This window comes from Kushneria sinocarnis (genome assembly GCF_003633775.1).
Taxonomy (GTDB): Bacteria; Pseudomonadota; Gammaproteobacteria; order Pseudomonadales; family Halomonadaceae; genus Kushneria; species Kushneria sinocarnis.
Window position 1 is genome coordinate 113813 of record NZ_RBIN01000007.1, and the last position, 52456, is coordinate 166268.

Annotated in this window: 78 protein-coding genes and 1 tRNA gene (2 of these 79 cut by a window edge); 47 read left to right on the plus strand and 32 right to left on the minus strand. The window is 57.1% G+C overall.

Going from position 1 to position 52456, the window contains the following annotated elements; genetic code table 11:
• From putP to C7446_RS16605, 21 genes are all read right to left on the minus strand, one after another.
• Window positions 1–137 carry the 5' portion of a sodium/proline symporter PutP gene (gene putP / locus C7446_RS12375; RefSeq protein ID WP_121173427.1) on the minus strand. Its footprint begins 1348 nt before the window's first position, so the window shows 137 of its 1485 coding nt (coding positions 1–137); its start codon is at window positions 135–137; the stop codon falls past the left edge of the window.
• 86 nt (window positions 138–223) lie between these two features.
• The gene (gene putA, locus C7446_RS12380; protein WP_121173428.1) at window positions 224–3415 is read right to left on the minus strand and encodes a bifunctional proline dehydrogenase/L-glutamate gamma-semialdehyde dehydrogenase PutA; all 3192 of its coding nucleotides are present in this window, start codon (window positions 3413–3415) and stop codon (window positions 224–226) included.
• Between the two features lie 236 nt (window positions 3416–3651).
• On the minus strand, window positions 3652–4416 hold the full coding sequence (locus C7446_RS12385; RefSeq protein WP_121173429.1) for an AraC family transcriptional regulator: 765 nt from the start codon (window positions 4414–4416) through the stop codon (window positions 3652–3654).
• Window positions 4417–4524: 108 nt separating this feature from the next.
• On the minus strand, window positions 4525–6105 hold the full coding sequence (locus tag C7446_RS12390; protein ID WP_121173430.1) for a TerC family protein: 1581 nt from the start codon (window positions 6103–6105) through the stop codon (window positions 4525–4527).
• A gap of 186 nt (window positions 6106–6291) precedes the next feature.
• The gene (locus tag C7446_RS12395) at window positions 6292–7809 is read right to left on the minus strand and encodes a tripartite tricarboxylate transporter permease (protein WP_121173431.1); all 1518 of its coding nucleotides are present in this window, start codon (window positions 7807–7809) and stop codon (window positions 6292–6294) included.
• Window positions 7809–8255 (minus strand): tripartite tricarboxylate transporter TctB family protein, encoded by a 447-nt coding sequence (locus C7446_RS12400; protein ID WP_121173432.1) that lies wholly within the window; start codon window positions 8253–8255, stop codon window positions 7809–7811. Before C7446_RS12400 ends, C7446_RS12395 begins: the two co-directional genes overlap by 1 nt.
• Window positions 8252–9253, minus strand: a complete 1002-nt coding sequence (locus C7446_RS12405; protein WP_425454113.1) for a Bug family tripartite tricarboxylate transporter substrate binding protein — start codon at window positions 9251–9253, stop codon at window positions 8252–8254. The genes C7446_RS12400 and C7446_RS12405 overlap by 4 nt, the downstream gene beginning before the upstream one ends.
• Before the next feature lie 406 nt (window positions 9254–9659).
• A tRNA-Gly gene (locus tag C7446_RS12410) sits at window positions 9660–9735 on the minus strand.
• Window positions 9736–9788: 53 nt separating this feature from the next.
• The gene (locus C7446_RS12415) at window positions 9789–10895 is read right to left on the minus strand and encodes a tyrosine-type recombinase/integrase (RefSeq protein WP_121173433.1); all 1107 of its coding nucleotides are present in this window, start codon (window positions 10893–10895) and stop codon (window positions 9789–9791) included.
• A 223-nt stretch (window positions 10896–11118) separates the two neighbouring features.
• Complete coding sequence (locus C7446_RS16485; protein WP_170150078.1) at window positions 11119–11295, minus strand: hypothetical protein; 177 nt, start codon at window positions 11293–11295, stop codon at window positions 11119–11121.
• A gap of 435 nt (window positions 11296–11730) precedes the next feature.
• A complete protein-coding gene (locus tag C7446_RS12425) occupies window positions 11731–12225 on the minus strand; it encodes a phage protein NinX family protein (RefSeq protein WP_170150079.1) in 495 nt (164 codons plus the stop codon).
• Window positions 12222–12668 (minus strand): dual specificity protein phosphatase family protein, encoded by a 447-nt coding sequence (locus C7446_RS12430; RefSeq protein ID WP_121173436.1) that lies wholly within the window; start codon window positions 12666–12668, stop codon window positions 12222–12224. Before C7446_RS12430 ends, C7446_RS12425 begins: the two co-directional genes overlap by 4 nt.
• A 24-nt stretch (window positions 12669–12692) precedes the next feature.
• On the minus strand, window positions 12693–13028 hold the full coding sequence (locus C7446_RS16350; protein ID WP_147408767.1) for a hypothetical protein: 336 nt from the start codon (window positions 13026–13028) through the stop codon (window positions 12693–12695).
• Window positions 13029–13337: 309 nt separating this feature from the next.
• Window positions 13338–13535, minus strand: a complete 198-nt coding sequence (locus C7446_RS12435) for a hypothetical protein (protein ID WP_121173437.1) — start codon at window positions 13533–13535, stop codon at window positions 13338–13340.
• The gene (locus tag C7446_RS12440) at window positions 13532–14065 is read right to left on the minus strand and encodes a hypothetical protein (protein WP_121173438.1); all 534 of its coding nucleotides are present in this window, start codon (window positions 14063–14065) and stop codon (window positions 13532–13534) included. Before C7446_RS12440 ends, C7446_RS12435 begins: the two co-directional genes overlap by 4 nt.
• Before the next feature lie 12 nt (window positions 14066–14077).
• Window positions 14078–14323: a hypothetical protein gene (locus C7446_RS12445; RefSeq protein ID WP_121173439.1), complete on the minus strand. Its 246-nt coding sequence runs from the start codon at window positions 14321–14323 to the stop codon at window positions 14078–14080.
• A gap of 74 nt (window positions 14324–14397) precedes the next feature.
• On the minus strand, window positions 14398–14586 hold the full coding sequence (locus C7446_RS16355; protein ID WP_147408768.1) for a hypothetical protein: 189 nt from the start codon (window positions 14584–14586) through the stop codon (window positions 14398–14400).
• Window positions 14583–15008 carry a cytidine/deoxycytidylate deaminase family protein gene (locus tag C7446_RS12455; RefSeq protein WP_170150080.1) on the minus strand — a complete coding sequence of 142 codons (426 nt, stop codon included), beginning with the start codon at window positions 15006–15008 and terminating at the stop codon, window positions 14583–14585. The genes C7446_RS16355 and C7446_RS12455 overlap by 4 nt, the downstream gene beginning before the upstream one ends.
• Window positions 15001–15222: a DUF551 domain-containing protein gene (locus C7446_RS12460; RefSeq protein WP_170150081.1), complete on the minus strand. Its 222-nt coding sequence runs from the start codon at window positions 15220–15222 to the stop codon at window positions 15001–15003. The genes C7446_RS12455 and C7446_RS12460 overlap by 8 nt, the downstream gene beginning before the upstream one ends.
• Window positions 15223–15612: 390 nt before the next feature.
• Entirely contained in the window at window positions 15613–16140 is a 528-nt protein-coding gene (gene dut / locus C7446_RS12470; protein ID WP_211327951.1) for a dUTP diphosphatase, read from the minus strand.
• A gap of 36 nt (window positions 16141–16176) precedes the next feature.
• A complete protein-coding gene (locus C7446_RS16605; RefSeq protein WP_211327952.1) occupies window positions 16177–17097 on the minus strand; it encodes a hypothetical protein in 921 nt (306 codons plus the stop codon).
• Between the two features lie 60 nt (window positions 17098–17157).
• Between C7446_RS16605 and C7446_RS12480 the strand changes: the two genes are divergently transcribed.
• Window positions 17158–17433, plus strand: coding sequence for an H-NS family histone-like protein (locus C7446_RS12480; protein WP_121173444.1), 276 nt, complete (start codon window positions 17158–17160; stop codon window positions 17431–17433).
• Here the strand turns inward: C7446_RS12480 and C7446_RS12485 are convergent.
• The 11 genes from C7446_RS12485 to C7446_RS12520 all read right to left on the minus strand — a co-directional run bounded on the left by C7446_RS12485 (window position 17416) and on the right by C7446_RS12520 (window position 23208).
• Window positions 17416–17913 (minus strand): siphovirus Gp157 family protein, encoded by a 498-nt coding sequence (locus C7446_RS12485; RefSeq protein ID WP_121173445.1) that lies wholly within the window; start codon window positions 17911–17913, stop codon window positions 17416–17418. The genes C7446_RS12480 and C7446_RS12485 overlap by 18 nt on opposite strands.
• Window positions 17914–17973: 60 nt before the next feature.
• Window positions 17974–18597, minus strand: coding sequence for a hypothetical protein (locus C7446_RS12490; RefSeq protein ID WP_121173446.1), 624 nt, complete (start codon window positions 18595–18597; stop codon window positions 17974–17976).
• Window positions 18594–19241: an AAA family ATPase gene (locus C7446_RS12495; protein ID WP_121173447.1), complete on the minus strand. Its 648-nt coding sequence runs from the start codon at window positions 19239–19241 to the stop codon at window positions 18594–18596. The genes C7446_RS12490 and C7446_RS12495 overlap by 4 nt, the downstream gene beginning before the upstream one ends.
• Entirely contained in the window at window positions 19238–19393 is a 156-nt protein-coding gene (locus C7446_RS16490) for a hypothetical protein (RefSeq protein ID WP_170150082.1), read from the minus strand. Before C7446_RS16490 ends, C7446_RS12495 begins: the two co-directional genes overlap by 4 nt.
• A 9-nt stretch (window positions 19394–19402) precedes the next feature.
• Window positions 19403–20392, minus strand: a complete 990-nt coding sequence (locus C7446_RS12500) for a YadA C-terminal domain-containing protein (RefSeq protein WP_121173448.1) — start codon at window positions 20390–20392, stop codon at window positions 19403–19405.
• A gap of 70 nt (window positions 20393–20462) precedes the next feature.
• Window positions 20463–20654 (minus strand): hypothetical protein, encoded by a 192-nt coding sequence (locus C7446_RS12505; protein ID WP_121173449.1) that lies wholly within the window; start codon window positions 20652–20654, stop codon window positions 20463–20465.
• Window positions 20654–20953 carry a hypothetical protein gene (locus C7446_RS12510; RefSeq protein ID WP_121173450.1) on the minus strand — a complete coding sequence of 100 codons (300 nt, stop codon included), beginning with the start codon at window positions 20951–20953 and terminating at the stop codon, window positions 20654–20656. Before C7446_RS12510 ends, C7446_RS12505 begins: the two co-directional genes overlap by 1 nt.
• On the minus strand, window positions 20928–21104 hold the full coding sequence (locus C7446_RS16495) for a hypothetical protein (protein WP_170150083.1): 177 nt from the start codon (window positions 21102–21104) through the stop codon (window positions 20928–20930). The genes C7446_RS12510 and C7446_RS16495 overlap by 26 nt, the downstream gene beginning before the upstream one ends.
• A gap of 225 nt (window positions 21105–21329) precedes the next feature.
• Complete coding sequence (locus C7446_RS16360) at window positions 21330–21518, minus strand: hypothetical protein (protein ID WP_147408769.1); 189 nt, start codon at window positions 21516–21518, stop codon at window positions 21330–21332.
• A complete protein-coding gene (locus C7446_RS12515) occupies window positions 21515–21829 on the minus strand; it encodes a hypothetical protein (RefSeq protein ID WP_121173451.1) in 315 nt (104 codons plus the stop codon). Before C7446_RS12515 ends, C7446_RS16360 begins: the two co-directional genes overlap by 4 nt.
• A 932-nt stretch (window positions 21830–22761) precedes the next feature.
• The gene (locus C7446_RS12520; RefSeq protein ID WP_121173452.1) at window positions 22762–23208 is read right to left on the minus strand and encodes a helix-turn-helix domain-containing protein; all 447 of its coding nucleotides are present in this window, start codon (window positions 23206–23208) and stop codon (window positions 22762–22764) included.
• Window positions 23209–23341: 133 nt separating this feature from the next.
• On the opposite strand from C7446_RS12520, the gene C7446_RS12525 reads away from it, so the two are divergent.
• The 46 genes from C7446_RS12525 to C7446_RS12730 all read left to right on the plus strand — a co-directional run.
• On the plus strand, window positions 23342–23557 hold the full coding sequence (locus tag C7446_RS12525) for a helix-turn-helix domain-containing protein (protein ID WP_121173453.1): 216 nt from the start codon (window positions 23342–23344) through the stop codon (window positions 23555–23557).
• 72 nt (window positions 23558–23629) lie between these two features.
• Window positions 23630–24457 (plus strand): Rha family transcriptional regulator, encoded by an 828-nt coding sequence (locus C7446_RS12530; RefSeq protein WP_121173454.1) that lies wholly within the window; start codon window positions 23630–23632, stop codon window positions 24455–24457.
• Window positions 24454–25377, plus strand: coding sequence for a replication protein (locus tag C7446_RS12535; protein WP_121173455.1), 924 nt, complete (start codon window positions 24454–24456; stop codon window positions 25375–25377). The genes C7446_RS12530 and C7446_RS12535 overlap by 4 nt, the downstream gene beginning before the upstream one ends.
• The gene (locus C7446_RS12540) at window positions 25367–26164 is read left to right on the plus strand and encodes an ATP-binding protein (RefSeq protein ID WP_170150084.1); all 798 of its coding nucleotides are present in this window, start codon (window positions 25367–25369) and stop codon (window positions 26162–26164) included. The genes C7446_RS12535 and C7446_RS12540 overlap by 11 nt, the downstream gene beginning before the upstream one ends.
• Window positions 26161–26472: a hypothetical protein gene (locus tag C7446_RS16365; RefSeq protein ID WP_147408770.1), complete on the plus strand. Its 312-nt coding sequence runs from the start codon at window positions 26161–26163 to the stop codon at window positions 26470–26472. Before C7446_RS12540 ends, C7446_RS16365 begins: the two co-directional genes overlap by 4 nt.
• A complete protein-coding gene (locus C7446_RS12545; protein ID WP_121173457.1) occupies window positions 26469–27149 on the plus strand; it encodes a DNA-methyltransferase in 681 nt (226 codons plus the stop codon). Before C7446_RS16365 ends, C7446_RS12545 begins: the two co-directional genes overlap by 4 nt.
• Window positions 27146–27391, plus strand: coding sequence for a hypothetical protein (locus C7446_RS12550; protein WP_121173458.1), 246 nt, complete (start codon window positions 27146–27148; stop codon window positions 27389–27391). The genes C7446_RS12545 and C7446_RS12550 overlap by 4 nt, the downstream gene beginning before the upstream one ends.
• Entirely contained in the window at window positions 27388–27684 is a 297-nt protein-coding gene (locus C7446_RS12555) for a hypothetical protein (protein WP_121173459.1), read from the plus strand. Before C7446_RS12550 ends, C7446_RS12555 begins: the two co-directional genes overlap by 4 nt.
• A 29-nt stretch (window positions 27685–27713) precedes the next feature.
• Window positions 27714–28070, plus strand: a complete 357-nt coding sequence (locus tag C7446_RS16370) for a hypothetical protein (protein ID WP_147408771.1) — start codon at window positions 27714–27716, stop codon at window positions 28068–28070.
• Window positions 28067–28351, plus strand: coding sequence for a LysR family transcriptional regulator (locus C7446_RS12560; RefSeq protein WP_170150085.1), 285 nt, complete (start codon window positions 28067–28069; stop codon window positions 28349–28351). Before C7446_RS16370 ends, C7446_RS12560 begins: the two co-directional genes overlap by 4 nt.
• Window positions 28348–28764 carry a recombination protein NinB gene (locus C7446_RS12565; RefSeq protein ID WP_121173461.1) on the plus strand — a complete coding sequence of 139 codons (417 nt, stop codon included), beginning with the start codon at window positions 28348–28350 and terminating at the stop codon, window positions 28762–28764. The genes C7446_RS12560 and C7446_RS12565 overlap by 4 nt, the downstream gene beginning before the upstream one ends.
• 23 nt (window positions 28765–28787) lie before the next feature.
• Window positions 28788–29105 carry a DUF968 domain-containing protein gene (locus C7446_RS16955; RefSeq protein WP_484140789.1) on the plus strand — a complete coding sequence of 106 codons (318 nt, stop codon included), beginning with the start codon at window positions 28788–28790 and terminating at the stop codon, window positions 29103–29105.
• Window positions 29102–29638, plus strand: a complete 537-nt coding sequence (locus C7446_RS12570) for a sigma-70 family RNA polymerase sigma factor (RefSeq protein ID WP_121173462.1) — start codon at window positions 29102–29104, stop codon at window positions 29636–29638. The genes C7446_RS16955 and C7446_RS12570 overlap by 4 nt, the downstream gene beginning before the upstream one ends.
• Window positions 29639–29926: 288 nt before the next feature.
• On the plus strand, window positions 29927–30319 hold the full coding sequence (locus C7446_RS12580) for a hypothetical protein (protein WP_147408772.1): 393 nt from the start codon (window positions 29927–29929) through the stop codon (window positions 30317–30319).
• A 178-nt stretch (window positions 30320–30497) separates the two neighbouring features.
• On the plus strand, window positions 30498–31109 hold the full coding sequence (locus C7446_RS12585; RefSeq protein WP_121173465.1) for a hypothetical protein: 612 nt from the start codon (window positions 30498–30500) through the stop codon (window positions 31107–31109).
• A gap of 124 nt (window positions 31110–31233) precedes the next feature.
• A complete protein-coding gene (locus tag C7446_RS12590) occupies window positions 31234–31755 on the plus strand; it encodes a glycoside hydrolase family 24 protein (RefSeq protein ID WP_121173466.1) in 522 nt (173 codons plus the stop codon).
• A 39-nt stretch (window positions 31756–31794) separates the two neighbouring features.
• A complete protein-coding gene (locus C7446_RS12595) occupies window positions 31795–32127 on the plus strand; it encodes a phage holin family protein (protein WP_170150086.1) in 333 nt (110 codons plus the stop codon).
• Window positions 32124–32525: a hypothetical protein gene (locus C7446_RS12600; RefSeq protein ID WP_121173468.1), complete on the plus strand. Its 402-nt coding sequence runs from the start codon at window positions 32124–32126 to the stop codon at window positions 32523–32525. The genes C7446_RS12595 and C7446_RS12600 overlap by 4 nt, the downstream gene beginning before the upstream one ends.
• Entirely contained in the window at window positions 32522–32998 is a 477-nt protein-coding gene (locus C7446_RS12605; RefSeq protein ID WP_121173469.1) for a 3TM-type holin, read from the plus strand. Before C7446_RS12600 ends, C7446_RS12605 begins: the two co-directional genes overlap by 4 nt.
• Before the next feature lie 9 nt (window positions 32999–33007).
• The gene (locus C7446_RS12610) at window positions 33008–33208 is read left to right on the plus strand and encodes a hypothetical protein (RefSeq protein WP_121173470.1); all 201 of its coding nucleotides are present in this window, start codon (window positions 33008–33010) and stop codon (window positions 33206–33208) included.
• Between the two features lie 40 nt (window positions 33209–33248).
• A complete protein-coding gene (locus C7446_RS16500; protein ID WP_170150087.1) occupies window positions 33249–33422 on the plus strand; it encodes a hypothetical protein in 174 nt (57 codons plus the stop codon).
• 287 nt (window positions 33423–33709) lie between these two features.
• Window positions 33710–33901 (plus strand): hypothetical protein, encoded by a 192-nt coding sequence (locus tag C7446_RS16375; protein WP_147408773.1) that lies wholly within the window; start codon window positions 33710–33712, stop codon window positions 33899–33901.
• A 16-nt stretch (window positions 33902–33917) separates the two neighbouring features.
• Window positions 33918–34361, plus strand: coding sequence for a hypothetical protein (locus C7446_RS12615; RefSeq protein WP_121173471.1), 444 nt, complete (start codon window positions 33918–33920; stop codon window positions 34359–34361).
• On the plus strand, window positions 34333–35544 hold the full coding sequence (locus tag C7446_RS12620) for a PBSX family phage terminase large subunit (protein WP_121173472.1): 1212 nt from the start codon (window positions 34333–34335) through the stop codon (window positions 35542–35544). The genes C7446_RS12615 and C7446_RS12620 overlap by 29 nt, the downstream gene beginning before the upstream one ends.
• Before the next feature lie 9 nt (window positions 35545–35553).
• A complete protein-coding gene (locus tag C7446_RS12625) occupies window positions 35554–36810 on the plus strand; it encodes a phage portal protein (protein ID WP_121173473.1) in 1257 nt (418 codons plus the stop codon).
• Window positions 36810–37655 carry a phage head morphogenesis protein gene (locus C7446_RS12630; RefSeq protein WP_121173474.1) on the plus strand — a complete coding sequence of 282 codons (846 nt, stop codon included), beginning with the start codon at window positions 36810–36812 and terminating at the stop codon, window positions 37653–37655. The genes C7446_RS12625 and C7446_RS12630 overlap by 1 nt, the downstream gene beginning before the upstream one ends.
• Window positions 37652–38722 carry a DUF2213 domain-containing protein gene (locus C7446_RS12635; RefSeq protein ID WP_121173475.1) on the plus strand — a complete coding sequence of 357 codons (1071 nt, stop codon included), beginning with the start codon at window positions 37652–37654 and terminating at the stop codon, window positions 38720–38722. The genes C7446_RS12630 and C7446_RS12635 overlap by 4 nt, the downstream gene beginning before the upstream one ends.
• On the plus strand, window positions 38719–39165 hold the full coding sequence (locus C7446_RS12640) for a structural cement protein Gp24 (RefSeq protein WP_211327953.1): 447 nt from the start codon (window positions 38719–38721) through the stop codon (window positions 39163–39165). The genes C7446_RS12635 and C7446_RS12640 overlap by 4 nt, the downstream gene beginning before the upstream one ends.
• 15 nt (window positions 39166–39180) lie before the next feature.
• The gene (locus C7446_RS12645) at window positions 39181–40146 is read left to right on the plus strand and encodes a DUF2184 domain-containing protein (RefSeq protein WP_121173476.1); all 966 of its coding nucleotides are present in this window, start codon (window positions 39181–39183) and stop codon (window positions 40144–40146) included.
• Window positions 40147–40148: 2 nt separating this feature from the next.
• Window positions 40149–40385, plus strand: a complete 237-nt coding sequence (locus C7446_RS12650) for a hypothetical protein (RefSeq protein ID WP_121173477.1) — start codon at window positions 40149–40151, stop codon at window positions 40383–40385.
• Between the two features lie 41 nt (window positions 40386–40426).
• Window positions 40427–40831 (plus strand): protein singed, encoded by a 405-nt coding sequence (locus tag C7446_RS12655; RefSeq protein WP_121173478.1) that lies wholly within the window; start codon window positions 40427–40429, stop codon window positions 40829–40831.
• On the plus strand, window positions 40818–41195 hold the full coding sequence (locus C7446_RS12660) for a hypothetical protein (protein WP_121173479.1): 378 nt from the start codon (window positions 40818–40820) through the stop codon (window positions 41193–41195). Before C7446_RS12655 ends, C7446_RS12660 begins: the two co-directional genes overlap by 14 nt.
• 17 nt (window positions 41196–41212) lie before the next feature.
• Complete coding sequence (locus C7446_RS12665; RefSeq protein WP_147408774.1) at window positions 41213–41575, plus strand: HK97-gp10 family putative phage morphogenesis protein; 363 nt, start codon at window positions 41213–41215, stop codon at window positions 41573–41575.
• Window positions 41575–41982 carry a phage tail terminator-like protein gene (locus tag C7446_RS12670; RefSeq protein ID WP_170150088.1) on the plus strand — a complete coding sequence of 136 codons (408 nt, stop codon included), beginning with the start codon at window positions 41575–41577 and terminating at the stop codon, window positions 41980–41982. Before C7446_RS12665 ends, C7446_RS12670 begins: the two co-directional genes overlap by 1 nt.
• Before the next feature lie 65 nt (window positions 41983–42047).
• On the plus strand, window positions 42048–42995 hold the full coding sequence (locus C7446_RS12675; protein WP_121173482.1) for a phage tail tube protein: 948 nt from the start codon (window positions 42048–42050) through the stop codon (window positions 42993–42995).
• Between the two features lie 79 nt (window positions 42996–43074).
• Window positions 43075–43623, plus strand: coding sequence for a hypothetical protein (locus tag C7446_RS12680; protein ID WP_121173483.1), 549 nt, complete (start codon window positions 43075–43077; stop codon window positions 43621–43623).
• A gap of 41 nt (window positions 43624–43664) precedes the next feature.
• Complete coding sequence (locus C7446_RS12685) at window positions 43665–43853, plus strand: hypothetical protein (RefSeq protein WP_121173484.1); 189 nt, start codon at window positions 43665–43667, stop codon at window positions 43851–43853.
• A gap of 1 nt (window position 43854) precedes the next feature.
• A complete protein-coding gene (locus C7446_RS12690; RefSeq protein ID WP_121173485.1) occupies window positions 43855–44373 on the plus strand; it encodes a phage upper tail fiber protein in 519 nt (172 codons plus the stop codon).
• Between the two features lie 2 nt (window positions 44374–44375).
• The gene (locus tag C7446_RS12695; protein ID WP_121173486.1) at window positions 44376–45194 is read left to right on the plus strand and encodes a hypothetical protein; all 819 of its coding nucleotides are present in this window, start codon (window positions 44376–44378) and stop codon (window positions 45192–45194) included.
• A 55-nt stretch (window positions 45195–45249) separates the two neighbouring features.
• Complete coding sequence (locus C7446_RS12700) at window positions 45250–45576, plus strand: hypothetical protein (protein ID WP_121173487.1); 327 nt, start codon at window positions 45250–45252, stop codon at window positions 45574–45576.
• A 60-nt stretch (window positions 45577–45636) separates the two neighbouring features.
• Window positions 45637–48333: a phage tail tape measure protein gene (locus tag C7446_RS12705; RefSeq protein WP_121173488.1), complete on the plus strand. Its 2697-nt coding sequence runs from the start codon at window positions 45637–45639 to the stop codon at window positions 48331–48333.
• Complete coding sequence (locus tag C7446_RS12710; protein ID WP_121173489.1) at window positions 48333–48677, plus strand: phage tail protein; 345 nt, start codon at window positions 48333–48335, stop codon at window positions 48675–48677. Before C7446_RS12705 ends, C7446_RS12710 begins: the two co-directional genes overlap by 1 nt.
• Window positions 48674–49393 (plus strand): phage minor tail protein L, encoded by a 720-nt coding sequence (locus C7446_RS12715; RefSeq protein WP_170150089.1) that lies wholly within the window; start codon window positions 48674–48676, stop codon window positions 49391–49393. Before C7446_RS12710 ends, C7446_RS12715 begins: the two co-directional genes overlap by 4 nt.
• 180 nt (window positions 49394–49573) lie before the next feature.
• Entirely contained in the window at window positions 49574–50299 is a 726-nt protein-coding gene (locus C7446_RS12720) for an NlpC/P60 family protein (protein ID WP_121173491.1), read from the plus strand.
• Window positions 50296–50892: a tail assembly protein gene (locus tag C7446_RS12725; protein WP_121173492.1), complete on the plus strand. Its 597-nt coding sequence runs from the start codon at window positions 50296–50298 to the stop codon at window positions 50890–50892. The genes C7446_RS12720 and C7446_RS12725 overlap by 4 nt, the downstream gene beginning before the upstream one ends.
• A gap of 7 nt (window positions 50893–50899) precedes the next feature.
• Window positions 50900–52456, plus strand: partial view of a TipJ family phage tail tip protein gene (locus C7446_RS12730; protein ID WP_121173493.1) — the start only. It continues 1713 nt past the right edge of the window; the window shows 1557 of its 3270 coding nt (coding positions 1–1557); the start codon lies at window positions 50900–50902; the stop codon falls past the right edge of the window.

Sequence of the window (52456 nt, forward strand, 5' to 3'; positions counted from 1 at the left end):
CAGGGGCCCAGCGAGCGCCCGCCCAGTATATAGTCGGAAAGATTCGCGGTACGGCGATAGGCGTAGAGCCCGATACCCAGCATCAGCAGCAGGTAGAGGGCAAACGTGATGCCGATGAGTATGTTGTTTTCGACCATTGTCTGTTGTCCCTTGCCATTGTTGTAACGAGTTTCAGGGTCTCCGGCATGGCCTGCCGGATCAGCGAAAGGGGGGCCTGGGCCCCCTATTCATCACCCAGTGCCAGCAGTGAAGCATTGCCGCCCAGTGCTGCGGTATTGATGGTCCGGGCCTTTTCGGTGGCGAAACGCAGCAGGTAGTGCGGTCCGCCGGCCTTGGGGCCGGTCCCCGAGTAGCCCTGTCCCCCGAAGGGCTGAACGCCGACCACGGCGCCGATGATGTTGCGATTGACGTAAACGTTACCCACCCGGATGCGATCGGCAACATGCCGGGAGAAGGTTTCGTTGCGACTGTGTATCCCGAAGGTCAGCCCGTAGCCACGCGCATTGATGGTATCGATAACGTCATCGATCTCACCGGACTTGAACGTGGCGACATGCAGGATGGGGCCGAACTGCTCGCTTTCCAGGGCATCGATACCATCGATGCGAAAGGCCGCGGGTGCAATGAAGGTACCGCGTGCCGCGGTAGCGGGATCGATGGGCGTCTCGGCCAGCAGCCGGCCTTCGCTGCGCAGGCGATCGATGTGCGCCTGCAGCCCGGCGCGGGCGTCCTCGTCGATGACCGGGCCGACATCGGTTGCCAGCCGGGTCGGATCGCCGACAGCCAGTTCCGCCATGGCGCCGCGCAGGGTGTCGATGATCCGCTCGGCGATGTCCTCCTGCACATAGAGTACGCGCAGGGCACTGCAGCGCTGACCGGCGCTCTGATAGCTTGACGCCACCACATCGGCGACGACCTGTTCGGGCAGCGCGGTAGAGTCCACGATCATGGCATTCAGCCCGCCGGTCTCGGCGATCAGGGTTGGCAGGGGCGCATTGTCCCGCTCGGCCAGCGAACGATTGATCAGGCGTGCGGTATCGGTCGAGCCGGTAAAGGCAACGCCGGTGATGCGCGGATCGCCGGAGAGCACGGCACCGACGGTGGGCCCGTCACCGGGCAGCAGTTGCACGACCTCCCGCGGCATTCCCGCTTCATGCAGCAGCTCGACCACCCGGTGGGCGATCAGCGAGGTCTGCTCGGCCGGCTTGGCCAGCACGGTATTGCCGGCCACGGCAGCGGCCACGGTCTGGCCGCAGAAGATGGCAATCGGGAAGTTCCAGGGGCTGATGGTGGCAAACACCCCCTTGCCGGCCAGCATCAGCTCGTTGGACTCGCCGGTTGGCCCGGGCAACCGGGTGGCCGAGCCGAACAGTTCCCGGGCATGGGCTGCGTAGTAGCGGCAGAAGTCGACCGCCTCGCGGACTTCGGCGACCCCGTCGCTCAACAGCTTGCCACCCTCCATGCAGCACAGCGCCATCAGTTCGGCCATGTGGGCTTCCAGGGCGTCGGCGAAGCGCTCCAGAATGGCGGCGCGCTCCTCGACCGGCGTGGCATCCCAGCGCGGGAAGGCCTCGCACGCGACCGCAATGGCCTGGCGGGTCTGCTCGGCAGTGGTCCAGCGCACCTCGCCAATGGTGCGTTCATGGTCCCAGGGGCATGTGACCGGGCAGCTTGCTGCATCATCTGCATCGAGCTGAAAACCGACCAGCGGTGCGGCCCGATACTGACGGTCGAGAAAGGGCGCCATCTCGTCCATCAAGGGCTGGAACTGGCTGTGGATGTTGAGGTTGATGCCCCTGGAATTGCGCCGTCTGTCACCGTAAAGCTCACCCGGCAGCGGGATGCGGGTGTTGTAGTAGTGCTCCACCTCGGCCAGCGACTGCAGCGGATGAATGCAGAGTGACTCGACAGGCACACGCGGATCGACCAGCTGATGTACGAACGAGGAGTTGGCGCCATTTTCCAGCAGCCGCCGAACCAGGTAGGGCAGCAGATCCTTGTGGGCCCCCACGGGGGCATAGATGCGACACCAGGTGCCCTCGGGGGCGCGCCTGAGGGCGGCCTCATAAAGTGCTTCGCCCATGCCGTGCAGGCGCTGGAACTCGAATGGCCGCTGCTGCTCGCCCACCATGTCGAGGATGGTCGAGATGGTGTGCGCATTGTGGGTGGCGAACTGGGGGAAGAGGCGCCCGGCGGCATTGTCGGAAAGCAGATACCGGGCACATGCAAGATAGGCCACATCGGTACAGGATTTACGGGTATAGACCGGATAGCCATCGACCCCCAGTACCTGGGCCTCCTTGATTTCGCTGTCCCAGTAGGCGCCCTTGACCAGTCGCACGGGGATGATATCTCCCCGGTTCCCTGAAAGCCGGGTAAGCCAGTGCAGCACCGGCATGGCACGCTTGGAGTAGGCCTGCACCACCAGTCCGAAGCCCCCCCAGCCTTGGCACACTTCGCTTTCGTAGACGGCCCGGAAAACCTCCAGCGACAGCTCCAGGCGATCGACTTCCTCGGCATCGATGGTCAGTGCCACGTTACGCTCGCGCGCCATGGTGGCCAGCTGACGGACGCTTGCCACCAGCTCCTCGAGCACCTGTTGGCGTCGGCCGAATTCGTAGCGCGGATGCAGCGCCGAGAGCTTGATCGAGATCGACGGAGCCGGCGTGCGCTCGGAGAGCCGGCTGCTGACACTGCCGACCGAACGAATGGCGTTGGCGTAATCCTCGAAATAGCGCTCGGCATCGGGGCGGGTCAGAGCCGCTTCTCCCAGCATGTCGTAGGAGTAGGTGTAGCCCTTGTCGAACAGCGGTTTCGAGCGCTTGAGTGCTTCATCAATGGTGCGTCCCAGCACGAACTGGCGGCCCATGATCTTCATCGCCTGCCGCATCGCCTGACGGATTACCGGCTCGCCCATGCGATTGACCATGCGGTTGATGAAACCGGCGGGGCGACCCTCGCGGGGCTGATCGAGCGATATGACCCGGCCGGTGGTCAGAAGCCCCCAGGTGGAGGCATTGACCAGCCAGGAGTCGCTCTGACCGACATACTGCTGCCAGTCCGCAACCCCGAGACGGTCCTCGATCAGGGCGTCGGCGGTTTCGGCATCGGGGACGCGCAGCAGGGCTTCGGCCAGGCACATCAGCATCAGCCCCTCCCGGGTATCGAGGCTGTACTGGGTCAGCAGCTCGTCGATCGAATCGACGGCACTGTCCATGGCGCGGACGTCCCGCACCAGCTCGGCGGTACGCTCGCCGATGCGCTGGAAATCGGCGTCATCGGTATCCAGCAGGGCGGCCAGTTCGCGAACCCAGTCATCCTCGCTGATGATGTAGTGCTCGCTGATGCGCTCGAACTGGGTAGTGAGGTCCTGCTGCCAGGTGGTGGGGTCGAGTATTTGTTCGGCTTTCAGCATGGCAACTTCCCTTGGACGGTACCGCACCGTGAGTCGATGAACCATCATGATGACTGTTTCGAGCGGACAGTGCGGTGGGCAAATGGTCTGGGCGGGCATGCGTCACTGTGACGCATCCGGAATCCGGGTAATTTCGACTCTAGAGGGTTTGCGGTGTCATCGTCTTGTCGAATCCGCGGGTCGCATTGTCGGATTGCCGGTTAATTCCGCTGAACTCATGCGCCGGTAGCGCTCGCTCAGTGTTGCCGGGGGATGCGCAGCGATCCCGGCGACTGCCCGAAATGACGCCGAAAGGCGTGTGAAAGGGCGCTCTGATTGGCGAAGCCGGTACGCTCGGCAATGGTGACCAGCGGCAGGGTCGTCTCCTCGAGCAGTGCCCGCGCAGCACCCAGACGCTTGTGCAGGATATAGCGGTAGGGCGGCAGTCCGGTATGGTCGCGAAACAGTTCGGTGAAGTGCGCCGTGCTCAGGCAGGCCCGACGCGCCAGATCCTTCACCTTCAGGGTTTCGGCGAGATGCTGCTCGATCCATTCATCAAGATCGCGGATGTTCAGGCGCGAACGGGGTGCGGCTGCCTCGGGCGCGAGGCGGCGGCTGAGCGAGGCCAGCAGGGTGGTGGTCAGCAGATTGTGATCGTCGGTGGCCGCTTCGTTCATCTCTGCCACCATGAACTGCAGATAGAGACACAGGGTCGTGTCGAGCGTGAAATAGCGGGGCTGGTCGAACAGGTGCCGATGATGGTGGTGGGCGCCATTGAGCCCCGGGGCCGCGTCGGGGAGGTCAATGATCAGCTGACTGTTGTCGCCCACGCCACGGTAGTAGTGCTCCCGGCCGGCCGGCACGATACAGCCCGTGCGTTCGGTGACATGCCCCCGGGCGCCGTCGATGTCGAACTCGGCGGCACCGGACAGACCGATCACGATCTGACGGTGGGCGTGGGCGTGATGCTGGCCGGTGGTCGCCAGCGGTGCGAGCCGAATGGCGCTGCCGGAAGTGGACATCGTCGCAATACCTGCAAGGAACGGATGGGCAAGGCCGGCGGGAACCGGCCTTGCCAGGATACCGCGATGGCGGAGGCAGGAAAAGCCCGCGGCGGGCGCCGTGGCAGGCTACTCCGCCTCGGGCTGACGATACAGGCGGACCCGTCTGACCCGATGGCGCTCGATATCCCGGACCTCGATCTGCCAGGGCGGCACGGTGACCCGGGCGCCGACATGCGGCAGATCCTCCAGACGATCGACCACCAGCCCGGCGAGGCTGGTGTAGTCGCGCCCCAGCGGCAGCGGGTCGGGCAACTGCTGGTTGATATCGACGATATCCTCGCTGGCATCGGCCTCGAAACACTCCTCGCTGACGCGCCGAACGCGGGTGGTCGCCTCGCTGCCGCCCGGCATCTCGCCGGCAATATCCTCGAGAATATCCAGCATGGTCACGATGCCTTCCAGCGTGCCGAATTCATCAACGACAAAGGCGAGCCGTTCACCGCTGCGCTGGAACTGCTGGAGGGCCTCGACCACCGACACGTTTTCCAGCAGGACCAGCGGCTGTTCGAGGGCTGCAGCCACGTTCAGTGGCTGCCCGGCCAGCGCGGCATCAAGCAGACGGCGCTTGCGCACGATGCCCAGCGGGGCATCGCGGGCAGCGTCACGGATGACCACCAGGCTGGCGTGCGGGCTGTTGCGCAACTGTTCGATCTGATGCTCGGCCGTGTCCGTCAGATCGAGGCAGTCGATATCGCGCCTGAGCGTCATGATCGCCTCGATCGGCTTGTCGGCCAGCGAAAGCACGCCTCGCACCATGTGCTGCTCGGTCATGTCGAACAGCGCGAGTGCTTCCTCGCTGTGCGACTCTCCGGCCGGCGCCCGGGAGTGGCGGCTCAGCCCGGGATCACTGCTGCCGAGCAGCCGCATCACGGTAGCGGCGGTACGTGCCCGACGAGTGCCGTAGCGAGTCTGTGGCTGCTGGCTCTTGCGCTGGCGCAGGGTCTGGAGCAGTTCGATGATGATGGCGAAACCGATGGCGGAGTAGAGATAGCCGCGGGGAATGTGCAGCCCGAGTCCCTCGGCGACCAGACTGAAGCCGATCATCAGCAACAGCCCCAGACAGAGCAGAATGACCGTGGGATGCGCCGTGATGAAACGCATCAGGGGGCGGCTGGCCAGCAGCATCAGGGTCATGGCACATACGATGGCAATCATCATGACCGGCAGGTGATCGACCATCCCCACGGCGGTAATGATCGAGTCGAGCGAGAAGACCGCATCCAGGATCACGATCTGTGCCACCACGGTGGAAAAGGCCGCGTAGACCTGATTCCCGCCTTCCTCGCCGGGTGAGGCGGTGTCGATATGATCGTGCAGCTCGCTGGTGGCCTTGTAGATGAGAAACAGCCCGCCACTCAGCAGGATCAGATCGCGGCCGCTGAAGACATGACCGAAGAGGGTCAGCAGTGGCTGGGTCAGTCCCATCAGCCAGGAGAGGCACAGCAGCAGGATCAGCCGCATGATCAGCGCCAGCGACAATCCGGTGATACGGGCGCGCTCGCGCAGTGCCGGGGGCAGCCGTTCGGCGAGGATGGCAATGAAGACCAGGTTGTCGATGCCCAGCACGAGCTCGATGATGATCAGCGTTGCCAGGCCTGCCCAGGCGGCAGGATCGAACAGCCAGGCGGGATCGAGCCAGGCGGTCATGAATGGCTTCTCCTGCAGGCTGGCAGGTCAGGAGGTCTGCAGCAGGGAAAGGGGGCTCGGCATCGACAACAGCCGTCTTCGCTGGGCGCGTTCAAGGCCGCGTTCCTCATGTGTCCGTGGAGGCCTCAGTTTAGGGGGGTGCGGGCTTGAAAGAAAACCACGCCCGCAGTGGGGCGTGGACTTCGGTCATCGGCCATTGTGGCGTTTGGCCTCCATGCGGCGGCGCAGCATCGGACCGACCAGCCAGGGCAGGATCAGCCCGAGCAGGGCAATCGCCCAGATGGTGACGGACAGCGGCGTGGACCAGAGGACCGACCAGTCGCCATCGGAGAGGCTCAGCGCATGGCGCAGGTTCTTTTCCATTTCCGGGCCCAGCAGCAGCCCCAGAATGATCGGTACCAGTGGTATCTCCAGCTTGCGCAGCAGATAACCGAGTACCCCGAAGGCGATCATGAAATACAGATCGAAGGTCGAGTGGCTGATCGAGTAGATGCCGACAATGGCCACCAGGGTCACCAGCGGCATCAGATATTTCGGCGGCACCGACAGGATCTTCACGAAGAGGCCGACCATCGGGATGTTCAGCAGCAGCAGCAGCAGATTACCGATCAGCAGCGCGGCGATCACGCCCCAGACGATCTCGGCATGCTGCTGAAACATCATCGGCCCCGGCGTGATGTTGAGCGAGACCAGCATTGCCAGCAGCACGGCAGTGGTGCCGCTGCCGGGAATGCCGAGCGTCAGCATCGGCACCAGTGCGCCATTGGCCGCGCCATTGTTGCCTGCCTCCGGTGCCGCCACACCCCGCGGGTCACCTTCGCCGAAGCGGTTCTTGCTGCCGAGCATGCGTTTCTCCACCGTATAGCTCAGAAAGCTGCCCAGTGAAGCGCCGGCACCCGGCAGTACCCCGGAGATGAACCCCACCACGCCACTGCGCAGGCTGGTGGGCAGCACGGCCACGATCTCCCGCCAGCGCAGCTTGAGACGATTCATCTTCACGCTGCTGTCCCCGTCGCCGGCACGACGCTCGATGAAGAACAGCAGCTCCGAGATGGCAAACAGACCCACGATGGCAATGATGAAATCGATGCCCTCGTAGAGCTCGAGGATGCCGAAGGTGAATCGCTGGCTGCCGGTGGAAATATCGATGCCGATGGTCGACATCATCAGGCCCAGGGCCGCCGCCATCAGGGTCTTGATCGGGTTCTTGCCGGTAATGCCGCCCAGGGTGGCAAAGGCCAGCACGAACAGGGCGAAGTATTCGGCGGCTCCGAAGGTCAGGGCGAACCGGGCCAGCAGTGGTGCCAGCAGAATCAGGCCGACACAGGCAATCAGGCTGCCGACGAAGGAGGCCACGGCAGAGATGGCCAGTGCCTCGGCTGCCTTGCCCTGTTGTGCCATGGGATAGCCATCCAGGCAGGTCATCATCGCCGGTTCGTCCCCCGGGATGTTGAGCAGGATGGAGGAGATCCGGCCACCATACATCGCCCCGGCATAGACGGCCGTCAGCATGATCAGGGCAGATTCCGGGGGCAGGCCGAGCGTGAAGGCCAGCGGAATCAGGATGGCGACACCGTTGGCCGGGCCGAGCCCGGGCAGGGCACCGATCAGGGTGCCGAGAAAACAGCCGGCCAGCGCCAGCAGCAGGTTCATGGGCGTCAGGGCGACGCCAAAGCCGGCGAGCAGGGCATTGAGGGTATCCATCACTGAAACTCCAGTAGGCCGGCGGGCAGGGTCAGTTCAAGACCGTAGTTGAACAGGGCGTAACCGATCGCGGCGCCGCACACCCCCACCAGGCCGGCGCGCAGCAGCGGTGCCCCCATGCGCCAGCAGAGGATGGCCACCCCCAGGGTGGTGGCGATCGGGAAGCCGATGGGCTCAAGGGTCAGGGTGTAGACGATCAGAACCAGTACGGCGATGATCATCTCGAGCAGGGTACGCCCCAGTGGCCAGGCATTGTCGGGGTCCGGTCGAACCATCAGATAGAGGCTGGTCAGGGCGAGTACCACGGCCAGCAGGGTGGGAAAGGTGGAAGGGCCTACCGGCCCGCCACCGCCGAAGGATACCGGGATCTGCTGAGCCTGCCAGCCGTACGCGACGGCCAGCAGCAGCATCAGGACCCCGAAGATGCGATCGTTCAGAAAGCTCATTGCACCAGCCCGATCTCGCGAGAGAGCTGCTGGAGCTCCTTGATCTGCTGTTGAACGTATGCGTCAAACTCCTGGCCGGACTTGTGGAAGGGCATCAGGCCGTTCTGCTGCATGACCTTCTTCCACTCATCGCTGGCATACACCTGATCAAGGGTGTCTACCCACCACTGGTAGGTCTCGTCGGAAACGCCTTTCGGGAGATAGAAACCGCGCCAGTTGGGAGCGACTTCATCAATACCCTGTTCCCTGGCAGTGGGCAGATCGTCCAGCGGCTCCGGCAGGCGCTGATCGGCAAGCACGGCCAGCACCTTGAGATCACCGGATTCGATGAAGCCCCGGGACTCCGAGATGTCGCCGGTAAAGGCATCAATATGACCGCCGATGACCTGGGTGATCGCCTCGCCGCCATTGTTATAGGAGAGGTACTTGATCCGGCGCAGGTTATCAACATCCGCCTTCCGGGCGGTCTGCAATACCTTGAGGTGATCCCAGCCGCCGGTAGCGCTGCCGCCGGCAAACGAGACGCTGCCCGGATTCTTCTTCAGCGCATCCATCAGTTCGGGCAGGCTGTCGTAGGGGGAGTCACTACCGACCGCGATGATCCCGTAATCCGCTCCCAGGGCGGCTGTCCAGCGCACCATGTCGGCCGACATGCCGGGGAACTGGTTCTGTGCCAGGCGGGTCGTGGTCGCCGTACTGGCCGCCACGATCAACTGATCATCCTTGCGGCGCTTGCTGACGGTATGGGCGTAGGCCACGCCGCCACCGGCACCTGCCATGTTGGTTGTCTGGACGCTGGCGGGAACCAGATCGAGCTGCTCGAGCAAGCGTCCCACGCTGCGGCAGGTGAAATCCCAGCCGCCGCCCGGATCGGAAGGCGCAATACAGTCGACCTTGCCCGAGGGCTGAAAGGCGAAGGCGGTGGAAGCGCCAAGCGCCAGGGTGGCGGCCGTCACCCACCCCAGTGCCCGGCCCATGAAGCGTGATTTGTTGAACATGAAGATGAACCCCTGCTGTCAATCGGAGAGATTTTTTCAGCGTTTGCGGTTGTCGGAATCGACGCTGAAAAGTTCCGGCTTGAGCGAGAGTTAATCACCGTTCATGTCAGGGTCAATCAATGCCTGACATGTTGCGACTAAAGTGTAAACCTGCTGAAACATGTCGGGAAAAGGCTTGAATATCAAAATCTTGCAATAATGTAAGGTTTCGGGTGGGCAGCCGTTGCAAACGGAAATGACGTATCCGTGCGGGCGGAAAGGCCAAGCATGGCAGACCACCGGGCTGGATACGCGAGGGCAGCAGGCATCGTCTGCAGCAGGCTGAATGACAAGTCCTGTGGTACCGACACGACAGTTTCGGCAGTGCGAGGATGACTGCAGGGAGCAAAAGAGGGGACAGGGGAAATGGAGCGGGCAACGAGGCTCGAACTCGCGACCCTCAGCTTGGGAAGCTGATGCTCTACCAACTGAGCTATGCCCGCTCGGCCTGAATAACGGCCTACAAACAACAATCTAGAGCAGTGATGATGATGGGTCAATCATGGTTGCTCTCTCCAGTGTGACTATTTTGTGCAGATAGCCGGTTGACGGCCTCCTGCACAGCTGTGGGTCTCAAATGAGCATAGCGCTGGGTTGTGTTAATGTCAGAGTGCCCCATTGCCTTGCTCAGGACTTCCATCGGCACATCGGCATTCAGCAGGTAGCTGGCAAACGTGTGGCGGGCATCGTGACGTCTAAAATCTTCGATGCCCGCCTCGCGTATTGCTGTATTGAATGCGCGCTTCATATCTTTTATGCGCTCTCCCTTCCAGTTGCAGAACACCCAGGGCGATTCCGGGCAATTCCTGTCCCTGAACGCCTTTCTGCCCCTGATGGCTTTCATGGCCTCATCGTTGAGCGGCACGATCCGGTCTTCCTTCATCTTGCGATTCTGACGACTCGGGATTCGCAGTAGACATCTCTGCATATCCACCCGATCCCATGTCAGAGCGCTCACGTCTCCCGCCCTGAGACCTGTAAACACCGACAAGCGGATGTGATCTCCGATCCATGGCGCCCGTTTGTTCCGGTCAGCCACGGCTATCAGGCGCTCGATCTGGCTGCGCTCCGCCCATCGGGTCCGCCCCCGCGGCTCCTGCTCTTTCTGCCGGTGAGCCGGGTTGGGAATATCCCAGTCCAGTTCGTTGCGACAGTAGTTGCACGCAGCGCTGATCAGTCCGGTCTCCTTGTTCACGGTGCTGGCCCCGACGCTCTCCCTGCGCCGGCGGCGATACGCCCGTATTTCCGATGGATGGATGTCCTCGATCATCCGGCCGTCGAACGCCTCCATGACATGCCTGACGATGTATGCAGCACGACTGCGCCCAAATGACTGCACATAGCCCTTGGCAGCCATGTAAGCATCGAGAACGTCTTTCAATGCGTGCTTTTGCTTCTCCTGGGGCTTGCCCCACACACGCTGCTGATGCGCTTCGTACTTCCATTTGCTCAGAAGCGCATCGGCCTCTTGCTGAGCACCAGCGCGATCTACCCGGATTTTAGTAGACTGTCGATGACGCTCTCCGTCTGCTCCGATCCAGCTGGCCCACCAGTACGGCGAGCCTGACCGCTGGTAGAGCCCGTCTTTCTGTTTTCGCGGCATGTCCTTCTCCTGCCAGACACGCTTGGCTCCGCGCCGCACTGAGTATGCACAGCAGAGTGCTCGCGAGCAAAGCGCGTGATCTCTTCAGCATGAATTCGAGGCGATCGGGGCAGCGGGTAGGATGCTGCCAGCTTCCCCGACTCAACGAGTCGCCTGATGGTCCGATGCGAAGAAAAGCCGAGGAGCGGGGCTGCCTCGGCATAGGTGTAGAATTGCTTGTCCATCACCCCTCCCGATATTTCTGCGCCTCTTCCAGCAACCATGCCCGCTGCACGCTGTCAGGCGGACGCTTCATTGCCAGTTCTCGCGCCGCTTCGGCCTTGAAGTGACGCTCTATGCGGTCAATGGTGTGCGTAAATCCGATGTCTTTGATGGACTGAAGGTCGCTGTCGATTGTCATTGCTTTCTCTTTCCACAGATGTCGTTATGTCGAATCACATTGAAGGCAGCCCTGATCATGTAGGCCCATATGATCGACGCACATATCCCGCAAAATATCTTGCTTCCATCCATTAAGGATGATCTCCACTGCCCCCGAGTAGTCAGCGCCAAGCTCGGATCGCCATTTCGGATATAAGCTGCCTCTTGATTTTAAGTTTACCAACCTTTCTTTTTTAGGATTTCCATCCCTCGCCATAACATCCGCTCCCATTTTGTCATCGGTTTATTTGCCAGCGCATAGTCATAAAATCTGCGACAGAAACTTTGGTAAGCTGCATTCGGCATAATCGAATATCCGGCTATGACTCTACCGTCGCTCGCTATCGCCCAGCACTTCCACATTCCTGACCGCTGCCTTCGCATTCTTGGCTTGATCATCATGTGTAGTCATCCCTCATCCCATCAGTTCCTTCGGCACCTGAACCGGGTCACCAATCTCTGACATCACGATTGCCCGCATGGAGGCAATAAGCAGCGTTCTGCCGCAGCACGACCCGATCCCGACAGGCATGGGCCATGTATACCACGGCTCTTCGCCTGAATATTTTTCTGCACTTGTGATGCACTCTTCAATCAGCGGGCCGCCCTGCGACCAGTCAGTTGATGGCCTAAAAGGAACTGTCTGTTCAGGCGCTATATCTACTGGTTGAGTAACTATCGCGCCATAGTGAATTGGCCCCCATTGCCCGAATGTCACATCATGACCGACTGCCCTAGCCACTGCGTAATCAAGCGCCGATCCTTCAAGATCACACACATCCACTTCAACCATTTCTCTCATCACTTCCTCCTGCGCATAAAAAAGCCGAGCAGTGGCTCGGCGTCTCCAGATACCTGCTGCCAAAACGAGTGCCAGCAGCGGTATGGCGATCCATTCAGGCCATGTCATGTCATCATCCTGTATTTCATCTCCTGCTCCGCATACCATGCCGCCATATTGTTGCCGTTCGCAGCATCCAGCGTTCGGTATACGTGCCTGTTGTAGAATTGAGTTGTGCCAATTCCGTCAGGGTGCATGACCAACTCATATCCCATATTGTCGGCCAGCCACTGGGCTACGGCGGCCGATCTGGATATGCCGGCTTCGCAATGAACGAGAAGCGACCCGCCATCGTCGACGTTGATCTCTGCCCATCCGATAGCCTTGCTCGCCATGGTGGTATCGAACATGACGAGGCCGGGGCAGGGCGTTTCTGTGTCGTCGAAGTGCAGGCGTCCGTAGTCACCGTTGATGTTGGCCAGCTCCCCGGGCGGCATGATGCTGATGGTAAAGCCGAACTCACCGCATATCTTTTCAGCTACGCACTGCGGTACAAACGTCACTGTTGCCATATTGCCTCCGATTTCTCGCCTCGCTCACCCTTCATACCCTCCAATCCGGGCAGCGGCTAACGTAATAGCTCGGCGTTGTGCCTGAATTTTCCCGCCTGAATCCCGATACGAGCATATCGACTCCGGTTCATCAGAATCTGACGGCATTGCATATGCATTTCCAGATACGTGAAAGACGTTAAGCTCTAATTCTGCAATAAGCCGGAACGCGTCCCCGTCGTTCGTGATCGGATTCCACTCATTGCCGCATTTCTCCTCATCGATAACGAGGGTTACTGATTCGCCGTTCGGCCGCTGCTCAACAGCGAATCTCAAACCCGCAGCCTTCGCCGCACATTCAAGCATCTCTCTATCGCTCATATCGCCTCCTACGGCTTGGGCGCTGCTTCGATCATAGCTTCCCACGGATCAGCATACGAGTCGTACCCACCCTGGATATCCATGATTGACGCGCGCTGAGCGGCCCTCATTTCATCTGTCGGAACCCTCGGCACCGTCACCCAATCCTCTTCCGGCTCAGGTATCCTCTGCTCTACGCGTGAGATCTTTTTGCAGTATCCGCAATCCAGACTGTAATTACGGCTTGTAATCCAACCCATTTCTGATGACCAGAAAAGAACCAGTCTGTCACCGTATCTGTCACGGCAGTAATACCAACCCTCAGCTCGATCACTCATCAATCACCTCCCCATTCTCATCATACCGCGTGTATGTTGCCCGCATCCGATCCTGCCGCGCTTTCGTCACAATCGCCTGAGTTGCCTCGACGTATTGCGCTCTCGCCAGCTCTGTCATGCGCTCGTCTTGATCAATCTCGGCTTGCGTTTTGCCGTTGTAGTAGCCTGTGCGCTGCTTCCATTCCTTCATGATTCCTCCCCGCGCTCAATGCTTTTCAGGTACCCTTGCAGATCATCTTTAAATATGGACGTTTCCGTTGCGTCGGACGGATATTCTCCGTTGAAACCTTCGCCACTCACTTCGAACCCGGCTTTAAAAGCGGCCGTAGCAATGCGCTTGTCACGTGCTGCGAGTGAGGCACTCGGGGTGTCGCGCATCACATATGAATAAGCTTGGAGCACTTCTACAGGTGACGGCGATTTCAGGTGCAGTTGGGTAAAGACTTTTCTCATGCGTATCACATGCGCTGCCAGTGTATCCCACTCGATCTGCAATTCCTGCACCAGCTCAGGGAGCCTAAGCGCCAGAATGTCGTCCTGCACTGAGCCATCGTCACTGGTGCGCGCCGCCTCTCCAAAAAGCGCGCCAATCTTTCGCACAATGCCGTGGTAGAACTCCTGCCCATTAGCGTGGTAGCGCGCTGAATCAATCCAGCCGTCACGCTCTGCCCTCAGCCTTTCATTCTCTGCCACCAGATCACTTTTCGCCTGATCTTTCATCTCTAATCTCCCTTACGCCTGAACGTTAATGATTGCGCACTTCCATACCGCATAAGCCGCAAACGACATAAACGCTAGAGCGAATACTGGATCAAGCCAGTGCTCAAACCTTTTGCCAAAGGCCATCTTTTCTACTCCGGCCTCCAGAATTGAAAACATCAGGTAGAAAATACCAACAGTCACTGTGGAGACAACGGGGTTTCCACCTGAAGCCTTAGCCAATACGTAGGCAGCAAGGCTGATAGGTTCATGTATCATCGCTTTTGTTCCTCGTGTTACCCATCTTTATCTCCTTTAACTCCCGTTCCAGCTCAGCCACACGCTGCCTTGCTCTATGCAGCTCGCTTGCTTCCGACATACTCCGCTTCAGATAGCGCCATTCCAACGCCACCATCGCTGCGTACCATTTGCTCATCTGCATATCGAGCCTCCAGATCATCTGCCCGCCCGCCATCAACCTGCATTCGCATGACGATTGCGCAGAGTAGAAAATATGCGATTGCTGCGATGATCCATGTCATTGTGTCAACTCCGTGTAGTTAACGCCTGCTTCTCTGAACATCTCCTGCGCCAGCCTGTGCGATCTCTCCCATTTGCTGCCCACCCGGTAGGGCGGGCATATCACCCTGCTGATACCTCTCTGGATCATCGCCTGTGCGCAGTGATGGCACGGACATTTCGTGATCAGCATCGTCCAGCCGCTCACGTCATGCAGATAGCCATGCAGCACTGCTTGCTCAGCGTGAATAACCAGATCAAGCTTGGCATCAACGTCATGCCAGCGTTCATCATTTGCGATGCCGCGTGGAAACTGATTGACGTCTCGGTGAGCAATGAGACCGCAGGGTGAGATCAGTGCGGATCCGACCCGACAGTGCGGATCGTGGGATTGAATATCGGCGTATTGTTGCAGAGAGGTGAGGGCGGTGTGCCAGTCATGCATTTGCCGGTGGTGGTGGCAGGGGTTGCCAGTGCGTCGGCTCAAAATCATGTGGCCATCTAGCCCAATTCTCTCCACTATTTTCTATCTCGCTGCCACGCCACCAACCTGCGTATATATCCGTCGTATAATTACCTCCTTTAGCATTGATAGCCACCATGAGAATCGGATCTCTTTCATTTGGAAGAAAATCTTCAACGCTGATCCAGTCACCCATTTCGCTTTTCCCATTCCATTGAACACTCGGCGCCGCAAAACAGCGCCCGGTCATCATCCAGCTCGTTTCCGCACAGCGGGTTATGACATTCGCCGCACGGCCTCAGCCTCGGCCCGCGCTGCCGATTGTTCAGTAGCTGGTCAATGTGCTGCTGTGCCAGCTCGTTTGCGTCGTCTGCTGCGTCAGCCATGAATCCCCCTATTCAGATACCTAAGAACTCGAATCATGGTGTATTGAAGTTCTTTTATCTCGACAAAATCTCTCGCCCAGTTGACAGCCATGGCGAGTACAGCGCACTCCATTAGGCTGAGGTGTGTGGCCAGAGACAAGAGATAACAGACAATCCAAAACAAACCGAGGATACATAATATTTTGGCCATCGTTTTCATTTCACATCCCCGTTGACCCATACCCATTATTGCCACGCTCTGTCTGATCCAGCGAACCGACCCGCCTTAGCTTGCCGGTAAATATGCGTTCAACGACCAACTGAGCGATCTTGTCTCCGGGGCTCACGTCATAGGGCTGGCTTCCGAGGTTGATCAGAACCACACCGATTTCGTTGGTATATCCACAGTCCACGACGCCAGCGAGCACGTCCAGTCCGTTCTTTACTGCCAGTCCTGAGCGAGGCGCGACGCGACCGTAGTACCCTTCAGGGATGGCCACGTGCACGCCCGTATGGATCAGCGCGCTGCGCCCGGGCCAAAGGTGCGCGCCGCTGATCGCCCGCAGATCGAAACCAGCGTCCGTTGCGTGCGCCTTTTCCGGCATGTATGCGCCATCATCTAGTGTGATGTCGATGTCGTTCGGATACAGCTCGTTCAGCAGCCGGTGCTTGTCATCTTCCAGCCGCTCGATCATGTCCATCAGCAACCGTTCATGCTGCGTGTCTTTCATTGCGTATGCTTCAGCCATGGTGTTCTCCAAAACAAAGCCGCTCAATGGCGGCTATCAGGATTCAATTTCTTTTGCTCGTTTCGCTGATGCGATGATCTCGTTGAGATCTTCTGCCTTTGTCTTGTGGCCGCGACCTCCGGGGCATAGTGCTTTCTTGATCAGGTGCTGCAGAGCCGGGTTGGTTACCTGCCATGCCGTCAGCACGTCATAAACATCAACGTATACACCCGGTGCGATCTCCCGATGGTATTTGCTGGCAAGCTTGGCATTGCGCCGATCAATATCGCGCTGCACGTGAGCGAACGCGTCGTCTTCGTCTTCGTTGCGCAGTTCTGGCCGCACCTCCAGCGTTTGGGTCCAGTCATGCCCCGCGGGTACATAGCCAGGACACATCCCCCTCAACCACATGCCTGCCCCTTCACCTATCCAGCCCCCGCTATCATGATGCGGGTATGCTGAAAGGAAAGTGCCGAACAGCCACCCGCCATCATCGTGCTGTACCAGTATCCGCGCATCGTCCGGCGCATCATCCCAGCTCGGCTTGCCAATCAGTCGCTCACGCTCGGCATTTCGCCGATCAATGTCCCGCTGCACGTGGTCGAATGCATCATCTTCGTACTCATTGCACTGATCAGGCCGCTTTTCCAGTGTATGGCGCCATTCATAGCCTGCCGGCGTGGCTCCATAAGATGCAATGCACTTGATTATTCCTGAATTTATCTGCCATTCGGATGCAGTTGTCATCATGAAAGGTCGATCATCTAGCCACCACCAACGGCCTTCATGGTCTTGAGCTAGCCATTTAGCCCAGACAGGCGCATCATCGCACCAGCTCGGCTTGTTGATCAGCCGCTCGCGTTCGGCGAGCCATTCTTCTTCGCAAAATTCAAGACCCGCCATCCTTAAGGATGTCATGTGCTCAGGCCATTCATGCTGCTTCATTGCCAGATTCGTCAAAACCTCTTGTCGATCCATCTTGCATACCCTCACTGTCCGATTGCTGATACGCTCTCCCGTCCACAACAGGAGAGCCACATGTCTGATCTATCGTCGATTGCCGGAAACAAGAACGTGCTCAAGGGCCAGCTTCGCCGTCTCTCGCTCGAACAGCTCTACAAGCTGAGCGAGGTGTCGATGCAGATCATCGAGGAGAAGGAAGAGGCCGAGCGCGACCGCCTCGCGCTCGAGCAGGAGAAACAGCGCAAGCTGGATGAGATCCGGCAAGCCATGGCGGATGCCGGCCTGTCAGCGGATGACCTGCATCCGGCAAAACGGCGGGGCAGGCCGAGGAAATCAGCTGATTCGGAGTGAATCCTGACCCTTGCCAAGGGACGCACCCGGCACCGATTGCCCGGCCTTGAGCGCCTTCAGGATGGCCGCCTTGTCGGGTGATCGTGTCTCCTTCACTCGCACGTAGTCGGCAGGGAGCTGTTGCTCGTCATCCAGCCGGGCGACATCCTTGCCCGCAACTCGGGAGATGGTGAACAGTCGGCGCTTGATCTTGTCGCGCCCAGTGCTCTCCATCGCCATTCTGACGCGTTCACGGCAGGCATCAGCGTTGCGTCTGAATGACTCGGCGCGCTTCCTGAGACGATCAATCTCTGCCTTGCAATACTCGGCATCTTCATCAAGCTGACGGGCCACAATAATCGTGGCCTCGATCTTCTCATCGAGCATCTCGCCCTGAGCTGTTAGCGTTTCGTCCAGCGCTTCGCGGAATGCCTCGTCATCAGCGGCATCCATGTTCGCCAGTTGCTGGAATTCATGAGATAGGTTATAGAGTGTAGCCATATCATCCCCGGTAATTCAGGGGCCGCCATTTAGCGGCCAATTTTTAAATAATCCTTTGTCCTAGAAAGGTATTTCATCGTCAAAGTCGTTGCTGGAAGGCGGGATGTTGCTGTTCGCGTACTCATTTGCAGAGTTGTATGGCTGACTCTGCTGCTGCTTGGCCTGTTTTCCGCCAGGATTTTCCGCGAAGCGTTGCTCCCAGTATGCTGCGCTGTCCGCTGATTTGCCTTCCAAGTGCTCTGCAATCGTTTTTCCGGATCGTGCCGACATGAAACACTTGATCTGAAATCGGAAACCTTCGCCACCATTGCTCTTGGTGTAGTTTTCTCGCTCAAGAGCGATCTGTACCGGTTTCCTTGTCAGCTCCGGTGCAATCATCCCGTTTTGTCCGCCTTGCTGGCTCAGGCTCTGGACTCCGGTGACGCCCATCAGGCTCTGGATTTGATTGACGCCGACTTCATTCTTGGAGCCATCTTTTTTCTGGTAATAGATGGTCAGGTAGTTGGCCTTTTGCCCATGCTCTGACTCAAAAGACAATTCCAGCCCTTTTGCCCCACTATTTGCCTCTGTCCATTTGGCTTGCTCAACGAATCCGCGCACGACGCACGACTCGGTGATGTACTCACCGCCCCCTGCATCAGCGGCTGCGGCTTGGTTTTCATCGTAGGAAAATACTTGCGTCATGATACCTGCTCCTGTTGTTCAGGTTGGGTGATCCCGTAATAGTCAACTATCTGACTATCAACAGCATTGATGTCGTTTTCGATCAGGTCGGATTCAAATAAGCCCATGGGGGATTTTACGGTATCTGATCCGTTATTAACCGTCCGAAACTGGTAAACCCCGTCGTTCACTTGGGTTCGAAGCACAATCGTAAAAAGTCCCTCCAGAGTTATTTTTTCATCCAGCATCTTTCCGATTGTTTTTATCTTGGTTCGTCCAAAATCATCATCCTGAGTATGGCTCAGGATATAGACGCGAACGTGCTCAGGCAGGCTGGATAGTGCATTGATGACTTCCCATGCATGCCGGGCAATCTCAGTGAATTTGTCGAAACCTTTTTCTTCGCTACGGCGCATAAACTCATTCGCCATAACGTACTGGAAATCATCGACCACGACTACTTCGCGGCCTCGATGGGCTGCAGTCTGAGCAGCCTTAACCATTTTTCCCCATTGGTCTGTTGTTACCTGCTGCCAGTCCTTTGATCGAAATGGCAGCGGCTTTTCGACAGCTTTAATGAGCGCTGTCTTGCTCGGTTCAAGATTGCGAAGACTGGCTGTTTTGCCAGTCCCTGATTGCCCCAGCACAAGAGTTGCGATACTCATCGTGCGTACTCCTCTTGTATTCTTTCAGCCTCCGCCATATAGCGCTTGGCATCAGACTGTATATTATCGGGCGATAAAAAAGCGCCTTCTTGGCGCCAGTCATCCCATGCTTGTTGCTCAGGTGTCATCAGGCTTCGATATTTTTCGATCATCACGTCACCTCAAAACTGGAAATTCATGCCGGCGCCGTACGTCTCGTTGCCGCGACTATCGAACGACACGTTCGCGTTGACGAATGCACTGCTGCCGACCGGCGCGCCGATGGCCACGGATCCGGCCGATTCGCTACGATATGCGCCACCCGCCAAGCTCATCTGGAATCCAGCATCAGGGCCCAGCAGCCACGCATGACTGGCCGCTGCCACTGCAGCCGCAACACCTGCTTTCAGGTCATCAACATCACCGCGCAGATCATCGATAGCGTCCCGGTTGCGCTGAATCGCTGCTGTGTTGCCGTTGATCGCTGATGTGTGATTGCTGAGTTGCGCTGACTGACGGCTGTTGATGTCGGCGTTCGTCGCGATGCGCTGATCGTGCTGATCGAGCGTCTGTGCCTGCTGACGGTTCGTCTCGGCGTTATCAGCCACGCCCTGAGCGTTGCCGCTGATCCGCTGATCGTGACTGCTGAGCGTTTCAGATTGCTGCTGATTGACCGCAGCGTTGTCTGCCACGCCGTTTTCATTACTCCTGATGCGCTCGTCGTGATCGTCCAGCCGTCCGGCGTTGTCTTGGCTGCGCTGATCTGCCGATGATGCCGTGCTGCCGACTGTGTCGATTCGATCAGACAGTTCGCTGTCACGCTGTTTGCTGTCCTGTTCAACGCCGCCGATCCGAGCGTGAGCGTTGTCGATGCTGTCATCCTGCCGCTGATTGCGCTGATCCATCTCGTCGAGGCGGCCGCGATTCTGACGGATGACGCCTTCCTGCCGGTCATTCCACGCGTCTTGATCGGCGATGTTGCGCTGATTGGCTTCGGCGAGGCCGGTGTTGCGGTCAGCATGCGCTGATACTGCGTCGATGCGCTGAGAGTTGTGCTTCACGTCGCTTGTAGTAGCGACGCCGATGGAGTGATAAAACGAGCCAGTTGCATTGGCGGGATTGCATGCGGCAACGGCGGTGCCCACCGCAATGGCTAGCAGTGTACGTTTCATGATATGATTCCTGTGCTGTTCGTTACTCGGAAGGTTTCGATCAGTGGAGGCGGCTTTCGGGCCGCCTTCTTCATTCGTCGATCACGTCAATCTCAGGATCTTCCCATCGACCAGCCTTGATGGTTCCTTGCCCCATTCGGTCACCTATCATTTCTGCGGCCTCATACTCATCAACTTGCAACAAGCGATCGTACTCATCGCAATCAATGTCTACTGTCAAGCTGTGACTTAAAATCTCAGTAACTTTCAGCTTTACTTTCATCACACCACTCCCAGATTCTTCTTCGCCAGATCGCAGATGGCGTCGTATTCCATCCTCGACTTGATCGCCGCGCCCTGTGCTCGCTCAAACTCTGATGCTGCGTAATCGCGATCAACGCATGCCCGTTCGTACGTGTCGATGTCGTCTATCTCTTTCAGAGCCTCAACAACCTCGTCAGGGCTCTCGGTGATGCGCTGGATTTCGTCGTCGAGAATCTCGTCGCGCCGTACACCGTCGTCGTATGCTTGCTGATGTTCCGCAGCGTTTGCCGTCTCAGCGCTTTTCAGTGTCACCCGCATTGATATTCTCCTCGCTTAACCATACCGCTTTTTGCAGCGATTCCAGACGCTGCACGCAGGGCTGTTCGATAAATGCCTTGGCTGCCGCCACCAGATTCTTGTGTGCCTCTTTCTCGCGCCGTGTGCGGTTCAGAAATGCTGTGATCGACATGTCATGCCCTCGATATGCATCGCGGCACCCTTGCCATTGTCAGGTTCGGGTTACCAATGATGCGCATGTGTTTGGCCTGCTGAGGGTCATGGTATGTACACGTTTCGCGCAGATCCTTGATTGGATCACGCCTCTTGATCAGAGATGACGCGACGCAGACACAAAAAAGGCAGCCGATGAAAGCTGCCATATACCCGATCGGGTGGATGCTCTGGATTGCCTCAATCACGCCGCCTCCAGCTCTTCTGCCTTGAAATCCCAGAACGCCGTTTCAGTACCAACTGCCGCGGCATAATCGACGAATCGCTCGTACTCGATGTCATTCAGACTGATGTGGGCCAGCGTGTTGCCAAACCGATCGACCGCCTCCAGGCACATAGCGCCTGATCTTTTTTCGTGCTGAGTGATAATCATTTGCCCACCTCCAGATTTTTGTAGCATGAGGAAGCCCACTGGTTGGCGTAACGATCAATCGAGCGTTGCTTGTATTCCTGTGTACTGAACTTGGGCTCCCGGTATGCGATGCGCACCATTTCGCGATACATCTTCTCTTCAAAGACGCTGATAGTATTCGGCAAAGGAACGCCTGCTTGCCGCGCCTCCATGACCTGAGCCGCTGTCTCGTACATTTTTTTGCAGATCTTGTCTTTTTTTGACTCTTCCTGCGCCTGAGCCGGTGCGCATGCGGCCAGACCGATAACTGCTGCTGCGATTGCTGTCTTCATGATGCACCTCAGAGATTCATTACAAGAGCGAACCACACGCCATAGCCGCACAGCGCGATGGTCGCGATTGATGTCAATGCGAGGGTAATGCCAGTCAGTTTGCCCATGGCTGCCTCACATGTTGTCGTCAGTGGCTGCTTCGATCATGCCGACGATGATTGCTGCAATTACGTTGATCATGTCTCTCTCCACAAAAAAGCCCGCACGGGGCGGGCATGGGATGCGATGACGAATCATCGGGGAGCCAGCTGCGCGATGAAGTTCTGAAGAACACCGCCCGAACCATTGTTAGCGTTCTATCAACTGGCTCTCCGATGGACCGCAGATATAGCGCTGCGGCCGCCGCTTTATGTTGTGGCACCCGTTATTCACCCCACGGTTTGCTTGGGTATTCATTTCACAGCCCCGGGTCGCTTTCCCCGGCTCGCCCCGCACTACACGACGCGAATCCATCATTCAGTCCCCGCTAGGGTGGCTGCGCTCGTCCGACAACACTGGCTGCCGTCCGCCTGCTTTTTTGGTGTGCAGGTCACCGTGTTCGTTGTTAAAGAGCGATCGGTGCGTTTCGCTGCATCCGATGTCTCGTAATTTAAACGTGCGTAGTTCGCACGTCAAGGGCGAAGTTTAAACTTTTTTGGGTTAAAAAAAGCCCGCTCGATGGCGGGCTCTTGGAATTGATTGAAATCAGTCACTTACCATTCATCACCACCCCCTTTACTCCTGAAGTTATCCCATGCTTGGCACAAGGCCTCCGCCAGTTCATCGTCATGAGGTTCCATAATTCCCCGGGAGATTCTGGTTTTGGTGTATGAATATACAGCGTATGGAAAAATGTCCTCCATGCCAACAGGTTAAACTTAAACGAATTTTGCGTAATTTAGCATCACGAAGAGCATAAAAACCCCGACAAGCAGTCGGGTGAAGGAAGCGTGCTAGATCAGTTTGTGAGCAATTTCTCCGCTAACCGTGTTCTCGCTCTCACCGCCTTTTAGAAGCTGATATGCAGTCTCGACCAGATCTTCGACCTCTTCACGAGTCGCATCTGGCTTGAGCCTAACGACCAGCGGGAACGTTATGCGAGCCGCCTTCTTGGCAATTTCCAAGCCTTCATCATCAAAGCGATCGGAAACCGAAACGGGGGCATGATGACTCGCGCCAATCAGCCATTCAGCGTTTACATTGAGTGCGGACGCAATATCCGCCCAGCGATCAGCCGAAGGTGTAACACCGCCTCTTAACCATTTGGCTGCTGTCTGCGGCGACACCTCCAGATCGTTTGCCAAGTATGACGCGATCCCGTGTTCGCGCCCGTAACGGGCAATACATGCTTGCCTCAAACGTTCTGCGAAAATCTTTTTCTTTTCAGCGCTAAGCCTCATGTCTTCTCGCTCATCCGTGAATGCTGGCGAGAAAAATACAACCAAAGATTAAACTTTGCAACCAATTTCGCAAACGGGTTGCGTTATAAGTCTCAATGATTTAAATTTCGCATATAACATGCGAGGTTTAGCAATGCTGGCACAGCTCATCGAAGAAATCGGAACAGTGAAGGTGGCCAAGGCCTGCGGGGTATCAAAGGGTCTGGTCTCTATCTGGAAGCGCAACGGGACGCTTCCTTATAAGCACCCCGGCAATCGGACGGCAGGGTATGAGCGTGCTATTGCGCGACTGGCAGGGATGCCGGTGGCGGAATTGCGAAAGCAGATAAGGCAGGAAGGTGCGGCATAGGTCGCACATGCGAACGCCCCGGAAGGTTGGGAGCCAAGCCGGGGCGCAAAACAGCTAACAGTAGGAGCTGAGATGAATACTACCGCAATCACGCAGAACCAGCAAGCCACCATGTCGAGCCGCGAGATCGCGGAGTTGACCGGCAAGCGTCACGGCGATGTGATTCGCGACATTCGAGCCATGGTTACAGCTCTGGCTAGAACTGATTATGAGGATTCAGTCACGAGCTATGACTGGTCGAATACCCCGGAAAAAGTCAGCGGGTTTTTGCGTCATCAGGAAAATCATGGAGTTACAGAAGAAAAGGATTCGCGAGGATATACCCAGTATTTTCTCCTCGACCGCTACCACACCGAGGTACTGGTCACCGGCTACGACGTGAAGCGCCGGGCCGCCGTCATCAGGCGCTGGCACGACCTCGAGACTGGCGCAGCCAAGCCGGTCGCCGAACTTGCCAACGTCCCTGCCACTATCGCTCTTGTCGAATGCGCTGCCAATCTCCTGCGCACATCCGACTCTGGCAAGGTCGTCATGCTCCGCAAGGCTGGCCAGGCCGTGGGCGCTGATACCTCATTCCTGCCCGACTACACCGAGGACAGCGCCCCGGGCCACGTTGGCGCCATGGATACCGCCAGCCTGACCCAACTGCTGCGCGACCACGGCCTGAGCCATTCAGCGGCAGCCGTGAACCAGGCTCTCCACGATGCCGGGATCCTGGAGAGCCGTACCCGCAAGAGCAACAAGGGTGCTCTCAAGCATTTCTGGTGCCTTACCGACGCCGGCCAAAACTACGGCAAAAACGTCGTGAGCCCGCAGTCGCCGCGAGAGACGCAGCCGCATTACTACCGAGCCCATTTTACCGAACTGCTAGGCCTGATCGGGCTGGAGGGTGACCAATGAGTACCGCTGAGAACGTTCACTACCTCCCGGGGCATGAGCCAAATCAAGAGGCCGATCAGAGTGCTGGCAGAGGGTCTGGTGCTCAACTCGAGGACGGTTACGTGCGAACAGCCAACGATATTGTCGAAGGCCTCATGAAGGCCCCTCTGACCAGCCGTGAGAGCCGAATTATCAGAGCAGTAGAGAGGGCCACATACGGATGGCAACGATCCTCTGCGCGCCTATCTCAGTCCGTTTTGGCAGAAATGACCGGGCTGACCGCCAAGCGATGCAGCGAAGCGGTAAACAGCCTGCTGAAGAAAAAGGTGCTGTTTCGAGACGGCGGTAGCCAATCTCCTATCGGTATCAACACCCGTGTTTCGGAGTGGGATTTCAGCACCGAAAAATCCAAAAACGTCCCTAATTTGGCGCGCGATACAAATTGGGGTCAGAGTCCCCAAACTAGGGACGAAAAACGTCCGCAAAATAGGGACACAAATAAAGACAGGAAAGACAACACCCCCTCACTACGTTCGGGGGTGGGTGCATCGAAGGGGAAAACGGCTTCCGGATCCTCGACCGAATACACCGCAGATTTCGAAGCTGCCTGGTCGCTATATCCAAAACGTTCTGGATCAAATCCCAAGCGCGAAGCGTTCAAAGCCTGGAACGCTCGAATCTCGGAAGGTTTCAGCACTGATGACATGGTTGCCGGGCTCAAGCGCTACGCAGCCCATGTATCCGCCAAAGGCAACTGGGGCACCGAATTTGTCATGCAGGGCAAACGATTCTTTGGCCCGTCTGCCGAGTTTGAAACCGAGTGGGCTGTAGCCACCACGACTCCTGCCAGTGGGCGACAAACTCCGGGACGGCACTCAAATCTGCAGTCACCTGACACGTCGAATCTGGTCAAGCGAGGAGATGGCACCTATGAGTTCTGAAAACATCCTGAGCATGCTGGGTGCGAGTGAGTCGAAGATGGTCAACTGCGAAATTCATGGCCAGTACGAATCCACTCACTTCGTTCTCTCAAATCGTGAGTTCTGGTCAGGCTGCCCTTCATGCGCCGAGGAAAAGGCAGAGCGTGAAAGGGGTGAGCAACTCAGGGCCGAGCAAGAAGCGTATTACCGTAAGCGCACGCAAGACATGCTGGGCTATGCCTGCATACCGCCACGCTTTGCTGACAAAACGTTTGATTCGTACCGTGCAGAAACCGATCAGCAGCAGCGCTATAAACAAAAATGCCAGGCCTACGCTGATGAGTTCGTTGAGAACCTGAATCAGGGCGAAGGAATGCTCATGCTGGGCGATCCCGGTACCGGCAAAACCCATCTGGCAGTGGCTGTGCTCAACGAGATTATTCGATCGCACGGCATTGGAGGCGTCTACACAACAGCTGCTCGCATGTATCGACGCATCAAGGATACATACAGCTCGCGAGAGGAAACCGAGTCTCAGGCCATCGCAGCATTTACCAAGCCCAGCCTGCTGGTACTGGACGAGATCGGCGTTTCTTTCGGAAGTGATGCTGAGCTGAACTATTTGTTCGACGTAATGAACGAGCGCTACGAGCAGTGCCTGCCGACCATCGTGGTTTCAAACGTTCAGCCCGAAGAGATCGGGAAGTGGATGGGCGATCGTGTTGTAGACCGGTTGCGCGAGTGCAGCAAGATGATGGTTTTCAACTGGGAGTCAGCGCGCAAGGGAATCGGAAGGGGTGAGTCATGAAATTAAAGCCTGCATGGTCTGAAGAACAAGAGCAGTTTCTTCGTGATCACTACGGAAGTCTTTCCCCGCATGAGATTTGCCAGTCCATGCCAGAGCCGAAAAAGAGCTATTCGGCTGTCATTACCAGAGCCGGAAAGCTGGGTTTGTCAGATCCGAATGCCAACAAGCGAAGTTATGCAGACAGAGATCAATTCTATATGGCAGCAGTATGCCGGCTTACTACCAGCTTGTTCCGCGACTACGCCACGGCCCCTCAGCGGTATGTCATGGCGAAGCGTGAGCCGGAAAGCGTTGGAGGTGCCGCATGATTCAACTGCTCAATATGGATTGCATGGATTACATGCGGAGCCAACCCGATGACTCTTTCGACCTAGCTATCGTAGATCCTCCCTACTTTGAGGGGCCCAACAAGCCTGGTTTCTACCGAAACGGAGAATTCAGTAGCACGTTGGTGCCTGCTGGGAAATATGGCGCGTTGAAACATTGGGAGGTTCCAGCGAACGAATACTTCGCAGAGCTAAAGAGGGTGTCGCGCCACCGAATTATTTGGGGCGCAAACCATTTCTGCGATCGCTTCGACGCAAGCGGGCCGGGATGGATTGTCTGGGATAAAGAGAATGGGGCAAGTTCGTTTGCAGACGCTGAACTGGCCAGCAGCACCTTTGATAAGGCGGTTCGTGTTTTTCGGTACCGTTGGAACGGCATGATTCAAGGGTCGCATGGCAATAAGCGCTTGAACGAGAAGCGCATCCATCCAACACAGAAGCCCGTAAAGCTCTACGAATGGATGCTCGCCAATTACTCCAAGCCCGGCCAACGCATCCTCGATACCCACCTAGGTAGCGCGTCAAGCGCTATTGCAGCGCATTACTTTGGCTGCGATTTCGTTGGCACTGAGCTTGATGCCGACTATTTCGCCACTGCCAAGGCTCGTTTCAATCGCGAAACGAGCCAGATCGACATGTTCGCCGGAGGTGCCGCATGACAGTCCACGACATTCGCCATCTCAAATTGCCTGACGCGGTACTCAATGTGCTGCGCCGCATCGCTGATCCGTCGATCGAAGAGATTGCGCATGAGGTCGAGAGCAACGGCGGCGGCCGGCACGACCTGCAGGCTCTGCTTGGCGCCATCTGCATTCTGGAAAACCGTGGTTACTACATCGTCGAGCATGACGACCTCGACGGCATCCGTTATGAACTGGTCGAGCCGGAGCTTTCAGCATGACTACAGCAACAGCAACACGCCGTCACCGGCTCGACAACGCCAATAGCCAGCTGAGCCGCACGTTTATCGTGCTGCGAGACGCAGATAGGTGGTTAGTGCTTCACGAGATCGCTGAGGCCATCTTGGAGCGCTTCGATAAGCTCGACAGTCATGCGGCGATCAGTGCGCGGATCCGCGATCTGCGAGCCAAAGGTTGCACGATCTATCGGCGTGACCATCGCCCGGAGATTAAAGGGGTTCGTCCGGCAGAATATCGTTTGATCAGCATTGAGAATGGCGAGGTGTCGGCATGAGTTACGGGCGAGAGTGGACTACCACGGAGATGGCATACATCAGAACCCATTATGGGTATATGCCGACACGCGAGATTGCCAAGAAAATCAACCGCACACCATGGCGTGTGAAAGCGGTAGCGAGCGAGATGGGGCTCAAGCACCCGCTGTGGAATTCCGGGCTGCGCATCGAGCGGTTCGAGCGGGAAACCGGCAAAAACGTCGATCAACATGCTATCGAATACCGTGACAGGCAACTGGCACGGCGTGATCTGGCAGGAGTAATGGGCGTATCTGTCGAGACGCTGAAGAAATTCGTGTCGGCAGAGATCTGGCAGTCATGGCCCAAGGCCACTCTGGCACACAAGCGGCGCTGCAAAGAGCGCAGCAGCGGGGTGGCAGCATGAACCTGACGATCCGTCATTATCGTTGTGTCGTGGCTCTTGCTGATACACGCAACTATCACCGTGCTGCTGAAATGCACGGGATCAGTCACACGAACATTTGCGCTGTTATCAAGCGCGTTTCAGAGATGACCGGGCTGGTGCTGTTCAGGCGAGATGGTAACAGGATGGAGGTGACCGACGAGGGCGCTATGTTCGTCGCTGCTGCGAGAGACATCGTCGAGTCACACGATGACATGCTGGCCCACTATGGGATTGGCAAAAAGCAAACGGTGGCGGCATGAGCAAAACAATCAGCCGCGTAATCGAGTCACCATCGCAAACAGCATCGGCCCTTCAGTGGGCCGATCAGATGATCTCCCGGGGGCTGGAAGGCGGCCCCGTTAAAGTGACGCTGGGGAGGCATGAAGACCAGCGCACGAACCAGATGAATCGCCTGATGTGGGCGTTGCTGACCGATCTGTCAGAGCAGGTGGTGTGGCATGGCATCAAGCTCAGCCCGGAAGAGTGGAAAGACCTGACAACAGCATCGCTCAAGCATCAAAAGGCGGTGCCCGGAATGGATGGCGGTTTTGTCATGGTCGGCGGTCGCACATCAAAGATGACCAAACGCGAGCACTCGGATCTGATCGAATGTTTATATGCGTTCGGCGGAGAACAGGGAGTGCAGTGGTCTGATCCGGCACTGAAGCAGTGAGCTGAATATCGCGAGGTTGCGCAATGAAGCCGCACCACAACGAAAATTATCTTAAGTGGGTTCGCAGCCTCCCTTGCATCATGTGTGGGGCGCCCGAGTCTGAACTTCGTCAAGCCGTCGGATTGGCTGGGGTATCTGGAAACGTTGGAGCTCAATATTCAATTCCTTACTGCAATAAATGTCATGAAAGAATAGCCGTTAATAATTCGGTGGATAAAGTCCAATACGACCATTACTACAAAATCACTGCCTCGGCAATTTGGGAGTTTGGCGCTGATAGCCATATAGGGCAGGTTTTGTCAGAAAGCAGGAGAAGAGTCAGATCTCTGGAGCCTTTATGAATAACATAGACATTATTGAATGGAAAAGCAGGATTGAGGGGATTGTTTATGGTATATGCCCGACATCCAAAAAAATGGGAATCCATGAGGACATGGTTCAGGACGGTTATATCGGTTTACTTGATGCGTGTAAAAAGTATGACGAATCTGGTGGTGCCAGCTTCAAGAATTACGCTTATATAAGAATTGCTGGAGAAATTAGAGATGGTATGAGAAGTAGGGATTGGAGTATAAGGAGAACAAAAGACAGCGAGAAAGTATTCTCAGAGATGAAAAATATAGAAGAAATTGAATATAACCCGTGTTATAGTTTTGATTATGAAATGTATTGCGATGCTGAAATTACAGTCAAAAAAATTGTAGAAAAATCAGGGTTAACCAGTGGCCAAAAAATATCTATCGACTCTTTTCTTGAAAATGACGGAGCTGTAAGGCTTGACGGGAAATCTTATTCCTCTTCATCTCAGTTATTAAAAGGAGCTTTTGATAAAATCAGGTCCAGCATTTTTAAGACAGGGGTTGCTAATGCTTGAGCAACGATCTCAGCCTGTCAGGGACAGGAAATGGCTGTCAGCCGTGCATCAAATCGAATCATGCGTTCTGTGCGGCTCATACGGCATACAAGCGGCGCACAGGGATGAAGGCAAGGCGATGGGCCGCAAACAGGACGACGCGCTCACAGCGGCTCTGTGCCCTGAATGTCACTACGAGCTGGGCAACGGCAAACATCTTAGTCGCGAGCAGCGCAGAGCGGAGATGGACCGGGCCATTGTGCTGACGCTGCAGCAGTTGGTGCGCCGTGGTCTTGTGGGAGGTAAATGATGAGAACACTACAGGTATTTGTTCCGGTTATGCCGAGATCGACCAATGCCACGTATGCGGGCACGCACTGGGGCAAGCGTCAGAAAGAAGCGCGTCAGGTGCATGATGCTGTTCTTAAAGCCATTGGTGAGGATCCGAGAGAGCTGACGCCATTCTTCAATCCGGTACATATCTCGATTACACCGTGCCTGGGGAAAGGCGTTCGGCGTAGAGACGTCAGCAACTACTCGCATGCATACAAGCTGATCGAAGACGGTCTGATTCACTCCGGCATGCTGACTGGCGATGAGTCTGACAAAGTGCTGTCGATGCAGATCAATGCACCCATTATTGACCGTGAGTCGGAAACGGGATTCATTGTTGTCGTGACAGAAGACAAGGCGGCGGCATGAAATGGCAAAAACTCAGTGATTATCATGCTGTAAGCGAGTGCGGTCGCTTTAAGTTGAGCTTTACGCATCATCATCAAACGTCGCTTTATACGCTCTGGCATGGCGGCGACTGTGTTAAAATATCGCACGATAAGCGCGAGATTGAGCGGGCGGCAAATCAGCGGGCGGAGGTGCAGTCATGATAGTCAATGATCCGATCGAGGCGGTGATGCGTGCTCTTGATTCTGGGGTGCGCACTCAATCCATGGCTGACCTCGAAGAGGCTGGATGCAAAGTCCAGACATCAGGCTCACGTGGTGCCGGCGCGTCGCACAATGAGCAGTATTCGCGTGTGTTTGGTCATATCCGAAGAATGGAAGATGAGCGCCCGGAACAAGCCGCGACACTGTATACGCTATGCGCACCGGAGGCAGAGGAGAGCAATCGCTGGATTGACCTGATGCATGCCCGTGTTGTCGAGTTGATGCAACAGATTATTACCAATTGGTCGAATCTGAGACAGAGAAAAACCGACCGAATTGAGTGGCTGGCATTTGCTGCAATCATTGAGCGCCGGGCGGATCTTGACGATGTGAAGCCGGACTGGGGCGCTGAACGAATCGCCTTTTATCTCGCAGAGTTTCATGGTGTGAACATCCCGGTCAATCAGTGGAAGCGGGACTGGGAGGCTTACTGGGTCGCTGCAAAATCGGCTTTGAAAGAGGCGGAATATCAGGCAACGGATCCGGTCTACAAGATCATAAAGGAAGAAAATCGAAAAAACCGGGAATTTTTTGATATTGCCGCTTGAAAAAATGTCGAGTAAATATTAGAGTTATTTCTAGAATGGCGCAGAAAACTGAGACATCGGCGCCAACAAGTTAAAACATCAAAGCCTCGGCAACCGCCGGGGCTTTTTGCGTTCGGGAGGGCGTATGGCTCGCATCAGCATTGATGAAGCGGGCAGCGTCAACCTGCTCGCATTCCTCGACATGCTCGCAGTGTCAGAGTTGGGTAAAGGGCTGACCAGCAGTTCTGATGCCGGTTACAACATTCTGGTGGGCGGAAGTACGTTTACCGGGTACACCGAGCACCCCGATCGTTTGATCAACCTGCCGAATCTGGGCATCAAGTCGTCCGCCGCCGGCCGCTACCAATTTCTTAAGAAAACGTGGGACTGGGCCCGGGACAGCGAGGGGCTTAGTTCGTTCGCGCCGAGGAATCAGGACAGAGCGGCACTATTTCTGATCGACTACCGTGGCGGGACCGAAGCTATTCGTTATGGCGACATCCGGCTGGCGCTGGAGAAATGCCGGAAAGAGTGGGCCAGTTTGCCGGGTGCCGGGTACGGTCAGAACGAGCACAGCGTCGATCATCTCATCAGCGCCTACCTCGAAGCGGGCGGGCATCTCAACGGCGAAACGAATGATTGGTATTCGAATGTCGTGAAGAAATAGCGTCTGCGGGGCGCCACCATGCTTGGACGAGATAATCCTATGCCACCCGAGCCGCACGACACCGAAACGTGGCAGCTTGTCGCGTGGTTGAACGGGAACTGGGCCTGGGTGACAGCGGGTATACTCTGCGTGTTCGTGGCCCTGCTGCGCGCCTATCTGGACAAGGCCCGGATCACAGGACAGGACGTGGCAGAGTCACTGATCTGCGGCATCATCGTTTCTGTATCAAAGCCGGTTCTGGCTCACGTCGGCGTGAGCGATAGCGCCGCCATGTTTGTCGGCGCCGTCACCGGTTTTCTGGGTGCGCGGATGCTGCGCCCGCTTCTTGAAAACGTGTTTAAGGCGTACACAGGCCGAGGAGGTCACAAATGATCGAGTCGGCCGACAGGGATCAACTTAATCAGGAAGTGCGACGGCTCAGGCGGGCCAACAAGGCTTACATGGTTATTGCGGCTGTCTGCCTCGGCATTGCGTCCGCGTCCTACCTTGTCGGCACAAAGCTGACCAATCGGGCATGGGAATCAAACGTCAGCCTGATGGCAGCCAACGCTCAGCTATTCGGCATGGTGCAGTATCAGTCTGAAGTGGCTGGCATCGAGAGCGGTAGCGCCAAGCACTGGAAACAGAAAGCCGAGCACGCGCAGGCGAAGTGGGGTGGCTGGAAAAGCCGGGCTCAGAAGCTCGAGCGCCGGGTATGCGAGCAGCAGAAGGTCATCAGCTCGTATCAGGGCGCGACTTGGCAATCGCAGATTCCGTGCGAGGGTGAATGATGGGCATTGTCAGCGATACGGTCGGAAAGGCGATCAGCGCGGTCGCGAGCCCGGTGCTCGACATCATCGACCAGACTGTCGAAGACAAGGATCAGCGCAACAAGCTGAAGCAGCGCATCCAGTCCGAGGTCATCGAGCAGCAGAACAAATCGTTGCAGGCTCGGGTCAGCGTCATTTTGGCAGAGGCCAATGGTTCATGGCTCCAGCGCAACTGGCGGCCGTTACTGATGCTGATCATTATGATCATTATTGCAAACAACTATGTTCTGGCGCCTTACATTGACGCGATGTTCGGATCAGCAGTCACTCTGGACCTGCCCGAAAGGCTCTGGGACATCATGGCGCTGGGCGTTGGCGGTTATGTGACCGGGCGCAGCGTAGAGAAGACGGCGACAAACTGGCAGAACGGCAAAGCGGCGAAAGAGAGCGCACGCTCCGGTATCTATCAGAATGTCAAATCGGACAAGGACTAGAGGATTGTCATGATCATCTATATCTACGCCGTGCTGGTCAGCTATGCACTGACCGGCCTTCTTCTGTCGTTCTCGGGCAAGGATCTGCGTGGTCGATCGCTGGGCTGGCAGGATCGCATGGGGTGGCAGAATCGGATCAAGTGGGCTGCAGCGTGGCCATGGGGCATCACCCGTCTGGGCATCTATAAAGCGCTGAAGGGCAATGGCTGAATAGAGCAGGGCATTCAGGCAGGATTTTTGAGGTATCGCCATGCACATTCTCGACGGATTCGAAGCGCCCTATCCCTGCTCGGCACTAACGGTCGATGATCGCGATGACAGCCTGGTAACAATCGGCGTGATGATCGACGGCTGGATGATGAGCCGGGGCGTGGATCTGTGCGAGGGCGATGCCTGGCTGTTCGACGAGGATGACGGTTACTGACGCATCCAGCGCGCAAGCGTAGGAGAGAGCAATGCAATACGATCTCAGCGTTTCTCACCTGATGGCCGCTGGCGTTGTGTGCCTGATCGTTTGGCTGCTGTGGAGATAGGCATCAGATAAGCGCCCTGCTGCTGGGAGTGCCCGGCGGAGCGCACAGGGCGCTTGTCGATGCTTACGATGCCGCCTGATCAGCGGAAGTGACACACCGATGCCTCTGCCCTGCACGCACACTTTCAGGTGTTCGCTAGACGGCCGGGAAAGACCGGCATCCAATTCAAGGAGATACCATGGGCGATGTAGTAGATATTCATAGCCGTCGCAATGATGGGGAGAGCCAGTTCGTTCTCTGCCCATGTCAACCTGATGGCGTATCGCCTCTGGTTGTGGCGATGGTTACTGACAAGCCGTTTATTGCTGCTCTTGTTTGCCCTGAGTGCGAATCAGAGATTGGCGTAGTAAACGGTTATCTCGAAACCTGACTAACGGAAACACAATATGACTAAGGCTGCCGATCAAGGGGCTGTCGAGCTGACGCCTCGGCAGTCTCGTCGTTCCGGGCGTCCAACAAAGTACACTGATCAGATGCCGGATCTGGTTTACGAGTCTCTGGCGAGCGGTGATAGCGTCACCCAGTTCGCCGTATCCATCGGTGTGCACCGCGATACAATCTATGCGTGGGCAGATAGCCACCCCGAGTTTTCCGACGCATTGACGCGTGGACAGGAGGCCAGTCAGGCGTTCTGGGAGGGTGAGCTTCGCCAGATGATGTACAGCAAGGAGGTAAACGCACCTCTGGTCAAACTGTACTTCGCGAATCGATTCAACTGGCACGACAAGTCGGAAGTCGATAATAAATCGACTGATGGCAGCATGACGCCAACCGTCATCGAGCGCAGAGTGGTTGACCCGAATGACGAAACTGCAGCTGCCGACTCCTAGGTGGTCTCTGCCGCTTCTCGAGCCAAGTCGATACAAAGGGGCAAAGGGCGGCAGGGGTTCTGGCAAATCCCATTTTTTCGCCGAAATGCTCGTAGAAGAGCACGTTGCCAACGCTGACCTGCAGTCGGTCTGCATTCGTGAAATCCAGAAATCTCTGAAGTTTTCGGCCAAAAAGCTTGTTGAATCCAAAATTCAGGACATGGGTGTCTCTCACCTTTTTGAGGTTACGCTTACTGAGATCCGCCGCAATGACGGGCAAGGCCTGATCATATTCCAGGGTATGCAGGATCACACGGCCGATTCGATCAAATCACTCGAGGGTTTCGATCGCGCATGGGTTGAAGAAGCGCAAAGCATCAGCTCGCGCAGCCTCGAGCTGCTGACACCGACGATCCGCAAAGACGGTTCGGAAATCTGGTTTAGCTGGAACCCGGATCAGCCGGACGATGCCGTCGAGCAGCTTTTCGCTGACAACCCGAGCGCCGTGTTGGTGCATGTCAATTATACCGACAACCCCTGGTGCCCAGATGTCCTGAGAGAGCAAGCTGAATGGCAGCGCAAGCGCGATTACGAAAAATTCGCGCATATTTGGCTTGGCGGTTTTAATACCAAATCTGATGCGCAGGTGTTTGCCGGTCGTTGGCGTGTAGATGAGTTCGAACCCGGCGATGACTGGGATGGCCCTTACCAAGGGTTGGACTTTGGTTTCAGCATGGATCCCACGGCACTGGTTCGATGCTGGATTCATGACGGCAAATTATGGATCGAGTACGACGCCGGTGACGTCGGTCTTGAGCTTGATGATACGCCTCGATTCATGATGGAGAGGATCCCGAAAGTAGAGCGTTATGTGACCCGTGCAGACTCCGCTCGTCCAGAGTCAATCAGCTACCTGGCTCGTCATGGCTTGCATCGCGTTGAAGCAGTCGATAAATGGTCAGGTTCAATAGAGGATGGTGTTGAGCACCTGAAAACATACGATGAGATCGTTATTCATGCTCGCTGCTTGGCAATGCAGGAAGAGGCGCGCCTCTATTCATACAAGGTTGATCGGCGTACAGGTGACATTCTACCGAAGCTGGAAGATGCTCATAATCACCGCTGGGATGCTGTCAGATACGCTCTGGCACCTTTGATTCAGAACGATGATTATCAATCGCATTTTGCAGCAATGGCAACATAAGGAGCGGATATGTCGGCATACAATCAGGACGGCTACCGCTCTGCACTACTGGGTGAGCGTCAGGGCGGTAGGCGTGGCGTGCCGAGCGACAATGCCGAGCAATACGCGCGGGGCGGTATCTATTCGCGCGTGATCGACATACCGGCCGATCTGGCGATGAGCCGCGGTATCAATGTTGCTGGTGATGATGACAATGTGATCGGCAGCGAGCTCGAGCGGCTTGATTTTATCAGCAACATGTCGGACGCGCTTCGCTGGGCTCGGCTCGACGGTGGGTCTGCAATCCTGCTGATGACTGATACCGGCACCCTGGCTGACCCGTTGCCGGAGTCATTCGGGCAGATCACCGAGCTGCGTGTGATCGAGATGACGCAGCTGTCGGTTGCCCCCGGCGGTTATTACGATGACCCCAGCTCGCCGAATTACAGCGAGCCGGAGATGTATCAGGTGACGCCTATCAATCGTGGTGGCGGCGCTCTGGTCTGGTCGTTCTATGTTCACGAATCCCGGCTGCTGCCGGTTTATGGCGATCCGATCCCTGCACGTCTTCGGTTCAGTGAACGCGTGCCCTGGGCGGGTCGCTCATCGGCAACCGGGCCGTACCGGGCCATCGAGCGCTATGAGCGCAGCCTGATGCTCACTCTCGAGGTACTCAAACGCAAACAGCAGGCCGTCCACAGGATGGAGGGTCTGTCGAAAATGATTCAGAACGGACAGGAAAAACTCGTCAGACAGCGTGTTGATCTTGTCGATGAGGTCCGCTCGCTGATGAACGGCGTTGCAGTCGATGCTCAGGATGACTATCAGGTATACGATCAGACGGTATCCGGTATTCGCGACCTGATTGCAGAGTACCAGGTCGCCGTCTCAGCAGAGTCGGGCATTCCTGTCACGTCACTGTTCGGTCGGTCGGCTGCCGGCATGAACAGTACCGGCGATAATGATCTCGAAGGGCTTTACGATCTGTGCGAGGGGATTCAGCGGACATCGGCAAACCCGGCATCCAATCGAATCATCAAGGCCATCACTGGGCAGCGTGGTATCAATGCGCCAAATGACTGGCAGATTGAATGGCCGCCGCTCTGGACGCCCACAGAGGATCAGCAGGCCGACACGCGACAGAAGAACGCACAGGCTGACAAGTCTGAGGCCGAGGCACGGGCCTCTGATGTCGAGCTGGGTGTCGTGTCCGAGTCGGAGATGCGGTCATATCTGATCAGTCAGGGCAAATACGGACTGGAGGCGCCAGCCGAGGATGGTGACTGATGCCCGAAGTCAACACGAAATGGGCCCATCCCGAGGCCATTGAGCAGGGTTACGAAAAGGACCTGAAGCGGTTTGCCCGTCGCTGTCAGCGGGCCTGCAATGAGCTGGTTATTCCCGAGATCGACAGCATCGTGAGCGAAGCACAGCGATTCCGGCCTGACGCACTGGATGACACCGAATCCAGCCAGTCTGGAACATGGATCGACAAGCTGAATTCGGCGCTCAGGAGCGCTCTGGGATCAGTTCTGGGTAATCGCTTTCTGAGCATATTCTCAGGTATGCGCGGGCCGTCATCGCCTGATGATGTCGATGTGAATGGCTATGGCGAGCAGGTCAGCCGCCACAACAACCGTCAGTTCAGGAAGATCATTCGCAAGGCATACGGTGAAGAAGTCAGCAAGTCCGAGCCATGGCTCGATGATCTGCTGAGGGCATGGGAAAGCGAAAATCTCAAGCTGATCCGGTCCATCCCCGAGCGATATATCGACGATCTGCAGGGCGTCATAGTTCGCGCCATCAACGAAGGTCAGACCAGTCGTCAGGTCCAGCGCACAATCAAGAGCACATATGATCAGCCTGTCAATCGGGCGGCTCTGATAGCTGATGATCAGATCGGGAAGCTGAACGCTCAGATAACCCGGCATCGTCAGGAGTCGGTTGGCATCAAGGAATACCGCTGGCGCGGCGTGCTCGATAATCGCGAGCGCCGGGTTCACGTCAACCGCGAGGGCGAGGTTTTCAAGTGGTCCAAACCGCCCTATGACGGCCATCCGGGTCAGCCAGTAAGATGCCGCTGCTGGGCTCAGCCAGTCATGCCGCCACGGGAGGAAGTCAATTTGTCATGAGCGTCAACAGATACGATCGGGTGGCTATCAGCGCCCGATACGACGAGAACGGCTATCTCGAAGACTCGCCCGTGCTAACCCGCACGGGCGTTTTCGTTTACAGGGATGGCAATGGCCAGGAGCGTCGAGAGCTCCGCCGGGCAGACGATGTCTTCAGTTCCGAATCGCTCGCCAGCTACCGCAACAAGCCGATTACCAAGGGTCATCCGGGCAAGGTCAATGCAGGCAATGTGCGGTCGCACCAGATTGGCACGGTAACGACCGAGGGGCGGCAGGACGGCGACAACGTGGTCAGCGATGTCGTTATTCACGACCCCAGGGTGATCAGGCAGGACGGTTGGAAAGAGCTATCTGTCGGCTACAGCGTTGATCTGATCGAAGAGCCCGGCGAGTACAACGGCGAGCGGTACGACGCCATCCAGACCAACATCCGCGTTAATCATCTCGCGGTTGTCTCCAGCGGCCGGGCAGGCAATTCCCGGCTCAATCTAGACGGCAGCGATGCCGCAACACTAACCGATGACGAGGATGATCCAGTCATGGAAAAGGTACGTCTCGACAGCGGCATCGAATACGACGCCGCACCCGAGGTTGCACAAGCCTACCGAAAGGCGCGCGAGGATGCACAGCAGGCCAGCGATGCAACCGAGAAAGAGAAAGCTCGGGCAGATGCTGCCGAGAAAGCCAAGAAAGAGGCTGAAGACAGCGCAGAAAAGCTCAAGCAGGACGCGGTGAAGGACGCGCGTGCTCGGTTGGAGCTGGAGGCTGCCGCCAAGGAGCACAAGGTCGAGGTGAAGGAAGATTCGACTGATCGAGCTCTCAAGGAGTCGGTTATCAAGTCGGTCAACGGCGACTCCGACCTCTCTCAGCGCGAAGACGCCTACATCGACGCGATGTTCGACATCGTGAAAGAGCAGTCCGAGAAGTCGCGCAATGATGCTGCTGAGCAGCGTCGTCAGGCCACGCCCACCCAAAGCCGTCAGGATGGCGCCGGGAGTAAGGCGTCTGCCCGCGATCGCATGATCTCGCGCATGAAAGGCGAAACTGTCGAAGGAGACAATCAATGATCTATGAGCAGGATGTCGCATTCGCCGGCATGAAGGCGGACGCCGGTTTTGATCGGGTCGAGTCGTTCCCCGCTGCTGGCGATGTTCCGTTTGGCGTCGTGATCGGCAAAAACACCGATGGCGCTGTTGTGCCTGGCGCCGGCGAACAGCTTGCCGGCGTGTCTCTGCACTCTCACAACTATCTGGGCAGGTACACGCAGTATGACGATGTATCGACCATGACGCGCGGTCTGGTCTGGATGGCTGTTGTCGATGGCGGATCTGTCACCAATGACGGCCCCGTGCAGTTCAATGGCTCCGGTCGCGTGGGAGATGCCGCCGGCACTGCGTATCCGAACGCAGCGTTTCGGAGTGAGGCAATCACTCGTACTGACGGCAACGTCATTGCCTGTGTCGAACTGCACAGCCCCATCGCACAACCCGCTTCCGGCACTTCCAGCTAAGAGGAAAAACAGAGAATGGCTGAACACATGAATTATGACGCCGCCGAGCTGGAAACGCTGGCATCGGCTGGTGATCGCATTGGACTGCTGCGTCAGGACGATGGTATCTACCTCGCCCGTCAGCTGGATTACGTCAAGGATCGCGTCTACGAGCAGCTGACGCCGAATCTGACCGGGCTCCAGCTCGTGCCGGTATCGACCGAGGTGCCCGAGACTGCTGAGTCTTACACGTATCGCACATTCAGCTATGTGGGTATGGCCAAGTTCATCTCGAACTATGCCGAAGATCTTCCCCGTGCTGACGTTCAGGGTGAGGAGCAGACGCTCAAGCTGAAATCGCTGGGCGACGCCTACGGTTATAGCTTTGACGAGCTGCGCACTGCCAATGCTCTCGGCACCAACCTGCCGGAGCGCAAGGGTCGTGCCGCCCGTCGCGCCATCGATCAGCTGATCAACCGTGTGGCGCTGGTCGGCGATTCGGCGCACGGCTTCTACGGCATCACCAATCACCCAAATATCGGCGAAACCGCCGTCAACGGTAACTGGACCGATTCCGCCACCACGGGGCAGGAGATCCTCGACGATCTGCTGTCGATGTACGATGCCGTGCTGATCCAGTCCTACGACAACCACATCCCGACGACATTCGCGATGGCCCCGACTCGGCGTTCTGCGCTGATGCGCAAAAACATCAACGAAGGGGGTAACTGGGAAAGCGTCATGGCGCGGTTTCAGTCGCTCTATCCGAACGTCTCGTTCATCGCATCGCGTGAGCTGGAGCCGAGCGAGAAAAACGGCAACCAGTCCACGGCGATCATGTACGAGCGCGATCAGGACAACATGAGCATCGAGATTCCGCGCCCGTTCGAGCAGCTGCCTGCCGAAAAACGAAACCTGGAGATGGTCATCGACTGCATCGCCAAGATCGGCGGCGTAGCTCTGTACCGTCCGCTCTCCATCACCAAAGCAGTCGGGGTCTGACCATGGCAAAATATCGCAATAACTCGCTGGGCGTTGTCTGTGCCGGGGGCACCATTGTAGCGCCCGGAAAGACCGGAGACGTGGATGACCACACGCCCGGCCTGAAGCGCCTGATCGACCGCAAGGTGCTGGAAAGGGTTGATGGTCGCAAGCAGTCAGGCAAGCAAGCCGGCAAAAATCAGAGCCGGTCCTCGCAGAGCGAAAGCGGCGAGAGCAGTGACTCCGGCAATTCGGAGTAAACCGGAGGGGCCGCAGGGCCCCTCAGTTATTCGAGGTAACCATGGCGCAATACGTAACCGTCACCGATGTCGATGAATACCTGGGCGATGGATGGGCTGACACCGGCCAGAAGGGGCGTTATGTCGCCATGGCTAATGCGTGGCTTTCGGCGCAACGCATCGACAGCACCGAGCCTGTGCCGGATGAGATCAAAACAGCCGCCGCTGAGCTGGCCGCTGCTGCTGAGGAGGGCGTGCTCTATGAGCAGCATGAGCAGGGTCAGGTAACGCAGGATGAGGTCGAGGCCGATGGCGTTCGATCGAACCGTAGATATGCAGCGTCGGCTGATTCGTTTGGCGATAACGCAGCCCTGCCACAGCGGGTTCAGTTCGCTCTGGCGCTGATCGAGCCGTATCGCAAACTGCCTATGGGCATCACGGTAGGGTATCGAAATGGCTGTATCTGATCGTATTGACCAGCGACTGCGTGCTGCATTTGCTGACCCGGACCGGCTGGGGGAGGCATATAAGCCGTTCACCGCAGAGCGGCGAGAATCGGGTGGTTACGTGCCGGGAGAGGGGCAGCAGCCTGACAGCATTACGTCATATTCCGGCAACTACTGGCAGGCGCAGTTCACGTTCAGCCAGCTCCAGACGCTCGATCTGGATTCAGCTGATATTCGCATCGGCATGCTGTCGAGTGATGTAGAGAAGGCGCCGCAGTTGGATGACACGCTGACGCTGGACGACGGTACGACCGCCCGGGTGACTGAAGTGGAGCCCAATACGATCGGCGTGACTTACATGATCAGGCTGAGGGTAAACGGATGAGCAAGGGCGGATGGACGATGCTGCCAAGCCAGTTCGTGGACACCATCGAGGATGATCTGGGCGTACTGGTTCGCGATCGTGCCGAGCAGGTGGTGCGTGATCTGGTCTATTTCTCACCGGTCAGAACCGGGCGCTTTGTCGGTAACATGAACTTCAGCGTCAACCGCCCCGATAACTCATACGATCCAGAGCTGTATGACGCCAGCCGGAACGACACATTCGCCAATGCGCGTATCGCCATTGCAGCGCTCAGGCCGGGTGATACGTTCTACGCAGTGAACACCACGCCCTACGGTAAATATCTCGAATGGGGCACGACCAAAATGGCACCGCGACGCCCGTTCGGTCGCGCCTTCAACAATCTGCGCGAGGCAGGCTGATGAATGATGGCGAAATACTGTCAGCGCTGGAAGTGAGGGCGTCTCAGTGGCCCGGTGATACTCCGCTACTGTATGACAATCAGCGTACGCCGGCTGACCTGCAACAGCAGATCGAGCAGAAATCGACCAACTGGGTGCGCATGACATTCCTGCCCGGCGATACCAATCCGTTCGAAACGGGCACTCGCGTCATTGACCGGCGTACCGGTATTGTCGAATTCCAGATTTTTACGCGGCTGGACTCAGGGCCGACCGACGGCTACCGAATTGCCGATGTCATGGGCCAGCACATGGCTCACCAGCAGCTTGGCCAGCTGGAAACGTGGGAGTATCAAACCGAGCGTGTTGGCGAGAGCAATGGCTGGCATCAGCTCAATCTACAGGTGCGCTACCGGGCGCAATCCTGACATCAACCGCATATTGAATACATGGCCGCCTCAGGGCGGTTTTTTAATGCCTTCAGGAGGGAAGCATGGCATCAGGTAATCAGCAGCGTGTATGCGTCCGGCAGGCAGGATCCGACGAGCCTTGGCAGATCCTGCGACGCACCGATGGAGCACCCGGCATCACGACCAACATGGAAGACCCGAACGAGGTCGATTCCAGCGGCCAGCAGAATTCGATGATGCTGACATCGATCACGGTCGGCGGAGACACCAGTATCGCGTTTTCGGCCAGCACATACGACCTGATCATCCGTAATGTCATGGGTTCCGAATGGCAGTCGGACGGCTCTATCGTGATTGGGCAGGATACGCCGGCGCTGGAGTTTCTGGTGGCGTACATGGACGTCGGCAGCAATGGCGTAGGCTATCTGATCAGCGAGGCCAACGTCTCCCAGCTGCAGCTGAGCATTTCCGCCGGATCTGCACTGACCGGATCGTTCTCGGTGGTCGGCGAGGGCTACAACGCCAATTACGACTTCAGCGGTGACAGCTTCACAGACGAGACCAGCACCAAGGTCATCAACTGCGCACAGGACATCAATGAGATCGTCATCGATGGGCAGTCGCAGATCAACGTGTGCGTCAACTCGATGGATCTAACCATCAATCGCAACTATCAGGAAGACGCCTGTGTGGGCCATCTGGTCGCTCATCAGGACAAGGGTACCGCTCAGGGGTCCGGCAGCATTTCGCTCGCGCTCACTCAGGACACGTTCAATCTGCTGGAGCAGTCCATCAACGAGGAGGAGTTCGGCATTCGTGTCGATATGGGTGATGGCAACGGCAATCAGTACCTGTTCGAACTGCTGCGCGTGAAACTGGGGGTCGAAATGCCTTCCGGTGGTCGAGACGCCATCCTGCGCCCGAGCGTGAACTATAACGCGCTGCGTGATGCAACTGCCGACACATTCATTCGCATCACACGCACACAAGCTGATACCAGCGGCTCGGGTGATGGCTCTTCGTCGAGCTGATATTTTGCTGTCCGGCTATCCAGTGCCGGCCGGGCAGCCTTTTCAGGCGCTGGGCATAATGACACACGGAGTTGACTGCATGGCACTGACACTGAATACCGATACACATGATGGCGAATCCCGCTGGTTCCGCTACGACGACGACACAGAGGCGCTGATCGGGCGTCTGGACAATCATCGATATGCAGTCGGTCTGTCGCATTTCCGCGTCTACAACGAGGAGCGCAGCCGACAGCTGATCCAACAGATGACCGATAACGACGGCAACCTGCGATTTGGTGGCGGGGTTCTGGACGTCTCGGACGACGATCAGACCGAAATGGACGCGCAATGCCAGCTATTGGCTCGTTATGTACTGCTGGACGTGCGAACGCCGAGCAAGCAGAAGTTGTATATCGACGACAAGAGTTATGACTATTCAGCCGATCTTGGCTACCAGCTACTGATCAACAACTCCGAGTTTTTCGGCTTCGTCCTCTCCCGAGCCGCTCAGCTGCGTGATGAGGCTCAGGGGATTGCCGAGCGCACTGAAAAAAAGCCGTCGCCCAGATCCACTGGGAGCAACACTGGGGCGGCGAAGAAGGGCGGTCAGCAGAAGAAGCGTACACGGCAATCAGCCGATTCATAACGGTCGAGAACCCAAGGCCGGAGCTGGATGACCTGACCGTCATGGTGCTGGGCGCCTATCGCATGATTGAGCGTGGTCGGCAGTTCATCGTCGGCGACAAGGCATACCCAATGCCGCTGACGCTGGACCAGATCGGCAGCTATGCCCAGCACTTTACCCCGCCATTGCCATTCACCGACTTTGCTCGCGTGGTGATGGCGATGGATGACGAATACCGCAACGGAGAGTGACATGCGCCTTCAGGGGACGCTCTACAATGCCGGCGGCCCGATTTCCGCCGTGCCGCTTCATTTTGTGTCGGAGACCACGACGCAGGGCGGCGTTCTGGTCAAGTCCGAATATCAGGTCAAGACCGATCAGGACGGCAGCTATGACATTGAGCTACGCCCGGGGAGCTACCGGGTAACTTGGGGCAAGGGCAGCCAGGCTGCGCGTCTCGGCACCATCACGGCAGACGAAAGCTCTTCGATGACACTGCCTGCGGCGCTTGAGTCTACGGGTGGCGATGTTCAGGAAGACCCGCCCAGCATTACCGTTGCCAATTCTCAGGCGCTTGAGGGGCATCCTGCTTCTGATTTCCTGCTTGTCACTGACGCAGGATCCGCGGCCCGAAGTGACGCATCGGAGTTCGCGACCTCCGAGCAGGGCGATCGGGCAGACAGCGCTCTGCAGGCTCGCTCCCTGACTCAGGAAGAATATGACGCGCTGGAATCACCCGACAGTGGCGTGCTCTACTGCATCCCGGAGTGATCATGCTGATTCTGGATGGTAATACGATCGACCAGCTGAATCTCGGCAGCCAGAAGATCGGCAGGGCGTATCTGGGCGATCAACTGGTTTATGCCGCTCTAGAGCAACTGCTTTTCCTCAACGGCCAGTCAGGTTTGCTGTACCGGGTGGAGCCGCAATATCTCTATCAGGACGAGGCTGGTACAACACCGGTGACAGGTTCTGGTGATCCCGTCGCTCTAATACGAGATGCCGGGCCAAATGGGCTGGACGGCATTGTGAGGGGCGGGACAGCAACATATCAGGTCGATAGTAACGGCGCTGGATTCCTCGAGCTCAGCGGGCAGTCCATAGAAGCGGGATCTGGTACAGACCTGCAGCTGGGCAGGCCCCAGTTTTGTATAGGGATGGAGACCAGCGACAGCATTGGCGGTGGCTCTCACTGGGCGATTTTCCGGGCGCGATCCGGTGGTTTTGATGATGCTGCGCTATCCATTTATGAGTCGAGCGATGATTACGTTTCGCTTTCCTACAGCTCTCTGTTGAGCTCTGATGATCAGCTCAATGGCGTGCCGGCGCGGCGTGTCATGGGCGCTGACCCGGATAGCAACGTCATATGGACTACCGGATTCGATGACAGGACCGGCGCTTTCAGTGACGGAGAGATTGACTATCCAGCATCCGCCGATAGCTACCCGTTGATCATCGGATCTCGCCAGAATGCGTACGAGACATGGCCCGGCCGATTCTACGGTGCGATCTATGGCGAGGAATTCGGTGCCGCGCTGATACAGCGCTATCGACAACATCTGACATCTCTCATGCAGCTGTCATCCTTGTGACCTTGCCGTGCTAGTCCTCTGTGTTACGATCCGTTAAAACATGGAGGGTGTGAATATGAGGTTTTTCGCTGCAGCTCTCATGGTCTCGGCGATTCTGGTTGGTTGTGCCGGCGAAAGCTCTGATGAAAAAGGGATTGCCAATCTAAATTGCGGGATGTTGGGTGACGTTGATATATGGAACAACTTTGGCGTAATCGACTACGTTGACATGGGCGGAAGAGCATACCGCTCTGACGAGCAAACAAATTTCATTGATGGCCGTGAAGTACCTTCATTGCTTTTTGACGACGGTACCGTGGTTTCTTTTGTTGAAAACAATCAGTATCCGGTTCTCATCCAGTACAAGGGGAAGGGTGACCCGTACTTTTGCAGTCCCAGATAAAACGCCAAACTGAAAGCAGCCCGGTCATACGCCGGGCTTTTTTGTGTCGAGGAGTTTGATATGGCCGAGTCGCGCCTCAGCATCGTGATCGAATCCAGAAGCGCTGAGCAGCAGGCTCAGGATCTGCGTCGCGCCCTTCAGGCTGTAGAGAACGCCGGCGTTCGAGTCACCAGCTCTGCCAACAGCGTTACCCAGCAGTTTCGGCAGGAGGGTCAGGCTGCTTCTCAGCTGGGTGGCCAGCTCGATTCTGCGCGCGGCTCGGCTCAGCGGATGGATCAGGCGCAGCAAAAACTGGCACAAGGGCAGAAGGGTGTATTCCAGAGCGTCAACAACACTGCCAGCCAGGCAGACAACCTTGCCCAGAAATACAATGCAGCCGGGTTGTCTGCCAAACAGTTGCAGATGGCGCAGCGCCAACTGCCCATGCAGTTTACCGACATCTTTACGTCGCTCGCTGCAGGACAGCCGCCCATTCAGGTGCTTCTGCAGCAGGGCGGACAGCTGAAGGACGTTTTTGGTGGCATTGGTCCTGCATTCAGGGAGAGCGCCAGATACATTCTGAGGCTGGTCAATCCAGTGACAGTTCTGGCAGGCGCACTCGTGGGTCTTTATGCGGCATATGAGAGTGGCGCGGGAGAATCACGTCGATTTCAGGAATCGCTGTCGCTAACCGGCAATATCGCGGGAACTACTTCGCAGCAGCTTTCACAGTTTGCTGAGTCACTGGATGGCATCGCTGGAGCAACCACGCATGAGGCCGCTGATGCGCTTGATCAGGTTGTCAGGTCTGGCGAGTTCGCAGAGAGCCAAATATCCAATGTTGCTGCAACAGCGATCACGTTAAGGCAAACAATCGGGCGTTCCATCGAAGACACCATCTCGGATTTCTCTGATCTATCCGACGATCCCGTCAAATCGATTCAGAGCCTGAATGAGCAGTACAACTTCCTGACGGCTGACATGTATGAGCAGATCAATGCTCTGCAACGGGAGGGGAATCAGACCGAGGCTACCGAGCGAGCCATGGATGCGTACTCGGAAGCGATGAGGAATCGATCTCGAGCTGTTACGCAGAATCTGGGTGACATTGAAAAGGCGTGGAATGCAGTAAAGAACGTCACCCGGGAAGCGATCGATGAAATGCAATCCATTGGTCGTGGCCCCAATCTCGAAGGCTATATTCAGCAACTAAGGGATGAGCTTGGCGCTTCCGGCATCAGGAATACCAATTTAGGTGTAAATACACCGACTGCGCCCAACCGCAGGGGCGAAGCAGAGCGTGAGATCCAGTTTTACGAGGATATGGCTGCAGCTATCAGCGCCTTCGCTCCGGCTTCTCGCGAATATCAGAAAGAACAGAACCGTCAGATTGAGCACGACCAGCGCATCAATGATCTGATCGACGCACGGCATACGACCCAGTACCAGATCAATCAACAGCTCAAGGAGCGTAATCAGCTTCAGGAAGAGCTTGCCTCAACTGATGACCCAGAGCGCCGATCGGAAATACAGGATTCCATCCGGGCACGGAATCAACAGATTTCCAGCCTTAGGGAAAACACGGAGGCTCAGCAAAGGGCTGAGCAGGCGCAGCGCGAGTTTCGTCAGCAGGTCGAGCAGAGCCGTCGTGCCGTGCAGGGTTTGTTCGGCGATTACAACGAGGCCGGCAGAGCGCTTGCCGACTACTACGACCGGCTGGACTCGATCAATCAGAGCGGCGCTTTCCGCATCAACCCCGAGCTGGAGCGCTCTGCAGCCATTGGTGCCAATGCCATGCGCTTGGCGCAGGATTCTGCCGAGGAGGGTGGTCGTAACCGCATTGCCGCACTCAGGCAGCAGCAGGAGGCGCTGCTCAACGAACGTCGTCGTGCATACTCGATGGAAATCGCTGGCGTCGGCATGGGGGATGACCAGCTTCAGCGTGCTCAGGATATTCAGAAGATTCGCCAGCAATATCTGGACAGGCAGAGCGATGTGGTCAGCCAGTTCAGCCAGGGCGACATCAGTGAGGAGCAGAAGGATCAGCAGCTGGCCCTGCTGAAGGAGTACTCGAAAGAGGCGGTCTCCATCAGGCGAGACATGTATGACCAGATGGATGCTGCTCGTGGCGACTGGCAGAACGGATTCAATTCTGCGCTGGACGACTTCCTGCGCCAATCCCAGAACGTTGCAGGTCAGTTCGAATCGGCGTTTGGTAACGCCTTCAGTAGCGCCAACGACGAGCTTGCCAAGTTCCTGACGGGCGCCGAGGCCGATCTTGGCGGCTTTCTGCAAAGCGTGGCGCAGGACTTTGCAAAGATCGGCATCCGTCAGGCCGAATCATCGTTGCTGTCTTCGATCGGCTTCAGTGCAGCAACCGGAGCGAGTAGTTATGCCGGAGGCGATTTTACCAGCGCCATCGGTCTGGCCTCGGGCGGTCCTGTCAGCGGGCCGGGCACCAGCACAAGCGATTCCATCCCCGCTCGCCTGTCCGATGGTGAGTACGTGGTCAATGCTGCCGCCACAAAACGTCACAGGCCGGTACTGGACGCCATCAACAGCGGTCAGGGAAAGAGCTTCGATTCCGGTGGCCCGGCATCGTCCGGCAGCGGGGGTAAAACGGAGTTCAACTTCAGCCCGACCATCCAGATGCAGTATCAGCCGGGCGCCAATGACTCAGACGTGCGCCGCCAGGCGCAGCAATCCACTGACGAGATGAAAGCTCAGTTTCAGCAGTGGCTGCTGGATGAGAAGGAAAACGGAGGTTTGCTCAGCTGATGGATATGCTACCGGATGTGGGGCGCAACCCGTCATACGGATTGGCCAATGATCCCGAGTTCAGTGTCGATACCGTTTCGTTCGGCGACGGCTTTGAGCAGTCGTCGCCGGCCGGCATCAACTCGATCCGGGATCAGTGGTCCCTGACGTGGAACCTGCTGCGCCGCGAAGAGTTCGACGAGCTGTACTCGTTTCTGGTTTCGAAAAGGGGAAGCGAGCCGTTTCAGTGGTCGATTCCTGATGACGACAGGACAGTAACGGTCAAGTGCAAGGACCCGAAATACACCTATACCGACTTCGGCCTTTACCAGCTGACGGCAACATTCCGGGAGGTTTTCGTGTGAGCGAGATCATTGCCCGTGAATCGCAACTGCTATCAACCGATCACGTGGTTCAGTTGTTCGAGCTGGACGCCTCACGCTGGAATGGTGGCACTCTGAGGTTCACCAACGAAACGGACGAGGACGGGAACCCGCTTCAGTTCAATGGCTACACTTATCAACCCATCCCTGTTGAGGCTACGGGCTTTGAATGGACGACTCAGGGAAAGCAGCCGCGACCGGAGCTCAAGGTAACGGCACTCGATCGGGACTGGATGTCGCTGATCATCGGCGCCGACGATCTGGAAGGGGCGCAGGTTACCCGCATCAAGACATTCCGCAAATGCCTTGATGATGGTAGTGATCCCGACCCGCTACAGACTTTTCCTTCGCAGACCTATCGAATCGAGCGCAAGAAAGAGCAGAGCCGGACGCATATCAAGTTCGAGCTGACAATGGCGCTTGATCAGCAGGGTCGGCAGGTGCCGTTCCGACAGTGCATTCGCGACACCTGTACGCATACCTATAGGTACTGGGACGGTGAGAAATTCGTCTACGAGGGTGTCACGTGCCCCTACGCTGGCGACCGTTACTACGACCTTCAGGGCAATGAAGTCGGAGACCCAGCCGAGGACGTGTGCCCGAAAGACCTGAACCACGGCTGCAAAAAACGATTCGGCGAAAATGGCCGGCTGCCCTTTCGGGGATTCCCCGGGCTCGCAAGAACGTCAACCACATGAGGTAAGATCGATGTCTATCAAACCATGGGAAGACCGCGCACCCGCACGTAATGTTTCCAGCCCACATCGCTTGCAGGATATGAACAGGAAGGTTTCCGAAAGCATCAGGAAGGGGCCATTGTACGGTGCTCATCACCAAAAACTGGACGCGATGAATAGATCGGGTGAGGATAGGCACTGATGTTCTCTCAGCACTGCGATCAGATCCGCGACGCATCCATAGCCGCCTACCCCAACGAGGCGGCTTTTTTGATTCTGGCTGATGGTGAATGCAGGCAGGTCAATAACTGTGCCGATGACCCGACAAGTACATTTCGTGTATCAAAAAGGCAAATGGCAGCGGCTCACAGGCGCGGATTGCTGGCTGTGGTGCATAGCCATCCCGACTATCCGCAGTGCCCGTCAGAGGGCGATATGCGCTCTCAGATGGCAATGGGCGTGCCCTGGGGAGTCATTGCCACCGATGGCGTCAACGCCACCGAGATCACGTGGTTCGGCGATCAGGTCGAGCGTCAGCCGCTGATCGGGCGGGGTTTTGTGCATGGCGTCACCGATTGCTATTCGCTGATCCGCGACTACTACTGGCTGGAGCAGGGTATCGAGTTGCCGGATTTTCCCCGCAGCTGGGAGTGGTGGCGCAACGGGCAGGATCTTTACCGCGATGGGGTCGAACAGGCCGGCTTCGAGCAGATCGAGGCAGGCGATGTGCGCCCGGGCGATATGCTCTGGATGCAGATTAATTCGAAGGTGCCCAGTCATGGCGCGATCTACATGGGCGGTGACCTGATCATGCACCACGTTACTGCCCGGCGCCCGGTTGACCATACCCGCACCAGTCATCGCACGCCGATTCATCGCTGGCAGTCATACATCACTCACTACTACCGACACCGGGAGATGACATGAAGGATGTGCATCTGCATGGCTCCCTGCAGGACCGCTTCGGCGGTCCTTTTTCGTTGGATGTCCGTGATCCGGCCGAGGCTGTAAGAGCGCTTTCCTGCCAGATCAAAGGGTTCAGCGATGCCATTGGCGAAGCGGAATGGCAAGTTGTTATGGGATCTCTTGATGACGGCGAAACGCTGGACGAGCAAACCGTGCAGGTCGGGTTCGGCAGGCAGCGAGAAATGCATATCCTGCCCGCTATTCAGGGTGCGGGGGATGGCGCAGGAAAGGCCATCGCCGGCGCGGCGCTGATCGGCGCATCGTTTGCACTGGGGCCGGCCGGGCTGGCTATTGGCGGATCGACGCTGCTCTCCGGTGCCACGATCGCAACCATGGGCGCGTCACTGGCACTGACCGGCATATCCCAGGCGCTTACCAAGACCCCGCAGACCGGCGATTACGGCGACAAGGCCGATGTCGAGGAGCGCCCATCTTTCCTTTTTGATGGCCCGGTGAACAACAGCGCTCAGGGTCTCCCGGTCCCCATTGTCGTGGGCGAGATCAAAACGGGCTCAGTGGTGATTTCCGCGAGCCTGACCGCAGAGAAGATGTGAGGCAGGCATGGTCGAGATTGTCGGTCAGAAAGGCGGCAAGGGCGGCGGCGGTGGTGGCCGCGTTGCCCAGGAAGATCCCAACACGCTGCAGGCCAATACCGTCGCGCGCATCATTGATCTGATGTGCGAGGGTCCCATCGAAGGTCTTGTCAATGGCGAGCAGTCGATATTCATCGACGAGACACCGTTGATGGCCGATGACGGCACGTACAACTTCGACGGCATCGAATGGGAGTTCCGTGAGGGCACGCCGGATCAGGACATCGTGAATGGATTCTCAAGCGTCGAGAACCAGACCGATGTTTCTACCGAGTTGACGAAGGGTAGTCCGCTGGTCCGATCGGTGACCAATCTGGATGCCGATGCCGTTCGTGTAACGGTCGGCGTGCAGCGTCTGACGCAGCAGGATGCCGATGACGGCGATTTGCATGGATCGACTGTCGAGATGGCAGTGGACGTGCGTGCCGATGGCGGCGACTGGTCGCAGCGCAAGACCATTACCATCGATGGAAAGACGACCAGCCAGTACCCGGAGTCTCACCGCATCGAATTGCCCGGTAATGGGCCGTGGGATATTCGGTTGCGCCGCCTGACTGACGATCATGACGATGACTCGACCATTCAGGACGCCACGTACTGGTTCTATTACACCACCATCATCGACGGCAAGTTCATCTATCCGGATAGTGCCTATATCGCGCTCAAGGTCGATGCCAAACAGTTTGGCTCCAGTATCCCGAATCGGGCCTATCAGATCCGCGGACTGATCGTGTCCGTGCCGGACAATTATGACCCGGAAACACGTGAGTACAGCGGCATCTGGTCCGGCCAATTCAAGAAGGCGTGGACCAATAACCCGGCGTGGATATTTTACGACATCGCTACCAATAACCGGTATGGCGCCGGTCTGCAGAACGTGGACAAGTGGAGCCTGTACCAGATCGCGCAGTACTGCGACGAGCTGGTGCCCAATGGTTACGGTGCGGACGAACCGCGCTTTACCATGAACACTGTTATCAACAGTCGCCGCGAAGCGTATGAAGTGCTGAATACGCTCGCCTCTGCATTCCGGGGGATGCTTTACTGGAGCGGCGACGCTATACAGCCGGTACAGGATGCCCCGCAGGACGCTTCACGTCATTTCGGCCCGTCCGATATTGCAGATGGCGAGTTCAAGTACACACAGTCGCGTCTGCGAACCCGGCACAGCGTCGCGCTGGTCACCTGGAATGACCCGGAGGATAACTACCGGCAGGCAGTCGAGGTCGTCGAGGATGCCGATGCTATCCAGAAATACGGCTGGGTACAGACCGACATCACTGCTTTCGGATGCACCAGTCGCGGTCAGGCACGCCGTCTTGGCCTGTGGACGCTGTACAGTGAGCGCAATGAACGCGACACCATCGAGTTTGATGTGGGGCTCAATGTCTACGGGCTTGAGCCGGGTCAGATCATCGACATCAACGACCCGAGCTATCAGGGCGCCCGACTGCACGGCCGGTTGACCGGTGAGTCAACGACTACCGAGCTGATGCTCGACCGGGCTCCGGATGCCGATCTCGGT

Excerpts from the sequence above, each read along its gene's own strand:
- C7446_RS12455 (WP_170150080.1), bottom strand. The coding sequence starts at position 15,008 with ATGCATGACTGGCACACCGCCCTCACCTCTCTGCAACAATACGCCGAT.
- C7446_RS12520 (WP_121173452.1), bottom strand. The coding sequence starts at position 23,208 with ATGAGGCTTAGCGCTGAAAAGAAAAAGATTTTCGCAGAACGTTTGAGG.
- C7446_RS12490 (WP_121173446.1), bottom strand. The coding sequence starts at position 18,597 with ATGACGCAAGTATTTTCCTACGATGAAAACCAAGCCGCAGCCGCTGAT.
- C7446_RS16360 (WP_147408769.1), bottom strand. The coding sequence starts at position 21,518 with ATGATTATCACTCAGCACGAAAAAAGATCAGGCGCTATGTGCCTGGAG.
- C7446_RS12430 (WP_121173436.1), bottom strand. The coding sequence starts at position 12,668 with ATGGCAACAGTGACGTTTGTACCGCAGTGCGTAGCTGAAAAGATATGC.
- C7446_RS12390 (WP_121173430.1), bottom strand. The coding sequence starts at position 6,105 with ATGACCGCCTGGCTCGATCCCGCCTGGCTGTTCGATCCTGCCGCCTGG.
- C7446_RS12585 (WP_121173465.1), top strand. The coding sequence starts at position 30,498 with ATGATAGTCAATGATCCGATCGAGGCGGTGATGCGTGCTCTTGATTCT.
- C7446_RS12405 (WP_425454113.1), bottom strand. The coding sequence starts at position 9,253 with ATGTTCAACAAATCACGCTTCATGGGCCGGGCACTGGGGTGGGTGACG.
- C7446_RS16365 (WP_147408770.1), top strand. The coding sequence starts at position 26,161 with ATGAAATTAAAGCCTGCATGGTCTGAAGAACAAGAGCAGTTTCTTCGT.
- C7446_RS12695 (WP_121173486.1), top strand. The coding sequence starts at position 44,376 with ATGCTGATTCTGGATGGTAATACGATCGACCAGCTGAATCTCGGCAGC.
- C7446_RS12500 (WP_121173448.1), bottom strand. The coding sequence starts at position 20,392 with ATGAAACGTACACTGCTAGCCATTGCGGTGGGCACCGCCGTTGCCGCA.
- C7446_RS12685 (WP_121173484.1), top strand. The coding sequence starts at position 43,665 with ATGGTGCTGGGCGCCTATCGCATGATTGAGCGTGGTCGGCAGTTCATC.
- putA (WP_121173428.1), bottom strand. The coding sequence starts at position 3,415 with ATGCTGAAAGCCGAACAAATACTCGACCCCACCACCTGGCAGCAGGAC.
- C7446_RS12625 (WP_121173473.1), top strand. The coding sequence starts at position 35,554 with ATGTCGGCATACAATCAGGACGGCTACCGCTCTGCACTACTGGGTGAG.
- C7446_RS12675 (WP_121173482.1), top strand. The coding sequence starts at position 42,048 with ATGGCATCAGGTAATCAGCAGCGTGTATGCGTCCGGCAGGCAGGATCC.
- C7446_RS12590 (WP_121173466.1), top strand. The coding sequence starts at position 31,234 with ATGGCTCGCATCAGCATTGATGAAGCGGGCAGCGTCAACCTGCTCGCA.
- C7446_RS12515 (WP_121173451.1), bottom strand. The coding sequence starts at position 21,829 with ATGAAGACAGCAATCGCAGCAGCAGTTATCGGTCTGGCCGCATGCGCA.
- C7446_RS12555 (WP_121173459.1), top strand. The coding sequence starts at position 27,388 with ATGACTACAGCAACAGCAACACGCCGTCACCGGCTCGACAACGCCAAT.
- C7446_RS12665 (WP_147408774.1), top strand. The coding sequence starts at position 41,213 with ATGCTGCCAAGCCAGTTCGTGGACACCATCGAGGATGATCTGGGCGTA.
- C7446_RS12720 (WP_121173491.1), top strand. The coding sequence starts at position 49,574 with ATGTTCTCTCAGCACTGCGATCAGATCCGCGACGCATCCATAGCCGCC.
- C7446_RS12645 (WP_121173476.1), top strand. The coding sequence starts at position 39,181 with ATGGCTGAACACATGAATTATGACGCCGCCGAGCTGGAAACGCTGGCA.
- C7446_RS12710 (WP_121173489.1), top strand. The coding sequence starts at position 48,333 with ATGGATATGCTACCGGATGTGGGGCGCAACCCGTCATACGGATTGGCC.
- C7446_RS12670 (WP_170150088.1), top strand. The coding sequence starts at position 41,575 with ATGAATGATGGCGAAATACTGTCAGCGCTGGAAGTGAGGGCGTCTCAG.
- C7446_RS16375 (WP_147408773.1), top strand. The coding sequence starts at position 33,710 with ATGGGCGATGTAGTAGATATTCATAGCCGTCGCAATGATGGGGAGAGC.
- C7446_RS16370 (WP_147408771.1), top strand. The coding sequence starts at position 27,714 with ATGGCATACATCAGAACCCATTATGGGTATATGCCGACACGCGAGATT.
- C7446_RS12725 (WP_121173492.1), top strand. The coding sequence starts at position 50,296 with ATGAAGGATGTGCATCTGCATGGCTCCCTGCAGGACCGCTTCGGCGGT.
- C7446_RS12660 (WP_121173479.1), top strand. The coding sequence starts at position 40,818 with ATGGCTGTATCTGATCGTATTGACCAGCGACTGCGTGCTGCATTTGCT.
- C7446_RS16490 (WP_170150082.1), bottom strand. The coding sequence starts at position 19,393 with ATGATCGAAAAATATCGAAGCCTGATGACACCTGAGCAACAAGCATGG.
- C7446_RS12620 (WP_121173472.1), top strand. The coding sequence starts at position 34,333 with ATGACGAAACTGCAGCTGCCGACTCCTAGGTGGTCTCTGCCGCTTCTC.
- C7446_RS12705 (WP_121173488.1), top strand. The coding sequence starts at position 45,637 with ATGGCCGAGTCGCGCCTCAGCATCGTGATCGAATCCAGAAGCGCTGAG.
- C7446_RS12640 (WP_211327953.1), top strand. The coding sequence starts at position 38,719 with ATGATCTATGAGCAGGATGTCGCATTCGCCGGCATGAAGGCGGACGCC.
- C7446_RS12680 (WP_121173483.1), top strand. The coding sequence starts at position 43,075 with ATGGCACTGACACTGAATACCGATACACATGATGGCGAATCCCGCTGG.
- C7446_RS16485 (WP_170150078.1), bottom strand. The coding sequence starts at position 11,295 with ATGACAATCGACAGCGACCTTCAGTCCATCAAAGACATCGGATTTACG.
- C7446_RS16605 (WP_211327952.1), bottom strand. The coding sequence starts at position 17,097 with ATGGATCGACAAGAGGTTTTGACGAATCTGGCAATGAAGCAGCATGAA.
- C7446_RS12525 (WP_121173453.1), top strand. The coding sequence starts at position 23,342 with ATGCTGGCACAGCTCATCGAAGAAATCGGAACAGTGAAGGTGGCCAAG.
- C7446_RS12385 (WP_121173429.1), bottom strand. The coding sequence starts at position 4,416 with ATGTCCACTTCCGGCAGCGCCATTCGGCTCGCACCGCTGGCGACCACC.
- C7446_RS12630 (WP_121173474.1), top strand. The coding sequence starts at position 36,810 with ATGCCCGAAGTCAACACGAAATGGGCCCATCCCGAGGCCATTGAGCAG.
- C7446_RS12605 (WP_121173469.1), top strand. The coding sequence starts at position 32,522 with ATGATGGGCATTGTCAGCGATACGGTCGGAAAGGCGATCAGCGCGGTC.
- C7446_RS12480 (WP_121173444.1), top strand. The coding sequence starts at position 17,158 with ATGTCTGATCTATCGTCGATTGCCGGAAACAAGAACGTGCTCAAGGGC.
- C7446_RS12635 (WP_121173475.1), top strand. The coding sequence starts at position 37,652 with ATGAGCGTCAACAGATACGATCGGGTGGCTATCAGCGCCCGATACGAC.
- C7446_RS12560 (WP_170150085.1), top strand. The coding sequence starts at position 28,067 with ATGAACCTGACGATCCGTCATTATCGTTGTGTCGTGGCTCTTGCTGAT.
- C7446_RS12445 (WP_121173439.1), bottom strand. The coding sequence starts at position 14,323 with ATGATACATGAACCTATCAGCCTTGCTGCCTACGTATTGGCTAAGGCT.
- C7446_RS12700 (WP_121173487.1), top strand. The coding sequence starts at position 45,250 with ATGAGGTTTTTCGCTGCAGCTCTCATGGTCTCGGCGATTCTGGTTGGT.
- C7446_RS12395 (WP_121173431.1), bottom strand. The coding sequence starts at position 7,809 with ATGGATACCCTCAATGCCCTGCTCGCCGGCTTTGGCGTCGCCCTGACG.
- C7446_RS12435 (WP_121173437.1), bottom strand. The coding sequence starts at position 13,535 with ATGAAGGAATGGAAGCAGCGCACAGGCTACTACAACGGCAAAACGCAA.
- C7446_RS12510 (WP_121173450.1), bottom strand. The coding sequence starts at position 20,953 with ATGCGGGTGACACTGAAAAGCGCTGAGACGGCAAACGCTGCGGAACAT.
- C7446_RS12440 (WP_121173438.1), bottom strand. The coding sequence starts at position 14,065 with ATGAAAGATCAGGCGAAAAGTGATCTGGTGGCAGAGAATGAAAGGCTG.
- C7446_RS16500 (WP_170150087.1), top strand. The coding sequence starts at position 33,249 with ATGCACATTCTCGACGGATTCGAAGCGCCCTATCCCTGCTCGGCACTA.
- C7446_RS12550 (WP_121173458.1), top strand. The coding sequence starts at position 27,146 with ATGACAGTCCACGACATTCGCCATCTCAAATTGCCTGACGCGGTACTC.
- C7446_RS12505 (WP_121173449.1), bottom strand. The coding sequence starts at position 20,654 with ATGAAAGTAAAGCTGAAAGTTACTGAGATTTTAAGTCACAGCTTGACA.
- C7446_RS12495 (WP_121173447.1), bottom strand. The coding sequence starts at position 19,241 with ATGAGTATCGCAACTCTTGTGCTGGGGCAATCAGGGACTGGCAAAACA.
- C7446_RS16955 (WP_484140789.1), top strand. The coding sequence starts at position 28,788 with ATGAAGCCGCACCACAACGAAAATTATCTTAAGTGGGTTCGCAGCCTC.
- C7446_RS12650 (WP_121173477.1), top strand. The coding sequence starts at position 40,149 with ATGGCAAAATATCGCAATAACTCGCTGGGCGTTGTCTGTGCCGGGGGC.
- C7446_RS12690 (WP_121173485.1), top strand. The coding sequence starts at position 43,855 with ATGCGCCTTCAGGGGACGCTCTACAATGCCGGCGGCCCGATTTCCGCC.
- C7446_RS12415 (WP_121173433.1), bottom strand. The coding sequence starts at position 10,895 with ATGCCGCGAAAACAGAAAGACGGGCTCTACCAGCGGTCAGGCTCGCCG.
- C7446_RS12610 (WP_121173470.1), top strand. The coding sequence starts at position 33,008 with ATGATCATCTATATCTACGCCGTGCTGGTCAGCTATGCACTGACCGGC.
- C7446_RS12580 (WP_147408772.1), top strand. The coding sequence starts at position 29,927 with ATGAGAACACTACAGGTATTTGTTCCGGTTATGCCGAGATCGACCAAT.
- C7446_RS12460 (WP_170150081.1), bottom strand. The coding sequence starts at position 15,222 with ATGGGTGACTGGATCAGCGTTGAAGATTTTCTTCCAAATGAAAGAGAT.
- C7446_RS12595 (WP_170150086.1), top strand. The coding sequence starts at position 31,795 with ATGCCACCCGAGCCGCACGACACCGAAACGTGGCAGCTTGTCGCGTGG.
- C7446_RS16350 (WP_147408767.1), bottom strand. The coding sequence starts at position 13,028 with ATGAGCGATAGAGAGATGCTTGAATGTGCGGCGAAGGCTGCGGGTTTG.
- C7446_RS12545 (WP_121173457.1), top strand. The coding sequence starts at position 26,469 with ATGATTCAACTGCTCAATATGGATTGCATGGATTACATGCGGAGCCAA.
- C7446_RS12425 (WP_170150079.1), bottom strand. The coding sequence starts at position 12,225 with ATGACATGGCCTGAATGGATCGCCATACCGCTGCTGGCACTCGTTTTG.
- C7446_RS12535 (WP_121173455.1), top strand. The coding sequence starts at position 24,454 with ATGAGTACCGCTGAGAACGTTCACTACCTCCCGGGGCATGAGCCAAAT.
- C7446_RS12655 (WP_121173478.1), top strand. The coding sequence starts at position 40,427 with ATGGCGCAATACGTAACCGTCACCGATGTCGATGAATACCTGGGCGAT.
- C7446_RS12485 (WP_121173445.1), bottom strand. The coding sequence starts at position 17,913 with ATGGCTACACTCTATAACCTATCTCATGAATTCCAGCAACTGGCGAAC.
- C7446_RS12530 (WP_121173454.1), top strand. The coding sequence starts at position 23,630 with ATGAATACTACCGCAATCACGCAGAACCAGCAAGCCACCATGTCGAGC.
- dut (WP_211327951.1), bottom strand. The coding sequence starts at position 16,140 with ATGGCTGAAGCATACGCAATGAAAGACACGCAGCATGAACGGTTGCTG.
- C7446_RS12540 (WP_170150084.1), top strand. The coding sequence starts at position 25,367 with ATGAGTTCTGAAAACATCCTGAGCATGCTGGGTGCGAGTGAGTCGAAG.
- C7446_RS12565 (WP_121173461.1), top strand. The coding sequence starts at position 28,348 with ATGAGCAAAACAATCAGCCGCGTAATCGAGTCACCATCGCAAACAGCA.
- C7446_RS12400 (WP_121173432.1), bottom strand. The coding sequence starts at position 8,255 with ATGAGCTTTCTGAACGATCGCATCTTCGGGGTCCTGATGCTGCTGCTG.
- C7446_RS12615 (WP_121173471.1), top strand. The coding sequence starts at position 33,918 with ATGACTAAGGCTGCCGATCAAGGGGCTGTCGAGCTGACGCCTCGGCAG.
- C7446_RS12570 (WP_121173462.1), top strand. The coding sequence starts at position 29,102 with ATGAATAACATAGACATTATTGAATGGAAAAGCAGGATTGAGGGGATT.
- C7446_RS12600 (WP_121173468.1), top strand. The coding sequence starts at position 32,124 with ATGATCGAGTCGGCCGACAGGGATCAACTTAATCAGGAAGTGCGACGG.
- C7446_RS16495 (WP_170150083.1), bottom strand. The coding sequence starts at position 21,104 with ATGTCGATCACAGCATTTCTGAACCGCACACGGCGCGAGAAAGAGGCA.
- C7446_RS16355 (WP_147408768.1), bottom strand. The coding sequence starts at position 14,586 with ATGACATGGATCATCGCAGCAATCGCATATTTTCTACTCTGCGCAATC.